The 57,671-nt window shown below is 59.5% G+C and carries 50 protein-coding genes (1 of these 50 running past the window's edge); 33 read left to right on the top strand and 17 right to left on the bottom strand.

Annotation, left to right across the window (positions count from 1 at the left end; translation table 11 throughout):
• Positions 1-102 precede the first annotated feature (102 nt).
• Entirely contained in the window at positions 103-561 is a 459-nt protein-coding gene (gene tnpA, locus QOL81_RS24120) for an IS200/IS605 family transposase (RefSeq protein ID WP_060422544.1), read from the top strand.
• 128 nt (positions 562-689) lie between these two features.
• Here the strand turns inward: tnpA and QOL81_RS24125 are convergent, their stop codons facing one another.
• Positions 690-2,066, bottom strand: a complete 1,377-nt coding sequence (locus QOL81_RS24125) for an amino acid permease (RefSeq protein WP_197827471.1) — start codon at positions 2,064-2,066, stop codon at positions 690-692.
• A gap of 631 nt (positions 2,067-2,697) precedes the next feature.
• Here QOL81_RS24125 and pdhR point away from each other — a divergent pair.
• From pdhR to acnB, 5 genes are all read left to right on the top strand, one after another.
• Complete coding sequence (gene pdhR, locus QOL81_RS24130; RefSeq protein ID WP_004937490.1) at positions 2,698-3,462, top strand: pyruvate dehydrogenase complex transcriptional repressor PdhR; 765 nt, start codon at positions 2,698-2,700, stop codon at positions 3,460-3,462.
• Between the two features lie 165 nt (positions 3,463-3,627).
• Entirely contained in the window at positions 3,628-6,291 is a 2,664-nt protein-coding gene (gene aceE, locus QOL81_RS24135) for a pyruvate dehydrogenase (acetyl-transferring), homodimeric type (protein ID WP_004937495.1), read from the top strand.
• A gap of 13 nt (positions 6,292-6,304) precedes the next feature.
• Positions 6,305-8,188 (top strand): pyruvate dehydrogenase complex dihydrolipoyllysine-residue acetyltransferase, encoded by a 1,884-nt coding sequence (gene aceF, locus QOL81_RS24140; RefSeq protein ID WP_070913725.1) that lies wholly within the window; start codon positions 6,305-6,307, stop codon positions 8,186-8,188.
• Positions 8,189-8,421: 233 nt separating this feature from the next.
• The gene (gene lpdA, locus QOL81_RS24145; protein WP_004937500.1) at positions 8,422-9,846 is read left to right on the top strand and encodes a dihydrolipoyl dehydrogenase; all 1,425 of its coding nucleotides are present in this window, start codon (positions 8,422-8,424) and stop codon (positions 9,844-9,846) included.
• A 515-nt stretch (positions 9,847-10,361) separates the two neighbouring features.
• Positions 10,362-12,959, top strand: coding sequence for a bifunctional aconitate hydratase 2/2-methylisocitrate dehydratase (gene acnB / locus QOL81_RS24150; RefSeq protein WP_060422679.1), 2,598 nt, complete (start codon positions 10,362-10,364; stop codon positions 12,957-12,959).
• 74 nt (positions 12,960-13,033) lie between these two features.
• Here the strand turns inward: acnB and QOL81_RS24155 are convergent, their stop codons facing one another.
• Positions 13,034-13,324, bottom strand: coding sequence for a hypothetical protein (locus tag QOL81_RS24155; RefSeq protein ID WP_064291158.1), 291 nt, complete (start codon positions 13,322-13,324; stop codon positions 13,034-13,036).
• A 466-nt stretch (positions 13,325-13,790) separates the two neighbouring features.
• Between QOL81_RS24155 and yacL the strand changes: the two genes are divergently transcribed.
• Positions 13,791-14,153 (top strand): protein YacL, encoded by a 363-nt coding sequence (gene yacL, locus QOL81_RS24160; protein ID WP_004937507.1) that lies wholly within the window; start codon positions 13,791-13,793, stop codon positions 14,151-14,153.
• Positions 14,154-14,185: 32 nt separating this feature from the next.
• Here yacL and speD read toward each other — a convergent pair whose 3' ends face one another.
• The 3 genes from speD to QOL81_RS24175 all read right to left on the bottom strand — a co-directional run bounded on the left by speD (position 14,186) and on the right by QOL81_RS24175 (position 16,343).
• Entirely contained in the window at positions 14,186-14,980 is a 795-nt protein-coding gene (gene speD, locus QOL81_RS24165) for an adenosylmethionine decarboxylase (RefSeq protein ID WP_049200100.1), read from the bottom strand.
• A gap of 27 nt (positions 14,981-15,007) precedes the next feature.
• Positions 15,008-15,871, bottom strand: coding sequence for a polyamine aminopropyltransferase (gene speE / locus QOL81_RS24170; RefSeq protein WP_070913726.1), 864 nt, complete (start codon positions 15,869-15,871; stop codon positions 15,008-15,010).
• Positions 15,872-15,995: 124 nt separating this feature from the next.
• Positions 15,996-16,343, bottom strand: coding sequence for a YacC family pilotin-like protein (locus QOL81_RS24175; RefSeq protein ID WP_004937515.1), 348 nt, complete (start codon positions 16,341-16,343; stop codon positions 15,996-15,998).
• A 218-nt stretch (positions 16,344-16,561) separates the two neighbouring features.
• On the opposite strand from QOL81_RS24175, the gene cueO reads away from it, so the two are divergent.
• The 4 genes from cueO (at position 16,562) to hpt (ending at position 19,467) form a co-directional block, all read left to right on the top strand.
• Complete coding sequence (gene cueO / locus QOL81_RS24180) at positions 16,562-18,262, top strand: multicopper oxidase CueO (protein WP_141960250.1); 1,701 nt, start codon at positions 16,562-16,564, stop codon at positions 18,260-18,262.
• Between the two features lie 105 nt (positions 18,263-18,367).
• Positions 18,368-18,559, top strand: a complete 192-nt coding sequence (relB, locus tag QOL81_RS24185) for a type II toxin-antitoxin system RelB family antitoxin (protein WP_049200097.1) — start codon at positions 18,368-18,370, stop codon at positions 18,557-18,559.
• A gap of 5 nt (positions 18,560-18,564) precedes the next feature.
• Entirely contained in the window at positions 18,565-18,840 is a 276-nt protein-coding gene (locus QOL81_RS24190) for a type II toxin-antitoxin system RelE/ParE family toxin (protein WP_049208401.1), read from the top strand.
• Positions 18,841-18,930: 90 nt separating this feature from the next.
• A complete protein-coding gene (gene hpt / locus QOL81_RS24195) occupies positions 18,931-19,467 on the top strand; it encodes a hypoxanthine phosphoribosyltransferase (RefSeq protein ID WP_048234659.1) in 537 nt (178 codons plus the stop codon).
• A gap of 37 nt (positions 19,468-19,504) precedes the next feature.
• On the opposite strand, the gene can is transcribed toward hpt, so the two are convergent.
• Complete coding sequence (gene can / locus QOL81_RS24200; RefSeq protein ID WP_049200096.1) at positions 19,505-20,161, bottom strand: carbonate dehydratase; 657 nt, start codon at positions 20,159-20,161, stop codon at positions 19,505-19,507.
• A gap of 210 nt (positions 20,162-20,371) precedes the next feature.
• Between can and QOL81_RS24205 the strand changes: the two genes are divergently transcribed.
• The 3 genes from QOL81_RS24205 to QOL81_RS24215 all read left to right on the top strand — a co-directional run bounded on the left by QOL81_RS24205 (position 20,372) and on the right by QOL81_RS24215 (position 23,520).
• Positions 20,372-21,295, top strand: coding sequence for an ABC transporter ATP-binding protein (locus QOL81_RS24205; RefSeq protein ID WP_033644695.1), 924 nt, complete (start codon positions 20,372-20,374; stop codon positions 21,293-21,295).
• Complete coding sequence (locus QOL81_RS24210) at positions 21,292-22,062, top strand: ABC transporter permease (protein ID WP_004937535.1); 771 nt, start codon at positions 21,292-21,294, stop codon at positions 22,060-22,062. The genes QOL81_RS24205 and QOL81_RS24210 overlap by 4 nt, the downstream gene beginning before the upstream one ends.
• A gap of 177 nt (positions 22,063-22,239) precedes the next feature.
• Positions 22,240-23,520, top strand: coding sequence for a polysaccharide deacetylase family protein (locus tag QOL81_RS24215; RefSeq protein ID WP_055311947.1), 1,281 nt, complete (start codon positions 22,240-22,242; stop codon positions 23,518-23,520).
• A gap of 34 nt (positions 23,521-23,554) precedes the next feature.
• Here the strand turns inward: QOL81_RS24215 and panD are convergent, their stop codons facing one another.
• The 3 genes from panD to panB all read right to left on the bottom strand — a co-directional run bounded on the left by panD (position 23,555) and on the right by panB (position 25,753).
• The gene (gene panD / locus QOL81_RS24220; RefSeq protein WP_004937544.1) at positions 23,555-23,935 is read right to left on the bottom strand and encodes an aspartate 1-decarboxylase; all 381 of its coding nucleotides are present in this window, start codon (positions 23,933-23,935) and stop codon (positions 23,555-23,557) included.
• 145 nt (positions 23,936-24,080) lie between these two features.
• The gene (panC, locus tag QOL81_RS24225; RefSeq protein WP_049200094.1) at positions 24,081-24,935 is read right to left on the bottom strand and encodes a pantoate--beta-alanine ligase; all 855 of its coding nucleotides are present in this window, start codon (positions 24,933-24,935) and stop codon (positions 24,081-24,083) included.
• A 23-nt stretch (positions 24,936-24,958) separates the two neighbouring features.
• Positions 24,959-25,753, bottom strand: a complete 795-nt coding sequence (gene panB, locus QOL81_RS24230; protein ID WP_004937548.1) for a 3-methyl-2-oxobutanoate hydroxymethyltransferase — start codon at positions 25,751-25,753, stop codon at positions 24,959-24,961.
• A gap of 166 nt (positions 25,754-25,919) precedes the next feature.
• Between panB and qseB the strand changes: the two genes are divergently transcribed.
• Positions 25,920-26,582, top strand: coding sequence for a quorum sensing response regulator transcription factor QseB (qseB, locus tag QOL81_RS24235; protein ID WP_004937550.1), 663 nt, complete (start codon positions 25,920-25,922; stop codon positions 26,580-26,582).
• Positions 26,579-27,937 (top strand): quorum sensing histidine kinase QseC, encoded by a 1,359-nt coding sequence (gene qseC, locus QOL81_RS24240; protein WP_197757822.1) that lies wholly within the window; start codon positions 26,579-26,581, stop codon positions 27,935-27,937. Before qseB ends, qseC begins: the two co-directional genes overlap by 4 nt.
• 5 nt (positions 27,938-27,942) lie before the next feature.
• Here the strand turns inward: qseC and folK are convergent, their stop codons facing one another.
• From folK to thpR, 6 genes are all read right to left on the bottom strand, one after another.
• Entirely contained in the window at positions 27,943-28,443 is a 501-nt protein-coding gene (gene folK / locus QOL81_RS24245; RefSeq protein WP_102985224.1) for a 2-amino-4-hydroxy-6-hydroxymethyldihydropteridine diphosphokinase, read from the bottom strand.
• Positions 28,443-29,990, bottom strand: coding sequence for a polynucleotide adenylyltransferase PcnB (gene pcnB / locus QOL81_RS24250; protein ID WP_071591451.1), 1,548 nt, complete (start codon positions 29,988-29,990; stop codon positions 28,443-28,445). The genes folK and pcnB overlap by 1 nt, the downstream gene beginning before the upstream one ends.
• Before the next feature lie 61 nt (positions 29,991-30,051).
• Complete coding sequence (gene gluQRS, locus QOL81_RS24255; RefSeq protein ID WP_047729869.1) at positions 30,052-30,963, bottom strand: tRNA glutamyl-Q(34) synthetase GluQRS; 912 nt, start codon at positions 30,961-30,963, stop codon at positions 30,052-30,054.
• Between the two features lie 72 nt (positions 30,964-31,035).
• A complete protein-coding gene (dksA, locus tag QOL81_RS24260; protein WP_004937569.1) occupies positions 31,036-31,491 on the bottom strand; it encodes an RNA polymerase-binding protein DksA in 456 nt (151 codons plus the stop codon).
• 182 nt (positions 31,492-31,673) lie between these two features.
• Complete coding sequence (gene sfsA, locus QOL81_RS24265; protein WP_004937572.1) at positions 31,674-32,381, bottom strand: DNA/RNA nuclease SfsA; 708 nt, start codon at positions 32,379-32,381, stop codon at positions 31,674-31,676.
• A complete protein-coding gene (gene thpR, locus QOL81_RS24270; protein ID WP_060422688.1) occupies positions 32,378-32,920 on the bottom strand; it encodes an RNA 2',3'-cyclic phosphodiesterase in 543 nt (180 codons plus the stop codon). Before thpR ends, sfsA begins: the two co-directional genes overlap by 4 nt.
• A 188-nt stretch (positions 32,921-33,108) precedes the next feature.
• On the opposite strand from thpR, the gene hrpB reads away from it, so the two are divergent.
• From hrpB to QOL81_RS24305, 7 genes are all read left to right on the top strand, one after another.
• Positions 33,109-35,547, top strand: coding sequence for an ATP-dependent helicase HrpB (gene hrpB, locus QOL81_RS24275; RefSeq protein WP_197757820.1), 2,439 nt, complete (start codon positions 33,109-33,111; stop codon positions 35,545-35,547).
• A 118-nt stretch (positions 35,548-35,665) separates the two neighbouring features.
• Positions 35,666-38,158, top strand: coding sequence for a bifunctional glycosyl transferase/transpeptidase (mrcB, locus tag QOL81_RS24280; RefSeq protein ID WP_060441048.1), 2,493 nt, complete (start codon positions 35,666-35,668; stop codon positions 38,156-38,158).
• 251 nt (positions 38,159-38,409) lie between these two features.
• Positions 38,410-40,608 (top strand): ferrichrome porin FhuA, encoded by a 2,199-nt coding sequence (gene fhuA / locus QOL81_RS24285; protein ID WP_197780015.1) that lies wholly within the window; start codon positions 38,410-38,412, stop codon positions 40,606-40,608.
• 47 nt (positions 40,609-40,655) lie between these two features.
• On the top strand, positions 40,656-41,453 hold the full coding sequence (gene fhuC / locus QOL81_RS24290; protein WP_049200086.1) for a Fe3+-hydroxamate ABC transporter ATP-binding protein FhuC: 798 nt from the start codon (positions 40,656-40,658) through the stop codon (positions 41,451-41,453).
• Positions 41,453-42,361: a Fe(3+)-hydroxamate ABC transporter substrate-binding protein FhuD gene (gene fhuD / locus QOL81_RS24295; protein WP_060422696.1), complete on the top strand. Its 909-nt coding sequence runs from the start codon at positions 41,453-41,455 to the stop codon at positions 42,359-42,361. Before fhuC ends, fhuD begins: the two co-directional genes overlap by 1 nt.
• On the top strand, positions 42,358-44,346 hold the full coding sequence (fhuB, locus tag QOL81_RS24300) for a Fe(3+)-hydroxamate ABC transporter permease FhuB (RefSeq protein WP_060432208.1): 1,989 nt from the start codon (positions 42,358-42,360) through the stop codon (positions 44,344-44,346). Before fhuD ends, fhuB begins: the two co-directional genes overlap by 4 nt.
• A 311-nt stretch (positions 44,347-44,657) precedes the next feature.
• On the top strand, positions 44,658-44,810 hold the full coding sequence (locus QOL81_RS24305; RefSeq protein WP_004937610.1) for a Hok/Gef family protein: 153 nt from the start codon (positions 44,658-44,660) through the stop codon (positions 44,808-44,810).
• Positions 44,811-44,934: 124 nt separating this feature from the next.
• Here the strand turns inward: QOL81_RS24305 and metK are convergent, their stop codons facing one another.
• The gene (gene metK, locus QOL81_RS24310) at positions 44,935-46,089 is read right to left on the bottom strand and encodes a methionine adenosyltransferase (protein WP_033654692.1); all 1,155 of its coding nucleotides are present in this window, start codon (positions 46,087-46,089) and stop codon (positions 44,935-44,937) included.
• Positions 46,090-46,619: 530 nt separating this feature from the next.
• On the opposite strand from metK, the gene yqgG reads away from it, so the two are divergent.
• The 4 genes from yqgG (at position 46,620) to QOL81_RS24325 (ending at position 52,135) form a co-directional block, all read left to right on the top strand.
• Complete coding sequence (yqgG, locus tag QOL81_RS25825; RefSeq protein WP_464017219.1) at positions 46,620-46,763, top strand: small protein YqgG; 144 nt, start codon at positions 46,620-46,622, stop codon at positions 46,761-46,763.
• Between the two features lie 234 nt (positions 46,764-46,997).
• Complete coding sequence (speA, locus tag QOL81_RS24315) at positions 46,998-48,974, top strand: biosynthetic arginine decarboxylase (RefSeq protein WP_055311965.1); 1,977 nt, start codon at positions 46,998-47,000, stop codon at positions 48,972-48,974.
• 318 nt (positions 48,975-49,292) lie between these two features.
• Positions 49,293-50,213, top strand: a complete 921-nt coding sequence (speB, locus tag QOL81_RS24320) for an agmatinase (RefSeq protein WP_004937606.1) — start codon at positions 49,293-49,295, stop codon at positions 50,211-50,213.
• A gap of 1,061 nt (positions 50,214-51,274) precedes the next feature.
• A complete protein-coding gene (locus tag QOL81_RS24325) occupies positions 51,275-52,135 on the top strand; it encodes an MrpH family fimbial adhesin (RefSeq protein WP_070913733.1) in 861 nt (286 codons plus the stop codon).
• A gap of 278 nt (positions 52,136-52,413) precedes the next feature.
• On the opposite strand, the gene QOL81_RS24330 is transcribed toward QOL81_RS24325, so the two are convergent.
• On the bottom strand, positions 52,414-53,655 hold the full coding sequence (locus QOL81_RS24330; protein ID WP_070913734.1) for an MFS transporter: 1,242 nt from the start codon (positions 53,653-53,655) through the stop codon (positions 52,414-52,416).
• Positions 53,656-54,053: 398 nt separating this feature from the next.
• Between QOL81_RS24330 and QOL81_RS24335 the strand changes: the two genes are divergently transcribed.
• From QOL81_RS24335 to QOL81_RS24360, 6 genes are all read left to right on the top strand, one after another.
• Positions 54,054-54,371: a non-heme iron oxygenase ferredoxin subunit gene (locus QOL81_RS24335; RefSeq protein ID WP_004937614.1), complete on the top strand. Its 318-nt coding sequence runs from the start codon at positions 54,054-54,056 to the stop codon at positions 54,369-54,371.
• Between the two features lie 2 nt (positions 54,372-54,373).
• A complete protein-coding gene (locus QOL81_RS24340) occupies positions 54,374-54,682 on the top strand; it encodes a recombinase-like helix-turn-helix domain-containing protein (protein WP_047729876.1) in 309 nt (102 codons plus the stop codon).
• A 20-nt stretch (positions 54,683-54,702) separates the two neighbouring features.
• Positions 54,703-55,746 (top strand): Rieske 2Fe-2S domain-containing protein, encoded by a 1,044-nt coding sequence (locus QOL81_RS24345; RefSeq protein ID WP_070913735.1) that lies wholly within the window; start codon positions 54,703-54,705, stop codon positions 55,744-55,746.
• On the top strand, positions 55,743-56,498 hold the full coding sequence (locus tag QOL81_RS24350) for an SDR family oxidoreductase (RefSeq protein ID WP_047729877.1): 756 nt from the start codon (positions 55,743-55,745) through the stop codon (positions 56,496-56,498). The genes QOL81_RS24345 and QOL81_RS24350 overlap by 4 nt, the downstream gene beginning before the upstream one ends.
• 36 nt (positions 56,499-56,534) lie before the next feature.
• Positions 56,535-57,329 (top strand): IclR family transcriptional regulator, encoded by a 795-nt coding sequence (locus QOL81_RS24355; RefSeq protein WP_004937625.1) that lies wholly within the window; start codon positions 56,535-56,537, stop codon positions 57,327-57,329.
• A gap of 109 nt (positions 57,330-57,438) precedes the next feature.
• Positions 57,439-57,671, top strand: the beginning of a protein-coding gene (locus QOL81_RS24360; RefSeq protein WP_049195187.1) for a VOC family protein. Its footprint extends 709 nt past the window's final position; the window shows 233 of its 942 coding nt (coding positions 1-233); its start codon is at positions 57,439-57,441; its stop codon lies beyond the right edge, outside the window.

Here is a 57,671-nt window from a genome sequence, read left to right on the forward strand (position 1 = left end):
TTACAGCTTTGAGTATGCTTTTAAAGCCCCTTTTGATTTGTTAGAAAACCTTGCGGTCTGGCAACTGCAAAGGTTCATTCGAAGAATCGAAAGGAGGTCCCGATGGGGGACGAAAAGAGCTTAGCGCACACGCGATGGAACTGTAAATATCACATAGTATTTGCCCCAAAGTACCGGAGGCAGGTGTTCTACAGCGAAAAACGTAGAGCAATAGGCAGCATATTAAGAAAGCTATGTGAATGGAAATGCGTAGCGATCCTGGAAGCAGAATGCTGTCCAGATCATATCCACATGCTTGTGGAGATCCCGCCGAAAGTGAGTGTATCGAGCTTTATGGGATATCAGAAGGGCAAAAGCAGCCTGATGCTTTACGAGCAATTTGGAGAGCTGAAGTACAAATATCGCAATCGGGAATTCTGGTGTCGAGGGTACTACGTAGATACGGTGGGTAAAAATACAACAAAAATAAAGGATTACATAAAGCATCAGTTGGAACAGGATAAGCTGGGAGAGCAACTGTCGATCCCGTATCCAGGCAGCCCGTTTACGGGCCGTAAGTAACGGTCGAAACGCAAATGTCAGATTGCTATGCGCCTGTTAGGGCGCGGCTGGTAAGAGAGCCTTACAGGCGCATATGAAAAACCTCCGGCTATGCCGGAGGATATTTATTTATTGTGCGGTCACGGGATTCAACGGCTGGTGACGCTGTCTACGCGTTGGCTGCGCTGTTTGATGGCGTAACCGACGGCCAGGATCGCCACCCATACCGGGATCAGCAGCACCGAGATTTGAATGCCCGGCGTCAGGTACATGATCACCAGGATGCCGGCCATGAACAGCAGGCACAGGTAGTTGCTGAACGGGTACCAGAAGGCTTTGAACTTCGGCACCACGCCTTCGCGGTTTTTGGCGGCGCGGAACTTAAGGTGCGCCAGGCTGATCATCGCCCAGTTGATCACCAGCGCCGATACCACCAACGCCATCAGCAGTTCGAAGGCGCGGCCTGGGATCAGATAGTTAATCAGTACGCACAGCGCGGTGGCGAGAGCGGAGATACCGATGGCCACCACCGGCACGCCGCGGCCGTCGACCTTCAGCAGGCTTTTCGGGCCGTTGCCCTGCTGCGCCAGGCCGTACAGCATGCGGCTGTTGCAGTAGACGCAGCTGTTGTACACCGACAGCGCGGCGGTGAGCACCACGATGTTCAGCACGGTCGCCACCAGGTTGCTGTTCAGCGCGTGGAAGATCAGCACGAACGGGCTGCCGCCTTCGACCACTTTGCCCCACGGGTACAGCGACAGCAGAATGGCCAGCGAACCGATATAGAAGATCAGGATGCGGTAGATCACCTGATTGGTGGCTTTCGGAATGCTTTTTTGCGGGTTGTCGGCTTCGGCGGCGGTGATGCCGACCAGCTCGAGGCCGCCGAAGGAGAACATGATCACCGCCATCGCCATCACCAGGCCCATGACGCCGTTCGGGAAGAACCCGCCCTGCGCCCACAGGTTGGTGACGGTGGCCTCCGGGCCGCCCATGCCGCTGAACAGCAGGTAGGCGCCGAACACGATCATGCCGATAATCGCCACCACCTTGATGATGGCGAACCAGAACTCCATCTCGCCGTAAACTTTAACGTTGGCCAGGTTGATGGCGTTGATCGCCAGGAAGAACACCGCAGCGGAGACCCAGGTGGGGATCTCCGGCCACCAGTACTGCACGTAGATGCCGACCGCGGTCAGCTCCGCCATCGCCACCAGGACATACAGCACCCAGTAGTTCCAGCCGGAAGCGAAGCCGGCGAAGTTGCCCCAGTATTTGTAGGCGAAGTGGCTGAAGGAACCGGCAACCGGCTCTTCCACCACCATTTCCCCCAGCTGGCGCATGATCAGAAACGCGATGAAGCCGCCGATGGCGTAGCCGAGAAGCACTGACGGGCCGGCCATTTTTATTGTTTGAGCGATACCGAGAAATAACCCGGTGCCGATTGCGCCACCTAAGGCGATGAGCTGAATATGGCGGTTTTTCAGGCCGCGTTTCAGCTGGTCACCATGCTGTTGACCATCCATCAATCTAACCCTCTGTCGTTGCGAATGACCACATACCTGTAAAGCAGTGGTTACGATGTGTGTTTTGTTTTATTTACGGCGTTATAGCTATTAATTCCACGGCGCCGCTACCGTTTGGCAGAGAATAATGTTATGCGCGTCTGTTTGCACCTGCTTTGTCGTGTGAGTGATTAAGATTGCAGCAGTTTAGGAAACAAAATGCGGGTTGTGTGACGGCGGGGGGGATTCAGTGCATGAAATAAGCAACAAATCACATAATGCGCAAAAATAACGTAGATCCGAACGGCGGCGCGCGTTCAAATAATGAACGAACTCCCGTTGCGCTGCTCGCCAAATAGCCATTCATTAAAGCGTCATAACCATGCAATAAAACTCGGGCAAAAAGTTTGCACTCTGCCTTGCGTAAGGTTTGGTAAAAGTTAAATCCCCAACCCGGCGCGTAAATGGTAATACCATCACGGCGTTACCGGTTTGCAGCGGGGTTTTCAGCGGGGTGTTAAAATGTGCGGGTAACCTGATTTCGATCAAGGCCCGTATGGACAGGAGGTGAATACTTTGTTACTTTACCGTCACGTTTTTGAAATTGGTATTACCAATTGACTCCGCGCCATTCGCAGAGAAGAATTCACTCATGGCCTACAGCAAAATCCGCCAACCCAAGTTGTCAGATGTTATCGAGCAACAGCTCGAATACCTGATCCTCGAGGGGACACTGCGCCCAGGCGAAAAACTGCCTCCGGAGCGCGAGCTGGCGAAACAATTTGATGTCTCCCGTCCTTCTCTGAGAGAGGCCATTCAGCGCCTGGAAGCGAAAGGGCTGCTCCTGCGCCGTCAGGGCGGCGGCACCTTCGTGCAAACTAATCTGTGGCAGAGCTTCAGCGATCCGCTGGCCGAGCTGCTGGCCGACCATCCCGAATCACAGTTCGATCTGCTGGAAACCCGTCACGCGCTGGAAGGCATTGCCGCCTATTACGCGGCGCTGCGCGGCACCGATGAAGATCTGGCGCGCATCCGCGACTGCCATATCGTGATTCAACAGGCTCAAGACAGCGGCGATCTCGACGCCGAAGCCGATGCGGTCATGCAGTATCAAATCGCCGTGACCGAAGCTGCCCACAACGTTGTGTTACTTCACCTGCTACGCTGCATGGGGCCGATGCTGGAACAGAACGTGCGTCAGAACTTTGAATTGCTCTACTCGCGCCGTGAGATGTTGGCAAAAGTGAGCAGCCACCGCGCCGGAATTTTTGAGGCGATTGTGGCACGCGAGCCGGAAAAGGCCCGTGAAGCCTCGCATCGCCACTTGGCGTTTATCGAGGAAATCTTGCTGGATCTCAGCCGGGAGCATACTCGGCGCGAGAGATCGCTACGGCGTCTCCAGCAACGCAAGGATTAAGAGCTGTCCTCTTCAGGGTACACCAGCCTGCGGGGGTTAAGTTCGAGGTACTTAGTTAAGTACTTAAGCGGCAACTAAACTGATGGGCCTGTCTTCGTGTGTTTTTGCACAGAGCACAGGAAGACAGGCTCCAAACAAACCATTAGACAGATAAGGAATACCACCATGTCAGAACGTTTAAACAATGACGTGGATCCGATCGAAACCCGCGACTGGCTGCAGGCGATCGAATCGGTCATCCGTGAAGAGGGTGTTGAGCGAGCTCAGTTTCTGATTGATCAGGTATTGGGAGAAGCCCGCAAAGGCGGCGTTAACGTTGCGGCCGGTGCTGCAGCGCACAACTACGTCAACACCATCGCGGTAGAAGACGAACCGGCCTACCCAGGCAACCTGGATCTGGAACGCCGCATTCGCTCAGCGATCCGTTGGAACGCGATCATGACCGTTCTGCGCGCATCCAAAAAAGACCTGGAGCTGGGCGGCCACATGGCTTCCTTCCAGTCTTCCGCGACCTTCTATGAAGTCTGCTTTAACCACTTCTTCCGCGCACGCAACGAGAAAGACGGCGGCGACCTGGTGTACTTCCAGGGCCACATCTCTCCGGGCGTTTACGCGCGTGCCTTCCTTGAAGGCCGCCTGACCGAAGAACAAATGAACAACTTCCGTCAGGAAGTGCACGGCAATGGCCTGTCCTCTTACCCGCATCCTAAGCTGATGCCGGAATTCTGGCAGTTCCCGACCGTATCCATGGGCCTGGGGCCAATCAGCGCCATCTATCAGGCGAAGTTCCTGAAATACCTGGAACACCGCGGCCTGAAAGACACCTCTGAGCAGACCGTTTACGCCTTCCTGGGCGACGGCGAGATGGATGAGCCGGAATCCAAAGGCGCCATCACCATCGCGACCCGCGAGAAGCTGGACAACCTGGTGTTCGTCATCAACTGCAACCTGCAGCGCCTGGACGGCCCGGTTACCGGCAACGGCAAGATCATCAACGAACTGGAAGGCATCTTCTCCGGCGCAGGCTGGCAGGTGCTGAAAGTGATCTGGGGCGGCCGTTGGGACGAACTGCTGCGTAAAGACACCAGCGGTAAACTGGTTCAGCTGATGAACGAGACCCTGGACGGCGACTACCAGACCTTCAAATCCAAAGACGGCGCTTACGTGCGCGAGCACTTCTTCGGCCGTTACCCAGAAACCGCGGCGCTGGTCAAAGACATGACCGACGACGAAATCTGGGCGCTGAACCGTGGTGGTCACGATCCGAAGAAAATCTTCGCTGCACTGAAAAAAGCGCAGGACACCAAAGGCAAACCGACCGTTATCCTGGCCCACACCATCAAAGGTTACGGCATGGGTGAAACCGCGGAAGGTAAAAACATCGCTCACCAGGTGAAGAAAATGAACATGGAAGGGGTTCACCACTTCCGCGATCGTTTCAACGTGCCGGTTGCCGATGCTGACATCGAAAAACTGCCGTACATCACCTTCGAGAAAGATTCCGAAGAGTACAAATACCTGCACGAACGTCGCCAGGCGCTGAAAGGCTACGTGCCGACGCGTCTGCCGGAGTTCACTCAGAAGCTGGAAATGCCGGCGCTGGAAGATTTCAGCTCGCTGCTGGAAGAGCAGAACAAAGAGATCTCCACCACTATCGCCTTCGTGCGTGCCCTGAACGTGATGCTGAAGAACAAGTCGATCAAAGATCGCCTGGTGCCAATCATCGCCGACGAAGCGCGTACCTTCGGTATGGAAGGTCTGTTCCGTCAGATCGGTATCTACAGCCCGAACGGCCAGCAGTACACTCCGCAGGACCGTGAGCAGGTGGCTTACTACAAAGAAGACGAGAAAGGCCAAATCCTGCAGGAAGGCATCAACGAACTGGGTGCAGCCTCTTCCTGGCTGGCCGCAGCGACTTCCTACAGCACCAACGATCTGCCGATGATTCCGTTCTACATCTACTACTCGATGTTCGGTTTCCAACGTATCGGCGACCTGTGCTGGGCAGCGGGCGACCAACAGGCGCGCGGCTTCCTGATCGGCGGCACCTCGGGCCGTACTACCCTGAACGGCGAAGGTCTGCAGCACGAAGATGGCCACAGCCACATTCAGTCTCTGACCATCCCTAACTGCATCTCTTACGATCCGGCTTACGCGTACGAAGTGGCGGTGATCATGCACGACGGTCTGGTGCGCATGTATGGCGACAACCCGGAAAACGTGTACTACTACCTGACCACGCTGAACGAAAACTACCACATGCCTGCGATGCCGCAGGGTGCGGAAGAAGGTATCCGCAAGGGTATCTACAAGCTGGAAACGCTGGAAGGCAGCAAAGGCAAGGTACAGCTGCTGGGCTCCGGTGCCATCCTGCGCCACGTGCGCGAAGCTGCGCAGATCCTGGCGAAGGACTACGGCGTGGGTTCCGACACCTACAGCGTGACCTCGTTCACCGAACTGGCGCGCGACGGCCAGGACTGCGAGCGCTGGAACATGCTGCACCCAACCGAAACGCCACGCGTGCCTTACATCGCTCAGGTGATGAGCGACGCGCCGGCGGTAGCTTCTACCGACTACATGAAACTGTTCGCCGAACAGGTTCGTACTTATGTGCCGGCCAGCGATTATCGCGTACTGGGCACCGACGGCTTCGGTCGTTCGGACAGCCGCGAAAACCTGCGTCACCACTTCGAAGTCGATGCATCCTACGTGGTGGTTGCTGCTCTGGGTGAACTGGCTAAACGCGGTGAGATCGAAGCTTCTGTGGTTGCCGATGCAATCAAGAAATTCGACATCAACCCGGAAAAAGTTAACCCGCGTCTGGCCTAAGAGGTACTGAATAATGTCTATCGAAATCAACGTACCGGACATCGGTGCAGATGAAGTCGAAATCACCGAGATTCTGGTGAAGGTCGGCGATAAAGTTGAAGCGGAACAATCGCTGATCACCGTGGAAGGCGACAAGGCTTCCATGGAAGTGCCCTCCCCGCAGGCGGGCGTGGTGAAAGAGATCAAAGTGGCGGTCGGCGATAAAACCGAAACCGGCAAACTGATCATGATCTTCGAAGCGGCAGGCGCAGCGGAAGCTGCACCGGCGGCGAAAGCGGAAGAAAAACCGGCGGCAGCAGCTGCTGCCCCGGCCGCCGCTGCGGCCAAAGACGTTGCCGTGCCGGACATCGGCGCTGACGAAGTCGAAGTGACCGAGATCCTGGTGAAAGTGGGCGACAAGGTGGAAGCCGAGCAGTCCCTGATCACCGTGGAAGGCGACAAGGCTTCCATGGAAGTCCCTGCGCCGTTCGCGGGCACCGTGAAAGAGATCAAGATCGCGACCGGCGACAAAGTGAAAACCGGTTCCCTGATCATGGTGTTCGAAGTGGCCGGCGCCGCTTCCGCTGCGGCCCCGGCTGCGGCGCAAGCCCCTGCCGCCGCTGCAGCCCCTGCGGCCTCTGCGGCCAAAGACGTCGCCGTGCCGGATATCGGCGGTGACGAAGTCGAAGTGACCGAAGTGATGGTTAAGGTGGGCGACAAGGTTGCCGCCGAGCAGTCTCTGATCACCGTGGAAGGCGACAAGGCCTCCATGGAAGTGCCGGCACCGTTTGCGGGTACCGTGAAAGAGATCAAGATCGCGACCGGCGACAAAGTGAAAACCGGCTCCCTGATCATGGTGTTCGAAGTGGAAGGCGCTACGCCTGCCGCTGCCGCCGCTCCAGCCGCTAAAGCGGAAGCTGCGCCGGCTCCGGCCGCCGCTAAAGCCGCCGCTCCGGCTGCGAAAGCGGATGACAAAGGCGAGTTCGCCGAGAACGCGGCATACGTGCACGCGACTCCGGTCATTCGTCGTCTGGCGCGTGAATTCGGCGTTAACCTGGCGAAAGTGAAGGGCACCGGTCGTAAAGGCCGTATCCTGCGCGAAGACGTTCAGACTTACGTGAAAGACGCAGTGAAACGCGCTGAAGCGGCTCCGGCTGCTGCCGGCGGCGGTCTGCCAGGCATGCTGCCATGGCCGAAAGTGGACTTCAGCAAGTTCGGCGAGATCGAAGAAGTCGAAATGGGCCGCATCCAGAAGATCTCTGGCGCGAACCTGAGCCGCAACTGGGTGATGATCCCGCACGTGACTCACTTCGACAAAACCGACATCACCGATCTGGAAGCGTTCCGCAAGCAGCAGAACGAAGAAGCGGCCAAGCGCAAGCTGGACGTGAAGTTCACGCCTGTCGTGTTCATCATGAAAGCCGTTGCTGCCGCTCTGGAGCAGATGCCGCGCTTCAACAGCTCGCTGTCCGAAGACGGCCAGAAGCTGACGCTGAAGAAATACATCAACATCGGCGTGGCGGTAGATACCCCGAACGGCCTGGTGGTTCCGGTGTTCAAGGACGTGAACAAGAAGAGCATCACCGAGCTGTCTCGCGAACTGATGGCCATCTCCAAGAAAGCGCGCGACGGCAAGCTGACCGCGGGCGAGATGCAGGGCGGCTGCTTCACCATCTCCAGCCTGGGCGGCATCGGGACGACCCACTTCGCGCCGATCGTCAACGCGCCGGAAGTGGCTATCCTGGGCGTCTCCAAGTCTGCGATGGAGCCGGTCTGGAACGGTAAAGAGTTCATGCCGCGCCTGATGATGCCGATGTCGCTGTCCTTCGACCACCGCGTTATCGACGGTGCCGATGGTGCGCGCTTCATCACCATCATCAACAACATGTTGTCCGACATTCGCCGTCTGGTGATGTAATGCAAAAGGGGCGCAGCATGCTGCGCCCCTGACGATTCTGTAGCAGTTTTGTCGGATTTTGCACAACTCGACAAAATTGTTGAGACACGGGTCACTCGAACACGCTTTGCAGATTATTAACAATTCTGTAAACTGCTCGCGGTGTAAGCGTCCCGGTGGATGAAGGGCGTTATGAGATCGATTAGCAATAAAAATGACGTCTGACCCGCCGGACAATCAATTAAGAGGTCATGATGAGTACTGAAATTAAAACTCAGGTCGTGGTACTTGGGGCGGGCCCGGCAGGTTACTCTGCAGCCTTTCGTTGCGCTGACTTAGGTCTTGAAACCGTTCTGGTTGAACGTTATTCCACTCTGGGCGGGGTTTGCCTGAACGTGGGATGTATCCCTTCCAAAGCACTGCTGCACGTTGCCAAAGTGATCGAAGAAGCCAAAGCGCTGGCCGAACACGGCATCGTTTTCGGCGAGCCGAAAACCGACATCGACAAAGTGCGCGTCTGGAAAGAAAAAGTCATCACTCAGCTGACCGGCGGTCTGGCTGGCATGGCGAAAGGCCGTAAAGTGAAAGTGGTCAACGGCCTGGGCAAGTTCACCGGCGCTAACACCCTGGTTGTGGAAGGCGAAAACGGCCCAACCACCATCAACTTCGACAACGCCATCATCGCTGCAGGTTCTCGTCCGATCCAACTGCCATTCATTCCTCATGAAGATCCACGCGTGTGGGATTCTACCGATGCGCTGGAACTGAAAACCGTCCCAGAGCGTCTGCTGGTTATGGGCGGCGGCATCATCGGCCTGGAAATGGGCACCGTATACCATGCGTTGGGTTCACAGATCGACGTCGTTGAAATGTTCGATCAGGTCATCCCGGCGGCAGATAAAGACGTGGTGAAAGTCTTCACCAAACGTATCAGCAAGCAGTTCAACCTGATGCTGGAAACCAAAGTGACCGCGGTAGAAGCCAAAGAAGACGGCATCTACGTCACGATGGAAGGTAAAAAAGCGCCGGCAGAACCACAGCGTTACGACGCGGTGCTGGTGGCGATCGGTCGCGTGCCGAACGGCAAACTGCTGGATGCCGGCAAAGCCGGTGTTGAAGTTGACGAGCGTGGCTTCATCAACGTCGACAAACAGCTGCGCACCAACGTGCCGCACATCTTCGCTATCGGCGACATCGTCGGTCAGCCGATGCTGGCGCACAAAGGCGTGCACGAAGGCCACGTTGCCGCGGAAGTTATCGCCGGCATGAAACACTACTTCGATCCGAAAGTGATCCCATCCATCGCTTACACCGAGCCGGAAGTGGCATGGGTGGGTCTGACCGAGAAAGAAGCGAAAGAGAAAGGCATCAGCTACGAAACCTCCACCTTCCCGTGGGCGGCTTCCGGCCGTGCGATCGCTTCCGACTGTGCAGACGGCATGACCAAACTGATCTTCGACAAAGAAACTCACCGCATCATCGGTGGCGCGATTGTCGGCACCAACGGCGGCGAACTGCTGGGTGAAATCGGTCTGGCTATCGAGATGGGCTGCGACGCGGAAGACATCGCGCTGACCATCCACGCTCACCCGACCCTGCACGAATCCGTGGGCCTGGCGGCGGAAATCTACGAAGGCAGCATCACCGACCTGCCTAACCCGAAAGCCAAGAAGAAGTAATTCTGCTGGCTTGACCGGTTAACCAGCGGCTCCTGAAAAGGGGCCGTTTTTTTTTGCTCAAACTCAGAAAGCGGTATTTTTGTGGCCGCTGCGCCAAATTCCGATCCCCCTGCTTATATCCACTCTAATTATATGGATATAATGCCCTGCTAGTCCGGCAGCCGATTACGCTGCGCTCAACGATTCAGCAAAGATTTAATGTTGCTTTTATGTGAACGAATTAACAACCGTTTCAAATCCTGATATGCTGGCTGAGCGGAACCGGGCACTGTACCTTACAGTCCAGGACATCGACAGCAGTGCCCCGTCAGGATAGATGGCATCTATATCGCCGTGCGCTCTACCCATCAGTCTTTCATGCTGTAACGCTGTTTGACCGTGCTTGTTTGCCCCAATCACCGTTTCGGGGCCTTTACGGGCCGATCGCCTAGCCACAGAGTGAAACCCCAAGGGTATAAACCCGGTTTGCATATACGCCAGGCACAATAAATGACAATGAGAGCGAGGAGAACGTCGTGCTAGAAGAATACCGTAAGCACGTAGCCGAGCGTGCTGCTGAGGGCATCGCCCCTAAGCCGCTAGACGCCACCCAAATGGCCGCGCTGGTCGAACTACTGAAGAATCCGCCAAAAGGCGAAGAAGAATTCCTGTTAGACCTGCTGATTAACCGTGTTCCACCGGGCGTCGACGAAGCCGCCTACGTCAAAGCAGGTTTCCTGGCGGCCATCGCCAAAGGCGAAGCGACATCCCCCCTGGTTACCCCCGAGAAAGCCATTGAACTGTTAGGCACCATGCAGGGCGGCTATAACATTCACCCGCTGATCGAAGCGCTGGACAACGAAACGCTGGCGCCTATCGCCGCGAAAGCGCTGTCCCACACGCTGCTGATGTTCGACAACTTCTACGACGTGGAAGAGAAGGCCAAGGCCGGTAACCCGCACGCCAAGCAGATCATGCAGTCCTGGGCCGACGCCGAATGGTACCTGTCGCGCCCTGAGCTGGCAGAAAAGATCACCGTCACCGTGTTCAAAGTCACCGGCGAAACCAACACCGACGACCTTTCCCCGGCGCCGGACGCCTGGTCGCGCCCGGACATCCCGCTGCACGCGCTGGCGATGCTGAAAAACGAACGTGAAGGCATCGTGCCGGATCAGCCGGGCAGCGTCGGCCCGATCAAACAGATCGAGCTGCTGAACAAGAAAGGCTTCCCGCTGGCCTACGTCGGCGACGTGGTCGGCACCGGTTCTTCCCGTAAATCCGCTACCAACTCCGTGCTGTGGTTTATGGGCGACGACATCCCGCACGTGCCGAACAAGCGCGGCGGCGGCGTGGTGCTGGGCGGCAAGATTGCGCCTATCTTCTTCAACACCATGGAAGATGCCGGCGCCTTGCCGATCGAAGTGGACGTGTCCGAGCTGAACATGGGCGACGTGATCGACGTTTACCCGTACAAAGGTGAAGTGCGCAACCACGAAACCGGCGCGCTGATCGCCAACTTCGAGCTGAAAACCGACGTGCTGCTGGATGAAGTGCGCGCCGGCGGCCGTATCCCGCTGATCATCGGCCGCGGCCTGACCACCAAGGCGCGCGAAGCGCTGGGTCTGCCGCACAGCGAGGTGTTCCGTATCGCCAAGCCGGTTGCCGCCAGCAGCAAAGGCTTCTCGCTGGCGCAGAAAATGGTCGGCCGCGCCTGCGGCGTCGCTGGCATTCGCCCTGGCGAGTACTGTGAACCGAAGATGACCTCCGTCGGTTCTCAGGACACCACCGGCCCGATGACCCGCGATGAGCTGAAAGACCTGGCCTGCCTCGGCTTCTCCGCCGATCTGGTCATGCAGTCGTTCTGCCACACCGCCGCGTACCCGAAACCGGTCGACGTGACCACGCACCACACGCTGCCTGACTTCATCATGAACCGCGGCGGCGTCTCGCTGCGTCCGGGCGACGGCGTGATCCACTCCTGGCTGAACCGCATGCTGCTGCCTGACACCGTCGGCACCGGCGGCGATTCCCACACCCGCTTCCCGATCGGCATCTCCTTCCCGGCCGGTTCCGGCCTGGTGGCGTTTGCCGCCGCGACCGGCGTGATGCCGCTGGATATGCCTGAGTCGGTGCTGGTGCGCTTCAAAGGCAAAATGCAGCCGGGCATTACCCTGCGCGATCTGGTGCACGCCATCCCTTACTACGCGATCCAGCAAGGCTTGCTGACCGTCGAGAAGAAGGGCAAGAAAAACATCTTCTCCGGCCGTATTCTGGAGATCGAAGGCCTGCCGGATCTGAAGGTCGAGCAGGCGTTTGAGCTGACCGATGCGTCCGCCGAACGTTCCGCCGCCGGTTGTACCATCAAGCTGGACAAGGCACCGATCGAAGAGTACCTGAACTCCAACATCGTGTTGCTGAAGTGGATGATCTCCGAAGGCTACGGCGATCGCCGTACGCTGGAACGCCGTATTCAGGGCATGGAAAAATGGCTGGCGGATCCGCAGCTGCTGGAAGGCGATGCGGATGCGGAATACGCGGCGGTGATCGACATCGATCTGAATGAGATCAAAGAGCCGATCCTGTGCGCGCCGAACGATCCTGACGATGCGCGCCTGCTGTCTGACGTGGCCAACAGCAAAATCGATGAAGTGTTCATCGGTTCTTGCATGACCAACATCGGCCACTTCCGCGCGGCCGGCAAGCTGCTGGATCAGCACAAGGGCCAGCTGCCGACCCGTCTGTGGGTGGCGCCGCCAACCAAGATGGACGCGGCTCAGCTGACCGAAGAAGGCTACTACAGCGTCTTCGGCAAGAGCGGGGCGCGCATCGAGATCCCGGGCTGCTCGCTGTGCATGGGCAACCAGGCGCGCGTGGCGGACGGTGCGACGGTGGTCTCCACCTCGACCCGTAACTTCCCGAACCGTCTGGGCACCGGTGCCAACGTCTATCTGGCGTCTGCCGAACTGGCTGCGGTTGCGTCCCTGCTGGGCCGCCTGCCGACGCCGGACGAGTACCAGACCTATATGGCGCAGGTCGACAAGACGGCGGCGGATACCTACCGCTATCTGAACTTTGACCAACTGGGGCAGTACACCGAAAAAGCCGACGGCGTGATCTTCCAGACCGCGGTTTAATTCAGCGTCAATCCCAAGCAGCGGGGCCCTTTCCAGGGCCCCGTTTTTTTTATTTTACGTTCAAAGCCTGCCCGCTATTTTTTGAATATTTCCACGTGGATATCTTTGTGATCGCTCTCTTGCCCGGTGGCGGAGATGATGCGATAGAAGCAGTCCTTCCCATCCAGCCCGCTGAGTTCATTACATTTCTTATCAACCTCTGAGGAAATATATTTATGGCCGACGGTAGGCACGCCGGTCTGCTGAATGGAGAGATCGCCGAGTTTGGTGTAGTTGGCGGATTCTTCAAGGGTGATTTGTTTGGCGGCGAACGCCGATGCAGAGAACATCATGCTCAGTGCGATAATGGAGGTTATGTATTTCATGGCACACATCCTGATCGTGGTGATAGGTATGAATGAGGTGAGAACACCTCTGGCCGCTGGTGAACATAATTAGAGCTCCTTATTTAAAAGCTAATCGATATTGAGGGGATGTCAATAAAGTCGCGTCGCGCCAGGAATCAGTAACTTATTTATTTTAAAGGGAAATCATAATCCTGATAAAATCGTGACATACATCTCCACGGTATCTACATGATTCAAATAAATAACCGGCGATCGGCGGATTGTCGGCCGACTTTTCGCATGGCGGGCATGCGCCGCGCGGCGATGAGGCACCGCTTCGCTTTCCTTGAGGGATCGCGGCCGGCGTCTTCCCATCGCCGCCGCAAGCCGCTATATTGCGCGCCGCCAAGGTTTTATTTTGCCGAGTTGCCAACTTTGCGAGCGCTCACTGAGTTAGCAATCAATTTATGTTTACACTAAGAAAAAGGGCTCAGGAGGGCATGCTATGGATTACGAATTTCTGCGTGACGTTACCGGTCAGGTGATCGTCAGATTTTCGATGGGGCATGAAGCGATTGGCCACTGGATCAACGAAGAAGTCAAAGGCGATTTCAACCTGCTGGACCGCATAGAAGCCGGTGCGGCCGAGGTCAAAGGCAGCGAACGTCAATGGCAGCTGGAAGGCCATGAATATACGCTGTTGATGGATGGTGAAGAAGTGATGATCCGCGCCAATCAGCTGGAGTTCGAAGGCGATGAAATGGAAGAGGGGATGAACTACTACGACGAAGAAAGCCTCTCATTCTGCGGCGTTGAGGATTTTCTGCTGGTGTTGAAGGCCTATCGTTCTTTCATGCTGAAATACTAAGCATCAGGGCGCGGCGTGCCGCGCCCTTTCCATCACAGAGGCGGGATATTGCGGCCGTAATAGATTTCCTGCATCTCTTTCCATAACAGATCGGTGATCTGTTTGCGTTCGACGGCGCTCAGCGCTTCCGGTGCCGCGTTGAACAGGTAGTGCTTCAGATCGAAATCCTTCAGCAACATCTTGGTATGGAAGATATTTTCCTGGTAAACGTTCACGTCCATCATGTGGTACAGCGCCTTGATGTCTTCCGACATAAAGTTCTGGATCGAATTGATCTCATGATCGATGTAATGTTTCACGCCGTTCACGTCGCGGGTGAAACCGCGCACGCGGTAGTCCATGGTGACGATGTCGGATTCCAGCTGGTGAATTAAGTAGTTCAGCGCCTTGAGGGGCGAAATGACGCCGCAGGTCGAGACTTCGATATCGGCGCGAAAGGTGCACAATCCGCCTTCCGGATGGCTTTCCGGGTAGGTGTGTACGCAGATGTGGCTCTTGTCCAGGTGCGCGACGACCGTGTTCGGCAGCGGGCCGGGGTGTTCCGACGTATCGACGTCTTTCGGATCGATCGGCTCTTCGCTGACCAGGATGGTGACGCTGGCGCCCTGCGGCTCGTAGTCCTGACGTGCGATGTTCAGAATATTGGCGCCGATGATTGAGCAGGTCTCGCTCAGGATCTCGGTCAGCCGGTTGGCATTATATTGTTCGTCAATGTAGGCGATATAGCCGTCGCGATCGTCCGCGGTCTTGGCGTAACAAATATCGTAAATACAAAAACTCAGGCTCTTGGTCAGGTTGTTGAAGCCGTGCAGTTTTAGCTTATGCAATTTGGGCCACCTCCTTTATCTTCTCGCTTAACGTGTTACGTTCAGGGCATTGAGCAAATATTGCGGCAGGGCAAAGCTGCCGACGTGAATTGCCGGGTTGTAATAACGGCAGTGTAGACCGCTTTGGTTAAAGCGCTGTTGCAGAGTAGGCAGATCGAGCTGGCGCAGCGCCGGGTTCTGGCTCGCCCAGGCAAAGGTCATGATGCCGCCGTAATAGGTTGGGATCGCTGCCTGATAGAAGCTGACGTCGCTAAAGTAGCCGCTCAGTTTGGCGTGGCTGTTGACCGCTTCGTCCTGCTGCAGGAAACAGACGCCGTTTTGCGCGACGAAAATGCCGCCCTCATTCAGGCAGCGGGCGCAGCCTTCATAAAACGCCGAGGTGAACAGGCTTTCGCCGGGGCCGATCGGATCGGTGCAGTCGGAGATGATCACATCGAAGGTTTCGTCGGTTTGGTTCACGAAGTTGACGCCGTCGTCGATCACCAGCTTGAAGCGCGGATCGTCATAGGCGCCGGCGCTGTGGTTGGGCAGGTATTGGCGGCAGAACTCGACGACGCCGGCGTCGATTTCGACCATGGTGATCTGCTCCACGCCAGGGTGCCGGCTGACTTCGCGCAGCATGCCGCCGTCGCCGCCGCCGATGATCAGCACTTTCTTCGCCGCGCCGTGCGCCAGCAGCGGCACGTGGGTCAGCATTTCGTGATAGATGAACTCGTCACGCTCGGTGGTTTGCACCACGCCGTCGAGCGCCATCACGCGCCCCAGCACCGGGTTCTCGAAGATCACCAGATCCTGATGATCGGTCTTCTCGCGGTACAGCACTTTCTCTACCGAGAAGTACTGGCCGAAGCCCGTATGCAGCGTTTCGTACCAAATTTCTTTCTGGGTCATGTGCGGGAAACTCCGTAATAACAGCCATGAAAAATCGGCGCAACATCATAGCTAACTCTGCCTGGCGATGCACGGTTGAATTTCAGACAGAGAGCGCGTTAGGCGGGCGGGAGAAGGGGGGAAATTAGTTGGCGTAGGCCAGCAGGCTCAAAGAGTCGCGTGCCAGCGATTTGCATTTTTTAGGCGTTGGAATGGCGATGCCGCTGAGATCGCGGTAGCTGTCTTCGCCCAGCGCCTTCATATTGAAGCTGTTGTAGTTGCTCAAATCCCAGCGGTTTTGTTGCGCGAAATAGACGATGGCGCGTTTGATTTGCGCATTTGGCAAATCGTTGTAGCCGCAATCATTTTTCAAATAAATAAATACCGCCGTCAGATCGGCCAGATCTTCCGCCTCGGATTCATTCAGCGCCAGACTGGCGTTGGAGAAGCCCAGCATCGCCAGCAACAGCATCGATAACGTTGTTTTTTTCATCATGAAATAGGCCTGTTTGTCGTTTGCAGACGTTACCACACTTGCCTGTAAAGGCACCAAATTTTATTGCCGCTGGGCGCGGCCTCGCGTTCGTCAATGGCGCTCTCTTGATTGTGAGGCATAGCTTAAAATACCGCCAGGAAAGGCTTGACCTTCCGCCAGGGGGAAGGTTTAGGCTGGCGGCATTGAGTTATGTCACTGAGAAAAGGGAGTCAGCGATGTTACGCCGTGATTTTATTAAATTAACCGCCGCGCTGGGCGCCGCGAGCGCATTGCCGTTATGGAGCCGGGCCGCCTGGGCGGCCGATCGGCCGGCCCTGCCGGTACCGCCGCTGTTGACGCCGGACGCGCAGGGAAAGATTGCGCTGGCGCTGCAGGCGGGGGAAACCCGCTGGTTGCCCGGCGTCGCCACCAAAACCTGGGGATTCAACGGCGCGCTGCTCGGGCCGGCGGTGAAGCTGCAGCGTGGCCAGCCGGTAACGGTTGATATCAAAAACAGCCTGGCGGAGGCCAGCACCGTCCACTGGCACGGCCTGGAGATTCCCGGCGACGTCGATGGCGGCCCGCAGGCATTGATTCATCCCGGCGCGACGCGCACGGTGAATTTCACCGTCGATCAACCGGCGGCCACCTGCTGGTTCCACCCGCATACGCACGGTAAAACCGGCAGCCAGGTCATGATGGGGCTGGCGGGGCTGGTGCTGCTGGAAGACGAAGAGAGCGTCAAACTGCCGCTGCCGAAAACCTGGGGACAGGATGATATTCCGGTGATCCTGCAGGATAAGCGGCTGGGCAAAGACGCGCAGATCGAATACCGCCTGGACGTGATGAGTGCGGCGGTGGGCTGGTTTGGCGACCGCATGTTCACCAACGGCGCGCAGTATCCACAACATCTGGCGCCGCGCGGTTGGCTGCGCCTGCGTTTCCTCAACGGCTGCAACGCCCGCTCACTGAATCTGGCGGCCAGTGACAACCGCCCGCTGTATGTCATTGCCAGCGACGGCGGTTTCCTGGCGGAGCCGGTGAAACTGACCGAGCTGCCGATGCTGATGGGCGAACGCTTTGAAGTGCTGGTCGATGCCTCGGATGGGAAAGCGTTCGATATCGTGACGCTGCCGGTGAAGCAGATGGGCATGACGCTGGCGCCGTTCGATCAAGCGCTGCCGGTGTTGCGCATTCAGCCGTCGCTGGCGCAGGGCATCAAAACCATGCCGGACAGTCTGGTGAAGCTGCCGACGTTGCCTGCCACCACCGGCATCCAGGAGCGTTGGCTGCAGCTGATGATGGATCCGCAGCTGGATATGCTCGGTATGCAGGCGCTGATGGACCGCTATGGTCACCAGGCGATGGCCGGCATGAGCATGAATCATGGCGCGACGGGCGGCGCAGATATGAAAGGCATGGAGAAGGGCGGCATGCAGAGCATGGACCATGGCAACATGAAAGGCATGGAGAAGGGCGGCATGCAGGGCATGGACCATGGCAACATGGGCAACATGAAGGGCATGGATCATGGCAATATGGCCGGGATGGATCACGGTGGCGCGCAGGGCAAAGCCAAACCGTTCGATTTCAGCCACGGCAACATGATCAACGGCAAGGCCTTCGATATGACCAAGCCGATGTTCGCCGCCAAACGGGGCCAGTATGAAAAGTGGACCATTTCCGGTGAGGGCGACATGATGTTGCACCCGTTCCACATTCACGGTACCCAGTTCCGCATCTTGTCGGAAAACGGCAAACCGCCGGCGGCGCATCGCAGCGGCTGGAAGGACACGGTGCGCGTCGAAGGATGGCGCAGTGAAGTGCTGGTGCGTTTTGACCATCCGGCCAGCAGCGAACATGCGTACATGGCCCACTGCCACCTGTTGGAACATGAAGATACCGGCATGATGATGGGCTTCACCGTCGCCGATTGATGGCGGCCCGGTGCTCCGGTGGTGGCGCGCTCGCGTCGCCACCGCTTGGTTCAATGAAAGGAAGCCGTTATACTGATTAAAATATCAGCTGTTGAGGAGTGCGTCATGCCGACAAAATTGGATCCCATCGTTTCTGAGTTTGAGACTCAAGAGCAGGCTGATAGCTACGATCGTTGGTTCAGAAGCACCGTGGAATCTTCCATCAATAGCGACTCCCCCCGTATTCCCCATGACGAAGTCATGGCCGGCGCTCGTCACATTATCGAGCAGGCGAAAGCCAAAAGAAAATCGGCCTGACCCTTATGTTAACCGTCAAATGGACTGACGAAGCAAAAACGGGTTTATATACGCTGCTGGCTTTTATCGCTGAGCGAAATCCACTTGCCGCAGAGGCTTTGTTGCAACGCATTGAAGAGTCGGTTATCCCGTTAGCGGAACATCCTTATCTATTCAGGCCAGGCAGGGTGAACGGGACTCGTGAAATGGTTGTTCATCCTAATTACATTGTGGTTTACCGCGTGCTGGCTGCACATATTGAAATAGTGAGTGTCCTGCACGCTCGTCAGGAATACCCTTAATAAAGAAAACTCCCCTGTCCGGGAGAGAGGCAAGTCGTAACGGCCTATGCTAAACTCTGCGCCTTTCTTCCGGCAACTGACCTGAATACTATGAAACACACTGTAGACGTAATGATTTCCGAGCAGGAAGTTAAGACCCGTATCGCCGAACTTGGCCGCCAGATCACCGAACATTACCGCGACAGCGGCAGCGACATGGTGCTGGTTGGGCTGCTGCGCGGCTCCTTCATGTTCATGGCCGATCTCTGCCGCGCGATCGACGTGCCGCACGAAGTCGACTTTATGACTGCCTCCAGCTACGGCAGCGGCATGTCCACCACCCGCGACGTGAAGATCCTCAAGGATCTGGACGAAGACATTCGCGGCAAAGACGTGCTGATCGTGGAAGACATCATCGATTCCGGCAACACGCTGAACAAAGTGCGCGAGATTTTGGCGCTGCGCGGGCCGAAATCGCTGGCGATTTGCACCTTGCTGGACAAGCCTGAGCGCCGTGAAGTGCAGGTGCCGGTCGAATATGTCGGCTTCTCGATCCCGGATGAGTTCGTGGTGGGGTATGGCATCGACTACGCCCAGCGCTATCGTCACCTGCCGTACGTCGGCAAAGTGGTGCTGCTGGACGAGTAATTGATGTGGGGCGCGGCCTGCCGCGCCCGCGGCGGGGTTAGATGCCTTTATCCTGCTTCAGTTTGGCTATCGCTTTGCGGTAGCCCATCTCCAGGCTCTCGCGGCTGGTCGCCAGCACTTCCATATCGCGCAGACGGCCGTCCTGAATGCCGTACACCCAACCGTGGATCATCACCTTCTGGCCGCGCTTCCAGGCGGACTGCATGATGGTGGAGTGGCCCAGGTTGTACACCTGCTCAATGACGTTGATCTTGCACAGCATGTCGAAACGCTGCTCCGGCGGCAGCTCGCCCAGCAGCGAGCTGTGCTTGTACCACAGATCGCGAATGTGCAGCAGCCAGTTGTCGATCAACCCCAGCTCCGGGTTTTCCACCGCCGCCTGCACGCCGCCGCAGCCCAGGTGGCCGCAGATGATGATGTGTTCGACTTCCAGCACATCTACCGCATACTGCACCACCGACAGGCAGTTAAGATCGGTATGGATAACGAGGTTCGCCACGTTGCGATGGACGAACAGTTCACCCGGCTCGAGGCCGGTCAAGCGTTCGGCGGGAACGCGGCTGTCAGAGCAACCAATCCATAAGAAACGGGGCTTTTGCGCCTGGGCTAAACGTTCAAAAAATTCCGGGTCTTCCTGACTGATATTGGCCGACCAGGCATGGTTGTTGGCGATAAGCTCTTCGATTTCTTTCATGGAGGTTATTGACTCGTAACGAACAGATTGCGTTGGGGTAATATAGGGTAAGCGTCACAATTTGGAAATCGGAACAGTGGTGCAACCTCATTTTCCGCACGGATTCGACTCAGTGGAAACGTCGCCGATGCTAGGATTATCGTTATTGTTTCAAGCCTCGCAGACAGGGGCGCGGCGGCATACTCATCGTCATAAGGTACTATTTTACATATGAATTATGCACTGGAATTAGCGCAGCTGACCAAGACTTACGCCGGTGGCGTCAAGGCGCTGCGCGGCATCGACCTGAGCGTCGAGGCGGGGGACTTTTATGCCCTTTTGGGGCCAAACGGCGCCGGTAAATCCACCACCATCGGCATCATCAGCTCGCTGGTGAACAAAACCGCCGGCAGCGTGCGGGTGTTCGGTTACGACATCGATAAAGACATCGTCAACGCCAAGCGCCAGCTCGGCCTGGTGCCGCAGGAGTTCAACTTCAACCCGTTCGAGACCGTGTTGCAGATCGTGGTGAACCAGGCGGGTTACTACGGCGTCACGCGGCGTGAAGCGATGGCGCGCGCCGAAAAATACCTCAACCAGCTGGATCTGTGGGGCAAGCGCAACGAGCGCGCCCGCATGCTGTCCGGCGGCATGAAGCGCCGCCTGATGATCGCCCGCGCGTTGATGCATCAGCCGAAGCTGCTGATCCTCGATGAGCCGACCGCCGGGGTGGATATCGAGCTGCGCCGTTCGATGTGGGGCTTCCTGAAAGAGCTGAATGCCCAGGGCACCACCATTATCCTTACCACCCACTATCTGGAAGAGGCGGAGATGCTGTGCCGCAACATCGGTATCATCCAGAACGGGGAGCTGGTGGAAAACACCTCGATGAAGGGGCTGCTGGCCAAGCTGAAGTCGGAAACCTTTATTCTCGATCTGGCGGCGAAGAGCCCGCTGCCGAAGCTGGACGGTTATCGCAGCCGCCTGACGGATACCTCCACGCTGGAAGTGGAGGTGATGCGCGAGCAGGGGCTGAACGGTTTATTCGCCCAGCTGAGCGCACAGGGCGTGCAGGTGCTGAGCATGCGCAATAAGGCGAACCGCCTGGAAGAGCTGTTTGTCACCCTGGTTAACGGCAATGGAGAAAAAGCATGACGCGTTTGTATTGGGTGGCCTTGCAGAGCATCTGGGCCAAAGAGGTGAACCGCTTCGCGCGCATCTGGATCCAGACCCTGGTGCCGCCGGTGATCACCATGACGCTGTATTTCATCATCTTCGGCAATCTGATCGGCTCGCGCATCGGCGATATGCACGGCTTCAGCTACATGCAGTTCATCGTGCCCGGCCTTATCATGATGGCGGTGATCACCAACTCTTACGCCAACGTAGCCTCGTCGTTCTTCAGCGCCAAGTTCCAGCGCAACATTGAAGAACTGCTGGTGGCGCCGGTGCCGACCCACGTGGTGATCGCCGGCTATGTCGGCGGCGGCGTGGCGCGCGGCATCTGCGTCGGCGTGCTGGTGACCATCATCTCGCTGTTCTTCGTACCGCTGCAGGTACACGCCTGGTGGGTGATTGCGCTGACGCTGTTGTTGACGGCGATCCTGTTCTCGCTGGCGGGGCTGATCAACGCGGTGTTCGCCACCACCTTCGACGACATCAGCCTGATCCCGACCTTCGTCCTGACGCCGCTGACCTACCTGGGCGGGGTGTTTTACTCGCTGTCGCTGCTGCCGCCATTCTGGCAGGCGGTGTCCAAGCTGAACCCCATCGTCTATATGATCAGCGGGTTCCGCTACGGTTTCCTCGGCATCAACGATGTGCCGCTGGCGTTCACCATGGCGGTGCTGGTGGCGTTTATCGCGGTGTTTTACCTGCTGTCCTGGTACCTGATCGAGCGCGGCCGCGGCCTGCGCAGCTGATCGTATCGCGCCCCCGCTTTCCCGGCGGGGGCGCTTTTCTTGATTTGGCGCAGGCGGCGCGTAAATCAATAGAATTGCTCAGATAACCGCTAGTTCCCCGCTGTTCAAATCGTGCTATGCTGGCGCTCCACATTTCCTTCACTTTTGTCATTACGCACTCGTAAGCAGAACATCATCATGCGGCCTCAATACAAGTTAGCGGCTGGGTTACTCGGCATTCTGATGTCGTTGGTTTCCCCTGTGAGCCTGGCGAATCTGCTGTCGGAAGACAGCGCGGTTAAATCTGAATACATGGAAGCGCAGCGCGACAGCGAAGTCTATGCGTTGGTGGGCGAGCATGTGATCCCGGTCGGGGAAGTGAAGCGCGGGCAGCTGATCCAGGTGTTCCCGGCGGATGCGGAGTACTACGAATTCAAATTCGGGCACGGTACCGGCTTTATCGATAAAGACGACGTGCGTGAGCTGAAGAAGTCGCGCAAGGTGCAAGACGATCTGGGCGAGCTGAACAAACCGCTGACCAACCAGAACCTGATCACCCAAAAAACGATCGACGTTTACACCGCGGCGGACAAGGACAGCGAGGTCTTCGGCACGCTGGAAGGCAACCTGCGCTACCCGATCATCGGCAAGCTGAAGGACCGGCTGAACAACACCTGGTACGAGGTCAACATCGGCGATCGGCTGGGGTTCGTCAGTGAGTTGGATTGCGAGATCGATAACGGCATCCCGGTGCTGACTTACCACCACCTGCTGAAAAACGAAGAGAACAAACGTTTCCGCCACACCTCGACCACCACCTCTGACGTGGCGTTCAGCAACCAGATGACCTACCTGAAGCAGGCGGGTTACGACACCATTTCGCTGTATCAGCTGGAAGCCTACCTGAAGAACCAGATCAACCTGCCGGGCAAGGCGATCGTGCTGACCTTCGACGACGGGCTGAAGTCGGTTTATCGCTACGCTTACCCGGTGCTGAAGGATTACGGTTTCCGCGCGACGGCGTTCATCATCTCTTCGCGCATCAAGCGCCACCCGCAGAAATGGAACCCGGACTCGCTGCAGTTTATGAGCGTCTCGGAGCTGAAGCAGATTCAGGACGTGTTCGACGTGCAGTCGCACACCCACTTCCTGCACCGCACCGACGGCAATCGCCAGCCGATTTTGCTGAGCCGTTCGCTGCACAATATCGAGTTCGATTTTGAGCGCTCGCGCCGCGCGCTGTCGCAGTTCAACCCGCATGTGCTGTATCTGTCCTACCCGTTCGGCGGCTATAACCAGCGGGCGATCCAGGCGGCGCAGGATGCCGGTTTCCATCTGGCGGTGACCACGGTGCAGGGCAAGGTGAAACCGGGGGATAACCCCTATACGCTGAAGCGGCTGTATATTCTGCGCACCGACTCGATCCAGACCATGGCGGATCGGATAGCCAACAAGCCGGGCACGGTGGTGGTGCAGTAAGGGAGAACGGGCGCGTAAGGCGCCCGTTTTAGTGTCAGGCGACCTGAACCGGCACGGCTTTCGCCTTACGCTGCAGGTTGTTGTCACCTTCGAAATAGGCGACTTTCGGGTGGTGTTGGCGGGCGTCGGCGTCGGTCATTTGCACATAGGAGCAGATGATCAGCTTGTCGCCCACGCAGGCGCAGCGCGCGGCGGCGCCGTTGACCGAAATGATGCGCGAACCGCGCTCGGCGGCGATGGCGTAGGTGGAGAAGCGCTGGCCGTTATCCACGTTGTAAATATCGATCGCTTCATATTCCAGAATGCCGGCGGCCTCCAGGAAATCCTGGTCAATGGCGCAGGACCCTTCATAGTGCAAGTCAGCCTGAGTGACTTTGACGCGATGCAGCTTGCCTTGCAGCATAGTACGTATCATAGCTTTACCTAACTGAATATCGGCCTTCACAGGCGCTGGGGTTGAACATCTCTCCTGCATCCCTGCAATCTCTATCGTCACCGATTGCCCCGCCGTTGTCTACCAATGGCCTGGGTTTCAGGGTGACGACAGTATAAAAAATGGCTTACAGCGTCAGGTCGACCTGCTGATTGTCGATAAGACGCGCCTTGCCCAGCCAGGCGGCCATCAGCACCACCGCCCGCTGGCTGTCCACCGTCAGCGGCTGCAGGCTGTCGGCGTCGCGAATAAACAGCTCATCCGGCGTAAAGCCGGCGGCGCGCAGCTGCTCGGCGGTCTGCTCCAGCAGCTCTTCGACATGGCGTTCGCCATTAGCCAACTGCTGCGCCAGCGCGTTCATGATCTTGCTCAGCTGCGGAGCGATCTTGCGCTCTTCGGCGGTCAGGTAGCCGTTGCGCGAGCTGAGGGCCAGGCCGTCTTTGGCGCGCACGGTCGGCACGCCGACGATGTCGATGTCGTAACCCATGTCCGCCACCATTTTGCGGATCAGCGCCAGCTGTTGGTAATCCTTCTCGCCGAAGCAGGCTAAATCAGGCTGCACCAGGTTGAACAGCTTGCTGACGATGGTGGAAACGCCGCGGAAGTGGCCCGGCCGGCTTGCGCCTTCCAGGATGCTGGAGATGCCTGGTACGTCGACGTAAGTCTGCTGCTCCAGCCCCTGCGGATAGACCGCGGCCGGGGCCGGCGCGAACACCAGATCGACGCCGCGGCGGGTCAGCTTCTCGCTGTCTTCCTGCAGCGTGCGCGGGTAGCGCGCCAGATCGTCCGGCCGATCGAACTGCATCGGGTTGACGAAGATGCTCACCACCACCACGTCGGCGCGCGCGCGCGCTTCATCGACCAGCGTCATATGGCCGTCGTGCAGGTTGCCCATGGTCGGCACCAGCGCGATGCGTTTGCCTTCCTGGCGCCAGCGGCGGATCTGCTGACGCAGCATCGGCAGGGTTTCGATAATAATCATTGGGTGACTCCTGGAACCATCGCTTAGTTAAAAGAGTGTTCAGCCGCCGGGTAGAGGCCTTGCTCCACTTCCTGAATGTAGTGCTGCACCGCCGTGCGGATATCGCCGCTCTGCGCCAGGAAGTTCTTGGCGAACTTCGGCGTGTGGCCGCCGGTGATGCCGAAGGCGTCGTGCATCACCAGGATCTGGCCGTCGGTGCCGTTGCCGGCGCCGATGCCGATGACCGGAATGGACAACGCTTCGGTGATCTGGCGCGCCAGCTCGGTCGGCACGCATTCCAGCACCAGCAGCTGAATGCCGGCCAGTTCCAGATTCTGTGCGTCCTGCAACAGCTGTTTGGCGGCCAGTTCGTCGCGTCCTTGTACCTTATAGCCGCCGAACACGTTGACCGACTGCGGCGTCAGGCCCAGGTGGCCGCACACCGGTACCGCGCGCTCGGCGAGCATTTTCACCGTGTCGCACAGCCAGCTGCCGCCTTCCAGTTTCACCATGTTGGCGCCGGCGCGCATCAGCTCGGCGGCGTTGGCGAAGGTCTGTTCCGGGGTGGCGTAACTCATGAACGGCAGATCGGCCAACAGCAGGCAGGCCGGCGCGCCGCGGCGCACAGCGCGAGTGTGGTAGGCCACGTCGGCGACGGTGACCGGCAGCGTGGAGTCGTGGCCCTGCAGCGTCATGCCCAGCGAATCGCCCACCAACAGGACTTTGATGCCTTGCTCTTCAAACAGTTTGGCAAAGCTGGCATCGTAGGCGGTAAGGGTAGCAAACTTGCGCTGCTCCTGTTTCCACTGGCGCAAGTGGGTCACGGTGGTGGGTTTCATCACAACGTCTCCTGAAACGGGCCGTGCGGCGTACGCAGGCCCAGGCTGCAAAAAAGTGCAGTCATTCTACTGTAACCCGATCGGGGTGGGTAGCGCGGATCGCCATGCTTAAGCGGTTCTTAAGAACCTTGTGGTGCAATGGCGCCAAGACTCAAAAGGGATACTCATGCGAATTTTGCTGATCGAAGATGACAAACTGATCGGGGACGGCATCAAGGCCGGGCTGACCAAACTCGGCTTCAATCTGGACTGGTTCACCGACGGCGCCGTCGGCAAAAATGCGCTGGACAGTGCGCCGTACGACGCGGTGATCCTCGATCTCAGCCTGCCGGGCCTCGACGGCCTGGATCTGCTGCGCCAGTGGCGCCAGGCCGGGCAGGACGTGCCGGTCCTGATCCTCACCGCCCGCGACGCGCTGGAGCAGCGGGTCAGCGGGCTGCAAAGCGGTGCCGACGATTATCTGTGCAAGCCGTTCGCGCTGGCCGAAGTGGCGGCGCGCCTGCAGGCGCTGATCCGCCGTCGCCACGGCCAACTGATGCCGCAGCTGACGCACGGCAACGTGGTGTTCGACAGCGCCACCCGCAGCGTGAGCTGCAACGGCGAGCCGGTGACGCTGACGCCGCGCGAATTGGCGGTGCTGGAACTGTTTCTGCACAACAAGGGGCGGGTGCTGGCGCGGCCGTTGATTCAGGAGAAGCTGTACAACTGGGATGACGAGGTGAGCAGCAACGCGGTGGAGGTACATATTCACCACCTGCGGCGCAAGCTGGGCAACGGCTTCATCCGTACCATCCACGGCGTGGGTTACACGCTGGGGGATGCGCCGTGAAGCGTCTCAGCCTGCGGCTGCGCCTGATCCTGATCTTCAGCCTGCTGGCGCTGCTGACCTGGAGCACCGCCAGCGTGGTGGCCTGGGTGATGTCGCGCAACACCATCAACGAAGTGTTCGACACCCAACAGATGCTGTTCGCCAAACGGCTGGCGACCGCCAACCTCGGCGATCTGCTGGCCGATGAAAGTGCGCGCAGCCTGCCGAAAACCAAGAAGCTGGTGCATCACGGCAAGCGCGGCGAGCAGGACGACGACGCGCTGGCGTTCGCCATCTTCGATCGCCAAGGCAAGATGCTGCTCAACGACGGCGAGAACGGCGCCGACTTCCTGTTTGACGGGGAGCGTGAAGGTTTTACCGACGGCGAGCGCAAAGGCGATGACGACAGTTGGCGCCTGGTATGGTTGACCAGCCCGGACGGGCGCTACCGCATCGTGGTCGGCCAGGAGTGGGATTACCGGCGCGATATGGCGCTGGGCATGGTGACCGGCCAACTGGTGCCCTGGCTGGCGACGCTGCCGGTGCTGATGCTGCTGATCGCGCTGATGGTCGGGCGGGAGCTGCGGCCGCTGCGCACTGTGGCGGCCGGTTTGCGCCGGCGCGCACCCGATGACGCGACGCCGCTGGACGCGCGCCAGGTGCCGACCGAGGTGCGTCCGCTGGTGGATGCGCTCAATGCGCTGTTCACCCGCATCAACGCTCTGCTGGTGCGGGAGCGGCGTTTCACCTCCGATGCCGCGCACGAGTTGCGCAGCCCGCTGGCGGCGCTGCGGGTGCAGACCGAAGTGGTGCAACTGGCGGGGGACGATGCGCCGATGCGCGAGCACGCGCTGGACAATCTGACGCTCGGCATCGATCGCGCGACCCGGCTGGTGGATCAGCTGCTGACGCTGTCGCGGCTGGATTCGCTGTCGGATCTGGCCGAACTGGCGCCGATCGACTGGAACGATCTGGTGACGATGACCCTGGCGGAGCAGGATCGGCAGGCCCATGCGGCGGGCGTGACGCTGCGCTATGAACATCGGGGAACGCCGCCGCCGCGTCAGGGGGAAACCTTGCTGCTGTCGCTGCTATTGCGCAACCTGCTGGATAACGCGGTGCGCTACACCCCGCAGGGCGGCGTCGTCACCGTGACGCTGAGCGAACGCTCGCTGACGGTGGAGGACGACGGTCCGGGGGTCACCACGGAACATCTGGCGCGGCTCGGAGAACGCTTCTATCGCCCGCCGGGGCAGGAGCAAACCGGCAGCGGGCTGGGGCTCTCGATCGTGCAGCGTATCGCCGGCTTGCATGGCCTACAGGTCAGTTTCGCCAATCGCCCGGCGGGCGGGTTCGTTGCGCGGCTGGCGCTGTAGGTGGGTCAGGACTTGGGTTTTGGCTGATGCCACAGCGCCATGCCGTTTGCCGGCACGCGCTTGAGGCAGCTGGCGAGCGGCTCGCCATCGGGGAAAATCAGGTCGGGGGCGATTTCCGCCAGCGGGTAGAGCATGAATTCGCGCTCTTTCAGGCCGTAATGCGGCACCGTCAGGCGCTCGGTATGGATCACCTTGTCGCCGTACAGCATGATGTCCAGATCGAGCGTGCGCGGCCCCCAGCGTTCATCCTTGCGCACACGCCCCTGATTGCGTTCTATCGCCTGGGTATGGTCGAGCAGCTGTTCGGGCGGCAACAGGGTATCCAGCGCCACCACCGCGTTGAGAAAGTCCGGCTGGTTTTGCGGCCCCAGCGGCTTGGTGCGGTAAAACGAAGAACAGGTGACCAGCCGGGTGCGCGGGAGATGCTCCAGCGCCTCCAGTGCGGCTTTAACCTGTTGCAGCGGCTGCGCCAGGTTGCTGCCCAGCGCGATATAAACGCGGATCATTATGCCCCTTCTTTACGCGGTGCCCGGCGGCGAGGGCGGCGTTGACGCGCGCGGCGCGGCGCCGGATCGTCCCCCAGGGTGCTCAGCATGGCTTTCTGCCGCGCCGGCGTGGCGTCCTGGAATTCGCCCCACCACTCGGCCAGACGCAGCATCTCCTGATTGTCTTCCACTTCCGCACGCAGCGCCAGCAGATCATAGGCGGCGCGGAATTTCGGGTGCTCCATCAGCTTGTGCGCGCGTTTGCCCTGGCGGCGGGACAGGCGCAGCTGCAGCTGCCAGATATCGCGCACCAGCGTGGTGATGCGTTTCGGGATGGCCAGCGAACGGCACTGCTCGTCGAGTACGTCGTTCATCGCCAGCGCGAAGGCGTCGTAGTAGGCCAGGCCGCTTTCCTGCGCCAGCTTCTGCGCATGCTCCAGCAGCGGGTACCACAGCATGGCGGCAAACAGGAAGGCCGGGTTGACGCGCATGTCGTTCTGCAGACGGTGATCGGTGTTCTTCAGCACCTGCACCAGAATGCGCTCCATCGGCGTATCGTGGTTCGGCGTGAAGTTGCGGGCGATCAGCGGGAACAGCGGTTGGAACAGCTGGTATTCGCACAGCTTCAGGTAGGTCTGGAAACCGTAACCCGCCTGCAGCAGCTTGAGGGATTCTTCGAACAGGCGCGCCGGCGGGATCTCATGCAGCAGCGAGGCCAGGCGCGGGATCGGCTCGGCGGTTTCTTCGCTGATGCGCATATCCAGCTTGGCGGCGAAGCGCACCGCGCGCAGCATGCGCACCGGATCTTCGCGGTAGCGGGTTTCCGGATCGCCAATCAGGCGAATCACGCCCTGTTTCAGATCGTTCAGGCCGCCGACGTAATCGCGCAGAGTGAAATCCGCCACGCCGTAGTACAGGCTGTTGATGGTGAAATCACGGCGCTGGGCGTCTTCCTCGATCGAGCCGAAGATGTTGTCGCGCAGCAGCATGCCGTTTTGCGCCTGCTGGGACGAGTTCTTGTCGGATTCCTGATTTTGTTCGTGGTGGCCGCGGAAAGTGGCCACTTCGATGATCTCCGGCCCGAACATCACGTGCGCCAAGCGGAAGCGGCGGCCGACCAGGCGGCAGTTGCGGAACAGCTTGCGCACTTGCTCCGGCGTAGCGTTAGTGGTGATGTCGAAGTCTTTCGGCTTTTTGCCGAGCAACAGATCGCGCACGCCGCCGCCGACCAGATAGGCTTCGTAGCCGGACTTGTTCAGGCGGTAAAGCACTTTCAGCGCATTTTCGCTGATGTCTTTGCGGGAGATCGAGTGCTGTTCGCGCGGGATCACGGTCATCGAGTCGTTGCTCTCGGCGATAGGAAAAGGCGGACGCTTGCGCGGCGTTGAGCGGCGGGCAGGGGCGTTGCTGCCGTTATCGGCGGCGCGCGGCTGCGGCGCAGGGCGGCTTGGCGCCGCAGCACGCTCTTCGCGGACTACGTTTTTATCGCCGGCCGCCGCGTCGTCGCGGGGCAGCTTGTCATCGCGGGTCAGTACCTTACGACAGAAGTTGGCTACTCGGGTAAAAATGGTACACCTCGATAGTGACTGATAAAAATGGAGCTAACAAAAAATAGCGGCTAATCATAGCTCACCATGGCTCCTTTGAGAATGCCGGCGTGTTTTCATCCAGAGGGATAGCCTCCTGACGCGGCACGTTTTCCAACCGCCAATGTGCGACCGCCCAGCTCAATAATAATGGCAGGTCAAGATCTTGCCAGCTTTCCGGCAGCGGTTGGCGCAGAAATTTCAGCGCGGCGATCAGCACCGGGCGCGGATCGCCGGCGGGCAACGCCGGCGCATGGTTTTGCTTCGACAGCTTAATGCCGTTGGCGCCCAGCGCCAGCGGCAGATGCACATAGGCGGGCACCGGCGCCTGCAGCTGGCGGTAGAGGGCGATTTGGCGCACCGTCGGCTCGATCAGATCGGCACCGCGCACAATCTCGGTCACGCCCTGAAAATGGTCGTCGATCACCACCGCCAGGTTGTAGGCGAACAGCCCGTCGCGGCGGCGAATGATAAAGTCTTCCCCCGCCAGCGCCGGATCGGCGTGCAATTCTCCCTGCAGGCGATCGTGGAACCCGTAAACGGGCGCGGTCTGGCGTAAGCGGATGGCGGCACCCTGTGGGCCGAGCTGCAAATCGCGGCAGTGGCCGTCGTACAACCCGCCGATCTGCTGGATGCGGCTGCGGGTGCAGGTGCAGTAATAGCTGAGCCCCTGGCGCTGCAACAGATCCAGCGCGGCGCGATAGGCGTCGTGACGTTGGGATTGATAGATGACCTGGCCGTCCCAGTGGAGACCATAATGTTCCAGCGCGGACAGGATGCGAGCGGCGGCGCCGGGGACTTCGCGCGGCGGGTCGATATCTTCGATGCGAACCAGCCACTGCCCGCGTTGGGCGCGAGCCTGAAGGTAGCTTCCCAGAGCGGCAATCAGCGAACCGAAATGCAGATCCCCGGAAGGCGATGGGGCAAAGCGCCCCACATAATGACTTTCTTGCATATCAGAGGGGGGAGGTTCCCTTTTCTCTGTGCGGCGCACGCAGGTGCGCACGCCGCAGCGGTAACAACGGTATTAGCCGGCCATCTGCTTTTCGCGGATCTCAGCCAGCGTCTTGCAGTCGATGCACAGATCGGCGGTCGGACGCGCTTCGAGGCGACGAATGCCGATCTCCACGCCGCAAGATTCGCAGTAGCCGAAATCATCGTCTTCCACTTTCTTCAGCGTTTTCTCGATCTTTTTGATCAGTTTGCGTTCACGGTCACGGTTACGCAGTTCAAGGCTGAACTCTTCTTCCTGGGTAGCACGGTCGGCCGGATCAGGGAAGTTGGCTGCCTCTTCTTGCATATGCGATACAGTACGGTCCACTTCGTCCCTGAGCTGGTTGCGCCACGCTTCAAGAATGCGCTTGAAATGCGACAACTGGGCGTCGTTCATGTACTCTTCGCCCGGCTTCTCTTGGTACGGCTCCACCCCAGCGATGGCGAGAATGCTCAAGGACGAGGTTTTACGGTTTTGCCCTTCTTGCATGTTGCTTCTCCTACATACACACGCACTATCGAATCCCCAATGCGGGGGAAAAACAGGCCGCTATAAATAACAGAAGGAAGGTAGGTTGGCAATTATTCCTGTCGCCCGCTTGACAATCGTGTGAAGGAGGGCGTATTTGGCGATCGTGCTGGCCGGTTGTCTATTTATGGGACCCGACTGCGCTAATCGATAAAAAACGGCAGCTTATCGCAGAGATAAATACCGTCAGGTGATAACTTTGCCCCGTAACAAACCACTTCCACTCCCAACTGCCGGACCTGTGCCAACAGCGCCGCATAGCGCTCATCTATATGATGTGCCGGTGCGACCTGCTCAATACCGCTGTGTAACACGGCAAAGAACAACACCGCCCGTTGCCCGCTTTCAACCACGCTGAGCAACTCACGCAGGTGCTTTTGCCCTCTGAGCGTTACCGCATCAGGAAAGTAACCACGTTGTTGTTGCAGTAATGTGACTGACTTAACTTCAATATAGCAGTTAACCCGATTTTCTGCCTGTAATAACAAATCGATACGGCTGTTTTCACCGCCGTATTTCACTTCGCCGCTGATTTTACTGTAACCGGATAATTCATTGATTAAATTGTGTTCAATTGCCTCGCGCACCAGCGCGTTGGCGCGCAGGGTATTGACGCAGATCCAGTGCCCCTGTTGGGTATGGGTCAACTCCCAGCTGTGGGCGTATTTGCGCTTGGGGTTATCCGAGGTGGAGTACCAAACGGTATCGCCGGGCGTGGCGCAGCCGGTCATGGCGCCGGTATTGGCGCAGTGCAGCGTAAAGGTTTCCCCTTCCGGGGTGATCACGTCCGCCAGAAAGCGTTTGTAACGTTTGATCAGCGTGGCGGAACGCAGCGGTGGAGAGAAAATCATGCGGATGCCTGCTTGGCCAGCGGCCACTGTTCGAGGTGTTGATAGCGGGTGCGGCCGTTTTCGAACACCGACTCATATAAGGAAAAGGCGTCGGCGCTGAACGCCCAGCCCGGCGTCGCCGGCGGGATCGCCACCGGCTGGGTGGCGGCGCGCAACAGCGTGATGTGCGGATGGAACGGCAGCGCGCTTTGATGGCAGCCGTTGCGGGCGGCCTGCGAACGCAGCAGCTCGGCCAGCTGCAGCAGCCCGCGCGGCGCGCGGCGGGTGCCGAGCCAGACCACGCCGGGGCGCGGCCAATGGCCGAGGTCGTCGAGCCGCATGCTGAAGCCGGGTTGCACTATGCGGCCGGCCAGTTTGCGCAGCGCCAGCTCTTTCTGCGCGGTGACCTCGCCGAGAAACGCCAGCGTCAGGTGCAAATTAGCCGCCGCCACCGGTCGGCCGGCCTCCGGCGCAAACGCCTCGGCGCGCCAGCGGATCACCTGCTGTTGCAGGGCATCAGGCAAGGACAGGGCGAAAAACAGGCGGCGCGAATTGGACATGGGGGCTCGGTAAATAATGACAAATCCGTCGGGACAGACATGGATGCGGCTTGCAACGGTCTCGCGCGAAGCGGGACGCATGGACGAGGTCCGTACTATAGCTAACGCCGCCGCAGTTTGAAAGGCTACGGGGACAAAGCTAATGCTACACTGTACGCCGTTTAACGTTAACCACCACGGAGAGTTCAGTGTCTTCATTGCCCGTCAGCGCGGTGCTTGATGAGTTGCTGGCTGCGTTGCAGTCCGCTCCTCAGGTGCTGTTGCACGCCCCGACCGGCGCCGGTAAATCCACCTGGCTGCCGCTGCAGATCCTGGCTAAGGCCGGGTTGCCGGGGCGCATTATCATGCTGGAGCCGCGGCGGCTGGCGGCGAAAAACGTCGCCTATCGCCTGGCGCAGCAACTGGGGGAGGAGCCCGGCCAGACCGTGGGCTACCGCATGCGCGCCGAAAGTAAAAGCGGGCCGCAAACCCGGCTGGAAGTGGTGACGGAAGGCATTCTCACCCGCATGCTGCAGCAGGACGCCGAACTGCAGGGCGTGTCGCTGGTGATCCTCGATGAGTTCCACGAACGCAGCCTGCAGGCCGATCTGGCGCTGGCGCTGCTGCTCGACGTGCAGCAAGGGCTGCGCGACGATCTGAAACTGCTGATCATGTCGGCCACCCTGGACAACGCTCGCCTGTCGCAGCTGCTGCCGGAAGCGCCGGTGGTGGTGTCCGAGGGGCGCAGCTTCCCGGTTGAGCGTCTGTATCAGCCGTTGGCCAGCCATCAGCGGCTGGAAGATGGCATAGCGGCGGCGGTGAAGCGGTTGCTGGCCGAACAGCCGGGATCTTTGCTGCTGTTCCTGCCGGGCGTGGCGGAGATCAATCGGGTGCTGGAGCGATTGACCGGCGAGGTGGCGAGCGATACCGATCTTTGCCCGCTGTATGGCGCGCTGCCTTTGGCGCAGCAGCAAAAGGCGATCCAACCGGCGGCGTCTGGCCGCCGCAAGGTGGTGCTGGCGACCAACATCGCCGAAACCAGCCTGACGATCGAGGGCATTCGGCTGGTGGTGGACAGCGGCCTGGAGCGCGTGGCGCGCTACGACGTGCGCAACGGTTTGACGCGGCTGGCGACGCAGCGCATCAGTCAGGCGTCGATGGTGCAGCGCGCCGGACGCGCCGGGCGCCTGGAGCCGGGCATTTGCTGGCATCTGTTCGCCAAAGAACAGGCGGAGCGCGCGGCGGAACACGCCGAACCGGACATTTTACAGAGCGATCTCACCGGCTTCTGGCTCGAACTGCTGCAGTGGGGATGCCATGATCCGGCGCAGCTGACCTGGCTGGATGCGCCTCCGGCGGCGGCATTGGCGGCGGCCAGGGTGTTGCTGCACCGGCTGGGGGCCACGGATGACGGCGGCAAACTTACCGCCCCGGGGCGCCAGATGGCCGCGCTGGGGTGCGAGCCGCGGCTGGCGGCGATGCTGGTCGCCGGCGCGGCGCTGAGTGCCGACGGCCTGGCGACGGCGGCGTTGCTGGCGGCATTGCTGGAAGAACCGCCGCGCGGCGGGCAGATGGATATCGGCTACTGGCTGAGCCGCCCGCAACCGAACTGGCGGCAGCGCGCCGCGCAGTTGGCCAAACGCCTGCCGCAACGTGCGGGGCAAATCGACGTCGATCTGGCGCCGCGCCTGTTGGCGCAGGCGTTTACCGATCGTATCGCCCAGCGCCGAGGCCAGGACGGCCGCTACCTGCTGGCCAACGGTCTGGGGGCGGCGATGAACCAGGACGAGGCGCTGTCGCGCGCACCCTGGCTCATCGTCCCCAGCCTGTTGCAGGGCCACAACAGCCCCGATGCGCGTATCCTGTTGGCGTTGCCGGTGGATATCGACGCGCTGGCGGCGCAGCTGCCGGCGATCGTCACACAGCGCACGGCGGTGGAGTGGGATGACGAGAAGGGCACGCTGCGCGCCTGGAAGCGCCAGCAGATCGGCCGTCTGACGCTGCGCGCCCAGCCGCTGGCCAAACCGGCGGATGAAGAGCTGCAGCAGGCGCTGCTCGATTGGGTGCGCGCACAGGGGCTGGCGGTGCTCAACTGGGAGGGCGCCGCCGAGCAATTGCGGGTGCGCCTGCAGTGCGCGCAAGCCTGGCTGCCGGAGGCGGAATGGCCGGCGGTGGACGAAGAACCCCTGCTGGCGGCGCTGGAGCAGTGGCTGTTGCCGTCGCTGAACGGCGTGCGCGATTTGCGCGGTTTGAAGCAGGTCAACATCGCCGAGGCGCTGTCCCGTTTGCTGGATTGGCAGCAAAAGCAGCGGCTGGATAATGCGCTACCCACTCATTACACTGTGCCGACCGGCAGCCGCCTGCCGATCCGTTATGAGGCCGGCAAACCGCCGGCGCTGGCGGTGCGTTTACAGGAAGTGTTCGGCGAGCAGCGCAGCCCGATGTTGGCGGAGGGTCGCATCCCGGTGGTGCTTGAGTTACTCTCACCGGCGCACCGGCCGTTGCAAATCACCGGCGATCTGGCGGCCTTCTGGCAAGGCGCCTATCGCGAGGTGCAAAAAGAGATGAAGGGCCGCTACCCGAAACACGTTTGGCCGGACGATCCGGCCACGGCGGTACCGACGCGCCGAACGAAGAAATATCAGTAGGTCGCGATCATTTAAGGTTTGGAATTCAGATGTTTCTTCTGGTCAGCGCTGCGGCGTAGGCACAGATTAAGCGACTAATCATGGCCGGCAGTGTCGGCAAGCTCGGAGAACAACAGCCATGGCTGGGGATGACCGCGAGCCCATCGGGCGCAAAGGAAAACAACCAAAAAGCACCGCGTCGCGCAAGCCGCCGCGCCGTCGCCGAGACGACGATTATGACGATTACGAAGAAGACGAGTATGACGATGATGAGTATGAAGAGGAGGAGGAACGCATGCCGCGTAAGGTAAAAGCGACTCCGCCGCGTAAAAAACGCCGCTGGCTCGGCCTGTTTATCAAACTGATCCTGGTGATCGCCGTCCTGTTGGCGATCTATGGCGTCTACCTGGATTCCCAGATCCGCAGCCGTATCGACGGTAAAGTCTGGCAGCTGCCGGCGGCGGTGTACGGTCGCATGGTCAATCTGGAACCGGGCATGCCGTACAGCAAGAAGGAGATGGTCAACCTGCTGGAAGGCATGCAGTATCGCCAGGTCAGCCGCATGACGCGCCCGGGCGAGTTTACCGTGCAGGCCAACAGCATCGAGATGCTGCGCCGCCCGTTCGACTTCCCGGATGGTAAAGAAGGGCAGATCCGCGCCCGTCTCGACTTCCAGAACAACCGTTTGGCGAAGATCGAAAACCTGGACAGCGGCCGCAGTTTCGGCTTCTTCCGCCTCGATCCGCGTCTTATCACCATGCTGCAGTCGCCGAACGGTGAACAGCGTCTGTTCGTGCCGCGCTCCGGTTTCCCGGATCTGCTGGTGGATACGCTGATCGCCACGGAAGACCGCCACTTCTATGAGCATGACGGCATCAGCCCCTACTCCATCGGCCGTGCGGTGCTGGCCAACCTGACCGCCGGGCGTGCGGTGCAGGGCGGCAGTACGCTGACGCAGCAGCTGGTGAAGAACCTGTTCCTGAGCAACGAACGTTCGCTGTGGCGTAAGGCTAACGAAGCCTATATGGCGCTGCTGGTGGATTACCGTTACAGCAAGGACCGCATTCTGGAGCTGTATCTGAACGAGGTGTACCTCGGCCAGAGCGGCAGCGACCAGATCCGCGGCTTCCCGCTGGCCAGCCTGTACTACTTCGGCCGTCCGGTGGACGAGCTGAGCCTCGATCAGCAGGCGCTGCTGGTCGGCATGGTCAAGGGCGCGTCGCTGTACAACCCGTGGCGTAACCCGAAACTGGCGCTGGAGCGCCGCAACCTGGTGCTCAAGCTGCTGCAGAACCAGGGCGTGATCGACGGCGAGCTGTATGACATGCTGAGCGCGCGTCCGCTGGGCGTGCAGCCGAAAGGCGGCGTCATTACGCCACAGCCGGCGTTTATGCAGATGGTGCGTCAGGAACTGCAGACCAAGCTGGGCGATAAGGTCAATGACCTGTCCGGCGTGAAGATCTTCACCACGCTGGATCCGGTGTCGCAAGACGCGGCGGAAAAAGCGGTTGAAGACGGCATCCCGGCGCTGCGCGCCGCGCGTCACCTGCAGGATCTGGAGGCGGCGATGGTGATCGTCGATCGCTTCAGCGGTGAAGTGCGCGCCATGGTCGGCGGCGCCAACCCGCAGTTCGCCGGCTTCAACCGCGCCATGCAGGCGCGCCGCCTGGTCGGCTCGCTGGCCAAGCCGCCGACGTACCTGACCGCGCTGTCCGAACCGGATAAATACCGCCTCAATACCTGGCTGGCGGATGCGCCGCTGTCGCTGAAACAGCCGAACGGCGCCGTCTGGCAGCCGAACAACTATGACCGTAAATTCCGCGGTCAGGTGATGCTGGTGGATGCGTTGGCCAACTCGCTGAACGTGCCGACGGTGAACCTCGGCCTGTCGGTCGGGCTGGATCAGATCAGCGCTACGCTGCAACGCCTGGGTATCCCGAAAGCGGAGATCAACCCGGTGCCATCGATGCTGTTGGGGGCGATCGGCCTGACGCCGATGGAAGTCGCTCAGGAGTACCAGACCATCGCCAGCGGCGGTAACCGTGCGCCGCTGTCGGCGGTGCGTTCGGTGATCGCCGAAGACGGCACGGTGCTGTACCAGAGCTTCCCGCAGGCGGAACGCATGGTGCCGGCGCAGGCCGCTTACCTGACGCTGTACGCGATGCAGCAGGGCGTGGCGCGCGGGACTTCCCGCTCGCTGTCGGTGAAGTTCCCGAACTACAACCTGGCGGCGAAAACCGGTACCACCAACGATCTGCGCGACAGCTGGTTCGCCGGCATCGACGGCAAGGAAGTGGCGATCGCCTGGGTCGGGCGCGACAACAACGGCCCGGCCAAGCTGACCGGCGCCAACGGCGCGTTGACCCTGTATCGCCGTTATCTGGAAAACCAGACGCCGCTGCCGCTGATGCTGCAGCCGCCGGAAGGCATTAACCAGATGAACATCGACTCTGCCGGCAACTTTATCTGCGGCGGCGGCAGCTGGCGCACCATCCCGGTCTGGACCGACAATCCGCAGGGATTGTGCCAGGCCAGCCAGGCGGCGGTGCAGCAACAGCAGCAACCGGCGGCGGGTGAGCAAAAAGATGGCGATGGCGTCGCCGGCTGGATCAAGGATATGTTCGGCCAGTAATCGCTACCGGGGCGTCGGCCCCGGTGAAAATTTTTTCTTTGTTATTAAGCCCGTAACCTTGGTTGCGGGCTTTTTTATTTTTCTGCTCGTTTTATTTCCCTGTTAACCGCATGGCTAAGCGCCTAATCCTTAACCTATTTGCCCTATGAATTCGGCTTGCAGTTTAATTTGGCTTCTGCATAAAATGCGACGCTTATAATAATTATTATCGTTTACATTCGTCATTTAATTATTCATCAGAGAAATCAACTATGCCGACCAAGCGTCTTTCATCATCCGCGGCCAAGCAGGGCCGTACCCCCGTCAGCGCGTTAGCGATCACCGTCGCTGCGGCGTTGGGCACGCTGGCGATGCCGGCTTTTTCCGCCGACGCCAAGCCGGCCGCCAAGGAAGACACGATTACCGTTGTAGGCGGTAGCAATACCGCCCAGCAGGAAAGCGCCTGGGGGCCGGTCGGCACCTATGTCGCCAAACGCAGCGCCACCGGCACCAAAACCGATACGCCGATCGAGAAGAACCCGCAGTCCGTTTCCGTGGTGACGCGTGAAGAGATGGACATGCGTCAGCCGGATACGGTGAAAGGCGCGCTGGCCTATGCGCCGGGCGTATTTGCCAGCCGCGGCAGCTCCACGACCTATGATGCGGTGGCGATCCGCGGCTTCCCGGCCACCAACACCACCCAGTATCTGGATGGGTTGCGGTTGCTGGGCGACAACTACAGCGAAGCGTCCATCGATCCTTATTTCCTCGAGCGCGCCGAGCTGCTGCGCGGCCCGGTCTCGGTGCTGTACGGCAAAAGCAACCCGGGTGGTTTGGTCTCGATGGTCAGCAAGCGGCCAACCACCGAGCCGCTGCGCGAAATCCAGTTCAAAATGGGCACCGATAACCTGTTCCAGACCGGTTTCGATTTCAGCGACGCGCTGGACGATCAGGGTATCTATTCTTACCGCCTGACCGGCCTGGCGAAAGACAGCGATTCGCAGCAGAACATGAGCAAAGAGAAGCGCTATGCGATCGCGCCGTCCTTTAGCTGGCGTCCGGATGACAAAACCAACTTCACGCTGTTGGCCAACATTCAAAACGATCCCTATACCGGTTATTACGGCTGGCTGCCGAAGCAGGGCACGCTGATTCCGCTGCCGAACGGCGGTAAGCTGCCGACCGATTTCAACGAAGGCGAAGCCAGCAACTACACCTCCCGCAAACAGCGGATGATCGGCTACAGCTTCGAACATGCCTTCAACGATACCTGGGCGGTGCGCCAGAATCTGCGCTATATGCAGCTGGAAACCGACATGAAGAGCATCTATGGCAGCGGCGTTTCTGCGGCGACGCCGACGACGATTAATCGCGCCTATGTCCAGTCGAAAGAACACCTGAACAATTTCTCTGTGGATACCCAGGCGCAGGCGAAGGTGAAAACCGGCGATATCGACCACACGCTGTTGTTCGGCGTGGACTACATGCGCATGCGTAACGATATCAATGCCGCATTTGGCTCTGCGGACGGTCTGAGCATGACCAATCCGCAATACGGGAATGACGCGGTCAATATCAACTTCCCCTACCATTACCTGAACCGTCAGGAACAAACCGGCCTGTATGTGCAGGAGCAAGGGGAGTGGAACCAGTGGCTGTTGACGCTGGGCGGGCGCTATGACTGGGCGAAGACTTCCGCTTATAACCGCGATGTGAGTTCGACGAGCCAGCAGACCGATCGCCAGTTCACCTGGCGCGGCGGCCTCAACTACTTGTTCGACAACGGCGTGACGCCGTATTTCAGCTACAGCGAATCGTTTGAACCGAATCTGGGCACGACGCAAGGGGGTAGCACCTTCAAGCCGTCGATCGGCAAGCAGTATGAAGCCGGCGTGAAATACGTGCCGAAGGATCGCCCAATCGTGCTGACCGGCGCCCTGTATCAGCTGACCAAGAACAACAACCTGACGCCGGACCCGACCAATGCACAGTTCAGCGTGCAGAGCGGCGAAATCCGTTCACGCGGCGTGGAGCTGGAAGCCAAGGCGGCGTTGAATGCCAACGTCAACCTGATCGCCTCCTATACCTATACCGATGCGAAGTACACCAAGGACAACACCTATCAAGGCAAACCGACCGTCGAAGTGCCGAAACACATGGCTTCGCTGTGGGCGGATTACACCTTCCACGAAACGGCGGTGAGTGGCCTGACGCTGGGTTCCGGCGTGCGTTACGTCGGCTCCAGCTCGAGCTTCAACAGCGATAATTCCGCCTTCAAGGTGCCGGACTACACGCTGGTGGACGCTACCATTAAATACGATCTGGCGCGCTTTGGCCTGCCGGGCTCGTCCGTGGGCGTCAACATCAACAACCTGTTCGACAAGACCTACGTGTCGAGCTGCTACCGCGACTACGCCTGCTACTGGGGCGCAGAACGCCAGGTGGTCGCCACCGCAACCTTCCGTTTCTAACCGGATAGCCGGGGCGGCGCCGCGTCGCCCCGGACAAAGCAGGATCTATGCAGGACAAACTTCTTAATCCCGGCGCGACCTTCGCGCTGGATAACGCCAGCTTCGCCGTCCCCGGCCGGGTGCTGTTGCAACCGCTGTCGCTCAGTTTTCCCCAGGGCAAAGTCTGCGGCCTGATCGGCCATAACGGTTCCGGTAAATCCACTCTGTTGAAACTGCTCGGGCGGCATCAAGCCCCCAGCGGTGGCCAGGTACTGCTCAATCGGCAGCCGTTGGCGCAGTGGGACAGCAAATCCTTCGCCCGCCAGGTGGCCTACCTGCCGCAGCAGCTGCCGGCGGCGGAAGGCATGACGGTGCGCGAACTGGTGGCCGTCGGCCGCTATCCGTGGCACGGCGCGCTGGGGCGTTTTGGCGCCAACGATCGCCAATTGGTCGAAGAGGCCATTTCACTGGTGGGGCTCAAGCCGTTCGCCAACCGCCTGGTGGACAGCCTGTCCGGCGGCGAGCGCCAACGCGCCTGGCTGGCGATGATGGTGGCGCAGGACAGCCGCTGCCTGCTGCTTGACGAACCGACGTCGGCGCTGGACATCGCGCACCAGGTCGAGGTGCTGGCGCTCATTCAGCGCTTGAGCCGCGAACGCGATCTCACGGTGATCGCCGTGCTGCACGACATCAACATGGCGGCGCGCTACTGCGATCATCTGGTGGCGCTGCGCGGCGGTGAAATGATCGCTCAGGGCGGCCCGCTGGAACTGATGCAGGGGCCGGTGCTGGAGCAAATTTACGGTATTCCTATGGGCACGTTGCCGCACCCGAGCGGCGGCGCGCCGGTGAGTTTTGTCTACTGATGTCTTCTGCATTCACTTCTTCTCACGATCCGCTGCGCCGCCGTTTGTTGATGGCGCTGGCGCTGTCACCGCTGTTGGGCTCGTTGCCCGGCCGGGCGGCGGATGCGCCGCCGGATATCGCGCGCGTTGCGGCGCTGGAATGGCTGCCGATCGAACTGCTGTTGGCATTGGGCGTGACGCCGCTGGCGGTGGCCGATGTGCATAACTACAACCTGTGGGTGGCGGAGCCGAAGCTGCCGGCGACGGTGGTCGACGTCGGTCAGCGCACCGAACCTAACCTCGAACTGCTGCAGCAGCTCCAGCCTTCGCTGGTGTTGCTGTCGCAAGGCTATGGCCCGACGCCGCGAAAAATCCAACCCATCGCGCCAACCATGAGCTTCGGCTTCAACGACGGCAGCGGCAAACCGCTGACCGTCGCCCGCCAGTCGCTGCTGGCGCTGGGCCAGCGGTTGGGCATAGAAAGCCGGGCGGTAAACCACCTGGCGCAGTTCGACGGCTTTATGCAGGACGCGCGTCAGCGCCTGCAAAGCTATACCCGGCAACCGCTGCTGTTGTTTTCGCTGATCGACACGCGCCATGCGTTGATCATCGGCCAGAAAAGCCTGTTCCAGGAAGCGATGGACCAACTGGGCATCCTCAATGCCTGGCAGGAGCAAACCGACTTTTGGGGCACGGCGGTGGTGGGGATTGAACGGTTGGCTACGGTGCGTAATGCCCGGGTCATCTATCTCGATCACGGCAATCAGGCGATGATGGACAAGGTCAGCGCGACGCCGCTGTGGCAGTCGTTGCCCTTTGTGCGGCAAAACCAGCTGCGGCAGGTGCCGGCGGTGTGGTTCTACGGCGCCACGCTGTCGACGATGCGGTTTTGCCGCCTGTTGGCGCAGGCCCAGGAGAGTGCGGCATGAATGCAGGCATCCGGAGATTACCGCTGACGCTGATCCTGCTGTTGCTGGCGGCGGCAGGCGGCCTGACGATATACAACCTGGCGCAGCAGCTGCCGCCGGCGCAATGGGTGCGGGCGCTCAGCGCGCCGGACATCGACGACGTGCGGCAAATGCTGTTCCATTACAGCCTGCTGCCGCGGTTGACGGTGTCGCTGTTGGCCGGCGCCGGCCTGGGGTTGGTCGGCGTCCTGTTCCAGCAGGTGTTGCGAAATCCGTTGGCGGAGCCGTCGACGCTCGGCGTTGCCGCCGGCGCGCAGCTCGGCCTGACCATCGCCACGCTGTGGGTGTTGCCGGGGGGCGAATTCACTCGCCAGCTGGCCGCTATGGTGGGCGCGATTGTGGTGGGCGGGCTGGTGTTCGGCGTCGCCTGGGGCAAGCGGATGTCGCCGGTCACGCTGATTCTGGCCGGGCTGGTACTGGGGCTGTACTGCGGCGCGGTCAACAGCCTGTTGGCGCTGTTTCATTACGATCAGCTGCAGGGCATGTTCCTGTGGGGAACCGGTGCGCTGAACCAACAGGACTGGAGCGCCGTGCAGTTCATTCTGCCGCGTTTGTTGGTGGCCGGCGCGCTGGCGGCGCTGTTGCTGCGCCCGCTGACGCTGCTGGGGCTGGACGATGGCGTGGCGCGTAACCTGGGGCTGGGGCTGTCGATGGCGCGCTTCTGCACTCTGGGGCTGGCCATTATCTTCAGCGCCATGTTGGTGAGTGCGGTGGGCGTTATCGGCTTTATCGGCCTGTTTGCACCGCTGATGGCGAAGATGTTGGGCGCGCGCCGCCTGGCGCACCGCATGATGCTGGCGCCGTTGCTGGGGGCGCTGCTGCTGTGGTTGACCGATCAGGTGATGATCGGGGTGACGCAGGTGTGGCGTGAGATCCCGACCGGCGCGGCCACCGCGCTGTTCGGCGCACCGCTGCTGCTGTGGCTGCTGCCGCGTTTGCGCAGCGCCGCCGCGCCGCCGCCGATGAACCTCGGCGACAAGGTGCCTGCCGAACGCGGGAATCTGCCTGCCTGGATCCTGGTGGGGGGCCTTGTACTGCTGATCGGCCTGACGCTGGCGCTGATGCTGGGCAAAAATGCCGGAGGCTGGCACTGGAGCCTGGGGGCGGAACTGGACTCCTTGCTGCCGTGGCGCTGGCCGCGGGTGCTGTCGGCGCTGGCGGCGGGCATGATGCTGGCGGTCGCTGGCACGCTGATTCAGAAGCTGACCGGCAACCCGATGGCCAGCCCAGAAGTGTTGGGCATCAGCTCCGGCGCCGCTTTTGGCGTCGTGATGATGCTGTTTATGGTGCCGGGCGACGCCTTCGTTTGGCTGCTGCCCGCCGGCAGCCTGGGGGCGGCCGCGACGCTACTTATCATCATGATCGCCGCAGGTCGCGGCGGTTTCTCGACGGAACGTATGCTGCTCGCCGGTATCGCGCTCAGCACCGCCTTTACCACCGTCATCTTCCTGCTGTTGGCCAGCGGCGATCCGCGTATGGGGGGCTTGCTGACCTGGCTCTCCGGCTCGACCTATTCGGTGGAGCCGGCGCAGGCGCTGCGTACCGCGCTGGTGGCCGCCGGCCTGATGGTATTGGCGCCGTTGTGCCGCCGTTGGTTGACCATCCTGCCGCTCGGCGGCGCCACCGCCCGTTCGGTGGGCATTGCGCTGACGCCGGCGCGGTTGACCATTCTTTTATTGGCCGCCGTGCTGACCGCCATGGCGACCCTGACCGTAGGGCCGTTGAGCTTTGTCGGGCTGATGGCACCGCATATGGCGCGCATGCTGGGCTTCCGCCGTGCGTTGCCGCAGATGGTGATCGCCGCGCTGCTGGGCGGCTTGCTGATGGTGTTTGCCGACTGGTGCGGGCGGATGCTGCTGTTCCCGTACCAGATCCCCGCCGGGTTGTTGGCGACCTTTATCGGTGCGCCGTACTTCGTTTATCTGTTGCGTAAGCAGACGTCGTAATCGGCGTCTCGCCGTGCTTTTTCTGCCCTCAAAGGCTCAGCGTCGCTGAGCCTTTTTTTATTTTTCAGGGTGTTGCAAGGCACTGCGAGCGGTTGCGCAAAAACGATATTGCGTGCGAAAAGGAACACGTGGCGTGGTGGTGAGATGAATATACTGCGGGCGGGTGCTCTGGATCTTTGTCTCTGGAGCCCGTGCGAAAGAGATAAAGAGAAAAGCCCCGAGTCGATATCCATCAACCCGAGGCCTACTCTAACGCGTGACAACGTTAAGTTAGCCTCTTACCCGCCGCGAGGCAAGGAGAAGAAGGCATGATGCCGAACAAACGGAGCCTGTTAAAATTGGTGGTTATTTGTGCCACGGTAATATCACTGGCATGGATAACTCGCAGCACGCTGTGTGAGCTGCGGATCCGATCGGGCACTACGGAGGTTGCGGCCATTTTGGCTTACGAATCCGAACGGTAAGGCAACCCGGCAGCGGGGGCTTTGCCTCCGCTTGCCGGCAAGTCGCTGCGTTGATCCGGGAGCACCCATCCGCTTAAAAAAAACGGCGAGCCCAGGCTCGCCGTTTTCATGTTGATGTCGGGGCTTATTTCAGGCCGGCGGCATCGCGCAGCAGCGCGGCTTTGTCGGTCGCTTCCCACGGGAAGTGCTCGCGGCCGAAGTGGCCGTAGGCAGCGGTTTCGCGGTAAATCGGCTGCAGCAGATCCATCATCTGGATCAGGCCGTATGGGCGCAGATCGAAGAATTCGCGCACCAGCAGCGTCAGCTGTTCGGTTGGCACTTTCTCGGTACCGAAGGTTTCCACCATGATGGAGGTCGGTTCCGCTACGCCGATAGCGTAAGACACCTGGATCTCGCAGCGATCGGCCAGGCCGGCGGCGACGATGTTTTTCGCCACGTAGCGCGCCGCGTAAGCCGCGGAACGGTCAACCTTGGACGGATCCTTACCGGAGAAGGCGCCGCCGCCGTGGCGCGCCATGCCGCCGTAGGTGTCGACGATGATCTTACGGCCGGTCAGACCGCAGTCGCCCATCGGGCCGCCGATAACGAAACGGCCGGTCGGGTTGATGTGGTATTTGGTGCCCGCCGTCAGCCATTCCGCCGGCAGGACCGGTTTAATGATCTCTTCCATCACCGCTTCTTGCAGATCTTTCAGCGCGATGTCTTCGGAATGCTGAGTGGACAGCACCACGGCGTCGATGCCGACGATTTTGCCGTCGTCGTACTGGAAGGTTACCTGGCTCTTCGCGTCCGGACGCAGCCACGGCAGGGTGCCGTTTTTGCGCACTTCGGACTGACGCTGCACCAGACGGTGTGCGTAGGTCACCGGAGCCGGCATCAGCACGTCGGTTTCGTTGGTGGCGTAGCCAAACATCAAGCCCTGATCGCCGGCGCCCTGCTCGAGAGGATCGGTACGGTCAACGCCCTGATTGATATCCGGGGATTGTTTGCCGATGGCGCTCAATACTGCGCAGGAGTTGGCGTCAAAGCCCATGTCCGAATGAACGTAGCCGATTTCGCGTACGGTTTTGCGGGTGATCTCTTCGATATCGACCCAGGCGCTGGTGGTGATTTCACCGCCGACCAGCACCATGCCGGTTTTCACGTAGGTTTCGCAGGCGACGCGCGCTTTCGGATCCTGTTCCAGGATGGCGTCGAGGACGGCATCGGAGATCTGATCGGCGATTTTATCGGGATGTCCTTCGGAGACGGATTCGGACGTGAAGAGGTGTTTAGCCATTGTGTTCTTTACCTTGCATAAGACGGGTTAGAAATTACTGCACAGCGCTGGAGATCCGGCATCAAAGCGAAGGGTCTTCCGCTGATGGCGCGAGATGCATCCTGCAACGCCCCTCAGGCAAAGCCGTTAAGCAGTTTATCAGTTAACCAGTATAGATGGATTAACATCTGGACGTCTATTTTAGGTCAGGGTTTAGCCAGATTGCCAGTAATTTTTTGCGCTTTCGCTCTTTTGCGCAAACGGGTTGGCGCCATTTTCATCGCTTGAAACAGTTTTCGGCGAATTTTCATTTTGCTTTTTCACCTGCTTACCGGTATAAACTGCGCGCGCGGTTCATTTGCTGCACAGTACGGCGATTGGCGGTGGGGAAGGTGCGATAAACTTCCGCTTTGCATTCGCCGGCGTTGCGCTATTATCCGTCGCAGGCGTTCGCCGTGAGCGCCGCCGCTTCATCGAACGGTCACGTTCTTACACTATTTTAGAGGCTGGGTCGTTCACTCCGAACGGCGCGCGTGGAGGTGGTTGGATTAATGATCCGTTGTCTACCGGTTGTTGGTTCCCAACAGCAGTGCCGTTCTGGCGCACATTCTTCTGCTATTTCCCGTCTTGTCTCTCTGTCACTTACCAGGTGCGATAAACACTTGGCCGCTACTCAGGATTCTCGGGCCGGCTAACGGTCGTCTGAAGAACTGAACAAGGGTAGCCTGCAGCCTTCCTGTGGGATGTTTCTTGGCCCGATTCACGAGGTTTGAACAGGGTGTCTTACAATTATATGAGTGATAAACCGATCGCTGACCGCGAACGGCAGTTCTCTTCGCTGCCGTCAGCGCGGCTTGTTGGGTTGTTCTCGCGGGTTGTAGCTGCGATAGTGGCTGACGGTTTCGTCAGTGCGGAATGTGAGGCGAACCATGTCTGATGATCTGTTGATTCACCGCCCGCCGGTTGCGGGCGAGTCTTTATCTTTGCGCTCCATGCAGGAGGTTGCCATGAATGATCGTAATGCCAGCAAGATGCTGCGCACTTATAACGTCGCCTACTGGGGCAACAATTACTATGACGTCAACGAGCTGGGCCATATCAGCGTGTGCCCGGACCCGGATGTCCCGCAGGCGCGCGTCGATCTGGCAGAACTGGTGAAAACGCGCCAGCAAGACGGGCAGCGTTTGCCTGCGCTGTTCTGCTTCCCGCAGATCCTCCAGCATCGCTTGCGTTCGATCAACGCCGCGTTCAAACGCGCGCGTGAGTCCTTCGGTTACCAGGGCGGCTATTTCCTGGTGTATCCGATCAAGGTAAACCAACATCGCCGCGTGATTGAGTCGCTGGTGAACTCCGGGGAACCGCTGGGGCTGGAAGCCGGCTCCAAGGCCGAGCTGATGGCGGTGCTGGCGCATGCCGGCATGACCCGCTCGGTGATCGTCTGTAACGGCTATAAAGATCGTGAATACATTCGCCTGGCGCTGATCGGGGAAAAACTGGGGCACAAGGTGTACCTGGTGATCGAGAAGATGTCCGAGATCAACCTGGTGCTGGAAGAAGCCGAACGGTTGAACGTCATACCACGCCTGGGCGTGCGTGCGCGTCTGGCTTCGCAGGGCTCCGGCAAATGGCAGTCGAGCGGCGGCGAAAAATCCAAGTTCGGCCTGGCGGCGGTGCAGGTGCTGAAGCTGGTAGAGACCCTGCGCGAAGCGGGCCGTCTCGACAGCCTGCAACTGCTGCACTTCCATCTGGGTTCGCAGCTGGCCAACATTCGCGATATCGCCACCGGCGTGCGCGAATCGGCGCGTTTCTACGTTGAACTGCACAAGCTGGGCGTCAACATTCAGTGCTTCGACGTGGGCGGTGGCTTGGGCGTCGACTACGAAGGCACCCGCTCGCAGTCCGACTGCTCGGTGAACTACGGCCTGAACGAATATGCCAACAACGTGATTTGGGGCATCGGCGATGCCTGTAACGAACACGGCCTGCCGCACCCGACGGTGATCACCGAGTCCGGCCGCGCCGTGACCGCGCACCACACGGTGCTGGTCTCCAACGTGATCGGCGTAGAGCGCAACGAGTTCAGCGAACCGCTGCCGCCGGAAGCCGACGCGCCGCGCGCGCTGGAAAGCATGTGGGAAACCTGGCTGGAAATGAACGAGCCGGAGAACCGCCGCTCGCTGCGCGAATGGCTGCACGACAGCCAGATGGATCTGCACGACGTGCATACCCAATACGCGCACGGCATGTTGGATCTGACCAAGCGTGCCTGGGCCGAGCAGCTGTATCTGAACATCTGCAACAAGATCCAGCAGCAGCTCGATCCGAGCAACCGCGCACACCGTCCGATCATCGACGAACTGCAAGAACGCATGGCGGACAAGTTCTACGTCAACTTCTCGCTGTTCCAGTCGATGCCGGATGCCTGGGGTATCGATCAGCTGTTCCCGGTGCTGCCGCTGGAAGGGCTGGATAAGCCACCGGAAGGCCGCGCGGTGCTGCTCGACATCACCTGCGACTCCGATGGCACCATCGACCACTATGTCGACGGCGACGGCGTGGCGACCACCATGCCGATGCCGCCGTACGATCCGGAGAACCCGCCGGCGCTGGGCTTCTTCATGGTCGGTGCGTACCAGGAGATCCTCGGCAACATGCACAACCTGTTCGGCGACACCGCCTCGGTTGACGTGTATGTGTTCCCGGACGGCAGCGTCGAGACCGAACTGTCCGACGAGGGCGACACCGTGGCGGACATGTTGGAGTACGTGCAGCTCGATCCGAGTGCGCTGCTGGCCAAATTCCGCGATCAGGTCAAAGAAACCGATCTGGACAGCGAGCTGCAGGCGCAGTTCCTGGAAGAGTTTGAGGCCGGCCTGTACGGCTACACGTATCTGGAAGACGAGTAACCGCCCTCTTCAGGGGGGCGATATCGGCCCCCTTGAAGCATGGATAAAATGCGGCCATAATCTGCCGTATCGGTAGCACCGAAACAAACATCGAATTACCCGTCATACTTGAAGTTGCCTCTGTGTTGGCTGCGTGCGTTCACCCCAGTTACTTACTTGAGTAAGCTCCTAGGGATTCCCGCTCTGGCCGTCTTGATGCAACTCCAATTATCTAGGGTATCAATCCCTTTCTCGTCGGGCTAACGACGCGGGAGGGATTTTTTTTTGTAACGGCCCGGCGCCTGCGCCCGGCAACTTGTTGAACTACGAGGGTTTACTATGAGCACCTTAGGCCATCAGTCCGATAATTCATTAGTGTCCAACGCCTTTGGTTTCCTGCGCTTTCCGCTGAACTTCATGCCTTACGACAGCGATGCAGAGTGGGTCATCACCGGCATTCCGTTTGACATGGCGACCTCCGGTCGCGCCGGTGGCCGTCACGGCCCGGCGGCTATTCGTCAGGTATCCACCAACCTGGCCTGGGAAGGCAACCGTTGGCCGTGGAGCTTCGATCTGCGCGATCGGCTGAACGTGGTTGACTGCGGCGACATCGTGTTCAACTTCGGCGATGCACAGGACATGAGCGACAAGCTGCAGGCGCACGCGGAGAAACTGCTGAAGGCCGGTAAGCGCATGCTCTCGTTCGGCGGCGACCACTTCGTGACCCTGCCGCTGCTGCGCGCGCACGCCAAGCATTTCGGCAAGCTGGCGCTGGTACACTTCGACGCCCATACCGATACCTACGCCAACGGCAGCAAGTTCGACCACGGCACCATGTTCTACCATGCCCCGAACGAAGGCCTGATCGATCCGCACCACTCGGTGCAGATCGGTATTCGCACCGAGTTCGATCATGACAACGGCTTTACCGTGCTGGATGCCGCGCAGGTGAACGATCGCAGCGTGGACGACCTGCTGACCCAGATCAAAGGCATCGTCGGCGATATGCCGGTGTACCTGACCTTCGACATCGACTGCCTGGATCCGGCGTTCGCACCGGGCACCGGCACGCCGGTGATCGGCGGTCTGACTTCCGATCGTGCGCTGAAACTGGTGCGCGGCATGCAGTCGCTGAACATCGTCGGCATGGACGTGGTAGAAGTGGCGCCGGCCTATGACCAGTCCGAGATCACCGCGCTGGCCGCGGCGACCCTGGGCTTGGAGATGCTGTACCTGCAGGCGGCGAAGAAACACGCCTGACGCCAGGCCACGCCTCGCTGAAAAAGCGGCTCCCATCGTATGGGGCCGCTTTTTTTTTGCCCTCGGGCATTTTATTTGTCGCCTTCCGTCTTCAGTCCGATGCAACGCCCTTGCGCAACCCTGCGCATAAATGGCACTGAGACAGGAAAAGGTAACCGGGATAGCGGAGAGAAGCAATATCCTGCACGCGGGCTGGAGCCTGTGTGACAAGTGTGGAAAGCATGACTTCGGATCATCGGCGGCTAACTGAACGACTGACAGTGGCAGATTGCCATAATAATAAACTCAGCGCGATTTAGCGGTGTTGCCTGATCCCCATGTTATGTACAGATGATTTACCTTCGTTCTCTCTTTGTGCCTTGTTATATTTTTGAGGCGGGAAATAAATCCTTATCCAATAACAGGTATGCCGTTACTTATCGCGCTATCGGTTTTTACGGGGTAATCTTAAGTATCGGGTTCACTAATTACTGATTAATAGAGAATTAGGAGTGTCTCGAAGGTTTATGCTGGCAGGCGGGGGGCTCCCTGCGATGTATCACTTATTTTTCACTCATTGTAAACTAATTCTATGGTTTTTTCATTGTCATTACCTTCGTGATAACTGGGGAGCGTAATGGGTTTGATGTCCATTACGGGTAATAACTGTCGGTGGCGGAATGATAATTTATTTAAGGATGTATTTTAATTATCTTTATCAAAAAATAAATCAGGATAATTAAAGCTATCTTTTTGGTTTTTTATTCTTTTGTTTTTGTTTTTTTAAAATTTAAATCTATTTATTGTTGATTTTATGGTGTTATGGTTTTTTTGTTTAGGGGGGTGGTAAAATGCATGGGATGTCACTGAGCGATGATAATAGCGTGATGTAACTGCATGTCTTGGTCCTTTTTATCTGATTGTCACATTCTAAGATGTATTATTTGGTGTGGCCGTATATAGGGGGATTTCCAGTCTTGGAAGGAGAGTTCGATGTGGGTGTTTTACATACCCGCTGAATGATTACGCTTAGCATACGGCAGTGCCCCTGTTCTCGAGGGGCAACTGGAGAGCAGGAAATTATGTGTATTAAGATAGCAAAAGCCATTAAATTCGGCGTGTTGTTCTGGCTGCTTTTTATTATTACTCCCGTTGGGAACGCCATAAACATTCAGTTGGCGCTATATCCCTTTGTTGAGCCTTCGGGCAAGATTATAGATTTTTCCGGACATCTCTATGATTGGTTTGGTGAAGACTCCAGGCCCAATCCTTGTTACCGTGCCGGAACGTGTGAACTGGGGTTACAGCTGTATACCGTAACTGCCTCAAGTGGCGAATGGTATCAACCTTACGGCAATGTCAGTTGGTTCGCCAGCGGGGCTTGGGTGAGTGGTGCCGAGAATCTGGGCGATATGGGGAAAGCCGTGCGAAAAAATGTCAACCTGCCGGTAGAGAGAAGGCTATTGAACGGCATTCCAGTTCCTACTTACGGGCCGTCTATGGTCTGTCTGGTTTACCGTGCCAACGGTGGCCCCACCATACAATTCACGCCGGGGGTTTGTAGTGCTAGCGAGTGGGAGGGGCCAACAGGCACCTGGTGTGAGCCGAAAGGCGGTGCGATCACCTTTAGCTATGGCGTGCTCGAAAGCGCGGCGGTTAATGGCCAGACCCGTTCGGCCCTTTATTCGCTTTGGTGCAACCGCACGGTAACTGCCAAGGTTTACGCCAGAAACCTGAGTGGCGGTCGCCTGTATCTAAGCGCGGACCGGCGACTTTATGCCGATCTGACCATCGATGGTAAAGAACTTGGCACGGGCGTGACACAGGTATTTCGCGAGGGGGTTGAGTCGAGTTATACCATTCAGTCTAAGCTGGGCAGCAGCGGCAATCTCCAGGGCGGCGATTTTTCCGGTTCAACGGTGGTTTATATCGACATCCAGTGATAGTACTGCCCGATAAAACAGAGAATTGTAATGGCGGCCGTTATTGCAGTGCTGGCGGGTCAGCGTGCCTTTTAGCAATAGGCCGCCAAACTGGCTTTTGCACCAATATTGCTACACAGCACTAAGCTAGCGCAGAGGGCCATTCGGGTTTGCGAATCCGAACGGTAAGGCAACCCGGCGACGGGGGATGTCCCCCGTCTGCAGATTGTTGGCGTCCAGATCCATGAGCACCCTCTCAACGCTGTCGGTTTTCCGCCGCACGGGACAGGGAAACGAGTTTATGCCCGCTTCACCTGCCGCGCCAGCAACATGCGGCCAAACAGTGCACCGCCTGCCAGCAATGTCAGCAACTGCGAGGCGATCAGTACCGCAAAGCCTGAAGACACCTTACCCTGGCTGGCCATCACCATGCCCATCGCCATCGGCACAAACGCCGAAAACAGATTGCCGATGCCGTTGATCAGCCCATAGGCGCTGCCGACCGCCTCCGGCCGCGCATAATGTTGCAGCAGGGTAGGGATCGCCGCGCCCTGCGCGCCCCAACAGGCATTGGCCGCCAGCAGGAAGAAGGCGATCCAGCCAAGCTGATGGCCGTTCATCACGCCATAGATGCACAGCGCGGTCGCTGCGCCGCCGCAGACGAAGATCAGCGGCGCTTGATAAGGGCGGATACGATCGAGCAACACGCCGCCGAGGTATTTGGAGGCGATGCTGACGATGAAAGGCAGCGCGGCCATCCAGCCCATCTGCTTGATGGAGAACCCCTTTTCATCGGTCAGATACGCCGGCAACCAGGAACTGGAGCCCCACAGATAGCTGAGCGTGGCGATCTCGATCAGCAGGATCCAGCCGAGCATCGGTGTGCGCCAGGCCAGCGAAAAGGTGTGCCAGACGCGGCTCAGCGCCGGTTGCGGAACAGCAGGGCGCGAGGGTGAAGACAGGGCGAGGGGATGAACGAACAGCCGCACCAGCGCCAGCCCCAGCAGCAGGTTGAGCAGCGCCAGCAGATGAAACGACATCGCCCAGCCGAAGTGCGCCATCAAAAAACTCACCAGCGGAAAGCCGAGCACCAGCCCCAATGAAACGCCCAGCGCGCTGATCGCGTTGGGCTTGCCGCGCTCGTCAGCGGCGAAATGATCGCTGATGTACATGGTCTTCAGCGAGAACAGCGGCCCCTCGCTGACGCCAAGCAGCGCGCGCACCACGCACAGCAGCATCAGCGATCCCGCCAGCGGCGAGGCGGCGGTGAGCAGCGCCCACAGCACCACGCTCAGCGTCAGCGCGCGGCGGTAACCCATCAGCGTTTCCAGAAACGGCGTCAGCAACATGGCGGACAGGCCGTAGCCGAGCAAAAACACCGTCATCAGCGTGCCCTGGTGGGCGCGGTCGCCGCCGAGTTGGAAATGTTGCAGGAAGTCGGGATTGACCAACATCACGGCGATATTGACCCGATCCGCATAGGCGATAACGATCAGAAACAGCAGGGCGATCACCCCAAACCAGCGTTGACGTTGTTGCACGTTGCGTTCCTCAATGCGAGCGGTTGACGAATTCAGGCAGCAGCAAACTCACCCGCGGATGCCATTGCGCACAAACGCGGGGGATGAGGCTGATTGATGTAAATTTATTGTTATCAAATAGGATGTGGAAGACAGTGAGAAAACACTTTTACGCGCAATGCGTCGTCGGAATAAACGCATTTTTTGCCATAAATTAGCGGGAGAGCGCACAACTGACATAGGTTTTTCATATCGGTGCATGATTTCGTGATCCTTCCCGCATTTGTCATTTTTAAACAACCTTTCATTAACATTTGCCGTACCGCCCGCTTGACGAAAGTTTCGCCAGACCTATAGTGGCTGTATTAAATAAGAAACTGAGTTTCATATATGAAACAATCAGATAGAGGACAAAAGCAATGAGCTGGAAGAATGTGTGCGAAGTGTCTCAGGTGAAAGAAGATTTTCCTTTCTCCGGCAAAGTGGAAGGAAAAGAGATCGGGGTGTACCTGCTCGACGGTAACTACTACGCGTTGGAAGACGTTTGCCCGCATGCTTATGCCTTGCTCAGCCAGGGGTTTGTAGACGACGGCAAGGTTGAGTGCCCGCTGCACGAAGCGCTGTTTGACGTGCGCACCGGCCAGTGTCTGCGCGAGCCGGGCGGCCGCGATCTGCAAACCTATCCCACCCGGGTGGTCGACAACCAAATCCAGATCACCTTTATCGCGGAGGAGTAATCATGCAGCACATCACCGATTTCAATCCCTGGCTGCCGGACACCCAACAGGTGACGCCGGCCCGCGAAGGCGGCAACGGTCAAATCCATCAGCCGGGCCAGTTCCGCAATGTCATCTGGCAAAACCGCGCTCGTGTGCCGGACGGTTTCGAAGCCGCCCTGGTGGCGGCGCTGGAAACGATCTTCGATCAGGGCGCGGAAGAGCTGGAGCAGATCGTCAGCGCGTTGAATCAGCGCCGCCTGTTCGATCGCAGCGGCCAGCCGTGGAATGAGGCGACGTTCCGCGAATTCCTTCACGTTAACGGTTTCTGAGCCACCTCCGGGAGAAGACAATGACAGCAAACACAACATCCTCCGAACAGAGCTTGCAGGACTATCTTGACCAGGGGTTGCGCGGCATGTGGTATCCGGTGCTGGCCAGCTGGGAAGTGGGCAACAACCCGGTCGGCATCACCCGTCTGGAGCAGCAAATCGTGGTATGGCGCGACGGCGAAGGCCAGATCCATGCGCTGGAAGACCGCTGCCCGCACCGCGGCGCGCGGCTTTCCATGGGGTGGAACCTCGGCGATCGCATCGCCTGCTGGTACCACGGGGTAGAGGTCGGCGGCGACGGTACGGTGAAAGATGTGCCGGCAGTGGATCGCTGCCCGCTGGTGGGGCAAAAATGCCTGCGGTCTTACCCGGCCAAAGAAGCCTACGGCGCAGTGTTCCTCTATTTCGGCGTGACGGCGGATGAAACGCCGGCGGCGCTGACTTTCCCGCAAGAACTGGCGGACGAAGCCTCGTACAGCAACTTCCTGTGCACCGCCAGCTGGAACTGCAACTACCAATACGCCCTGGAAAACGTGATGGATCCGATGCACGGCACCTACCTGCACTCTTCCTCTCACTCGATGGCGGAAGGAGATCGCAAGGCGGATATGGGGCTGGAGCCGACCGACAGCGGGTTTATCTTCAAGAAGAACGGCCAGATCGGCGTCAACTTCGACTGGGTGGAGTTCGGCAGCAGCGGCGCCTATTGGATGCGCCTGTCGATCCCATACAAGAAGCGCTTCGGGCCAGGTGGCCACTTCTGGATCATCGGCATGGTGGTGCCGGAAGACAAGGATCACTGCCGGGTCTTCTTCTGGCGCATCCGTAAGGTCAAAGACTGGCAGCGTGACATGTGGCGCTTCATGTACCGCAACCGCCTGGAATCATTGCATTGGGACGTGCTCGAGCAGGATCGCATCGTGCTTGAGAACATGGCGCCTAACGCCCGCGGCCGCGAATACCTGTACCAGCACGACGTCGGTCTTTCTCGCCTGCGTCGCCTGATGCAGAAAGAGGCGCAGAAACAGCTGGCGACGTTGCGTGAGCGGGAGGCGGCGCAGTGAACGGCCTGCTGAACGGTAAACGTATCGTGGTCACCGGGGCGGCGCGCGGTCTGGGCTACAGCTTCGCTGCCGCCATCGCCGCCGCCGGCGCGCAGGTGGTGATGTGCGACATTCTGGCGGATGAACTGGCGGCGAGCGGTGCCGCGCTGCGCGAGCAGGGCGCTCAGGTGGAAACGCAGACGATCGATCTGGCGTCACCGGATTCGATCCGCTCGGCGTTCGAGAAGATCGCCGCTGGCGGCGGGATCGACGGCCTGGTAAACAACGCGGCGCTGGCGACCGGCGTCGGCGGCAAAACCATGATGGAATACGATATCGATCTGTGGGATCGGGTGATGCAGGTCAACGTGCGCGGCACCTGGCTGGTGAGTCAGGCGGCGGTGCCGCTGCTGGCGCGCAATCCGCACGCCAAGATCGTCAACGTGGCGTCGGACACTGCGCTGTGGGGCGCGCCGCGCCTGATGGCCTATGTCGCCAGCAAAGGCGCGTTGATCGCGATGACCCGATCGATGGCGCGCGAACTGGGCCCGCAGGGGATCTGCGTCAACGCCATCGCACCGGGCCTGACGCGGGTGGAAGCCACCGAGTATGTGCCCGCCGAGCGCCATCAGCTGTATGAGCAGGGGCGCGCGCTGGCCGGGGCGCAGCATCCGGACGATGTGAACGGTACGGTGCTTTATCTGCTGTCGTCGCTGGCGGATTTCGTCACCGGCCAACTGCTGCCGGTCAACGGCGGCTTCGTATTCAACTGAGGCCCGCAGGGCAGGCGCACAGCGCAGGAGCGAGAGATGGCGGACGAGCAAGCATGTAAGTATCTGATCCCGGGACTGGATCGCGGGTTGCAGTTGCTGCTGGCGTTTGGCGAGCAGCATAAGGAAATGACTTTCGCCGAGTTGCATCGCCTGGTCGATATGCCGAAGGCCACCGCTTACCGCGTGGTGCAGACGCTCGAGCACCTGGGCTTTTTGGAGCGCAATCCGCGCACCAACACCTTTGCGCTCGGCATCAAGGTGCTGCGCCTCGGCTTCGAATACATCGCGTCGCTGGACGTGGCGCAGGCTGGCCAGCCGGTGATCGAGCAGCTGCGCGATCGCAGCCAGTGCAGCAGCCATCTGGCGATCCGAGACGGGCGCGACGTTATTTACATCGCCCGCGTCAGCGCCGCCGGTTCGCAAATCAATCAGGTCAGCGTCGGCACCCGTTTGCCGGTGCACCAAACCTCTCTGGGTCGCATGCTGTTGACCAGCGCCACCCGCAGCGAGTTCGAACAACTTTATCCGGACGCGCAGCTGCCGGGCAATGCGCCGGGCACCCCGGCGGATCGCGAAACGCTGTGGCAGATGGTGCAACAAGACAAAGCGCGCGGCTATGTGATCGGCGAATCGTTCTTCCGCCACGGCATCTCCTCGATCGTCTACCCGATCTTCAACCGCGAGCAGCGGGTCGAGGCGGTGGTCAGCATCATGGTGCCGTCCGATGAGATCCCGAAAGCGGATCGCGAGCGGCTGCGCATGGAAGTGCGCGACGCGGCGGAGAAAATTTCCGGCTTCCTCGGCGCGCCGCCGCAGGCCAACGTCGGCTAACCGACAGGACCGACTCTTTTACTCAGGCAGGGATAAGGCCCGTAGCAAACAGGGGCCGGGGTTCACTCATGCCTGAAAACCGTATGCAGCGAGAACGTGAGGCTGAACAATGAGCGTAATCGGAATCGAAAAATTGGAATTTGGCGTCGAAGATCTGCCAACCTGCGAAAAATTCATGCAAGACTTCGGCCTGCAGCCCGCCACGCAACATTGGGGCGAACCGCAGCGCGAATTCACTACCCTGAGCGGGGCGCGGGTTGTCTTGCATCCGTTGCAAAGCGCGGCGCTGCCTGCGGCGTTTGAAGGCGGTTCTACCCTGCGCCGCATGACCTGGGGCGTGGC

This window comes from Serratia sp. CC22-02, from assembly GCF_900182895.1.
Classification (GTDB): Bacteria; Pseudomonadota; Gammaproteobacteria; order Enterobacterales; family Enterobacteriaceae; genus Serratia; species Serratia nevei.

Excerpts from the sequence above, each read along its gene's own strand:
- yqgG (WP_464017219.1), top strand. The coding sequence starts at position 46,620 with ATGATCCGTTGTCTACCGGTTGTTGGTTCCCAACAGCAGTGCCGTTCT.
- QOL81_RS24210 (WP_004937535.1), top strand. The coding sequence starts at position 21,292 with ATGACGCGTTTGTATTGGGTGGCCTTGCAGAGCATCTGGGCCAAAGAG.
- thpR (WP_060422688.1), bottom strand. The coding sequence starts at position 32,920 with ATGTCCAATTCGCGCCGCCTGTTTTTCGCCCTGTCCTTGCCTGATGCC.
- QOL81_RS24155 (WP_064291158.1), bottom strand. The coding sequence starts at position 13,324 with ATGAAATACATAACCTCCATTATCGCACTGAGCATGATGTTCTCTGCA.
- fhuC (WP_049200086.1), top strand. The coding sequence starts at position 40,656 with ATGCAGGACAAACTTCTTAATCCCGGCGCGACCTTCGCGCTGGATAAC.
- panB (WP_004937548.1), bottom strand. The coding sequence starts at position 25,753 with ATGAAACCCACCACCGTGACCCACTTGCGCCAGTGGAAACAGGAGCAG.
- QOL81_RS24215 (WP_055311947.1), top strand. The coding sequence starts at position 22,240 with ATGCGGCCTCAATACAAGTTAGCGGCTGGGTTACTCGGCATTCTGATG.
- QOL81_RS24305 (WP_004937610.1), top strand. The coding sequence starts at position 44,658 with ATGCCGAACAAACGGAGCCTGTTAAAATTGGTGGTTATTTGTGCCACG.
- mrcB (WP_060441048.1), top strand. The coding sequence starts at position 35,666 with ATGGCTGGGGATGACCGCGAGCCCATCGGGCGCAAAGGAAAACAACCA.
- speB (WP_004937606.1), top strand. The coding sequence starts at position 49,293 with ATGAGCACCTTAGGCCATCAGTCCGATAATTCATTAGTGTCCAACGCC.
- hpt (WP_048234659.1), top strand. The coding sequence starts at position 18,931 with ATGAAACACACTGTAGACGTAATGATTTCCGAGCAGGAAGTTAAGACC.
- panD (WP_004937544.1), bottom strand. The coding sequence starts at position 23,935 with ATGATACGTACTATGCTGCAAGGCAAGCTGCATCGCGTCAAAGTCACT.
- QOL81_RS24355 (WP_004937625.1), top strand. The coding sequence starts at position 56,535 with ATGGCGGACGAGCAAGCATGTAAGTATCTGATCCCGGGACTGGATCGC.
- cueO (WP_141960250.1), top strand. The coding sequence starts at position 16,562 with ATGTTACGCCGTGATTTTATTAAATTAACCGCCGCGCTGGGCGCCGCG.
- QOL81_RS24175 (WP_004937515.1), bottom strand. The coding sequence starts at position 16,343 with ATGAAAAAAACAACGTTATCGATGCTGTTGCTGGCGATGCTGGGCTTC.
- QOL81_RS24340 (WP_047729876.1), top strand. The coding sequence starts at position 54,374 with ATGCAGCACATCACCGATTTCAATCCCTGGCTGCCGGACACCCAACAG.
- folK (WP_102985224.1), bottom strand. The coding sequence starts at position 28,443 with ATGATCCGCGTTTATATCGCGCTGGGCAGCAACCTGGCGCAGCCGCTG.
- QOL81_RS24205 (WP_033644695.1), top strand. The coding sequence starts at position 20,372 with ATGAATTATGCACTGGAATTAGCGCAGCTGACCAAGACTTACGCCGGT.
- aceF (WP_070913725.1), top strand. The coding sequence starts at position 6,305 with ATGTCTATCGAAATCAACGTACCGGACATCGGTGCAGATGAAGTCGAA.
- QOL81_RS24125 (WP_197827471.1), bottom strand. The coding sequence starts at position 2,066 with ATGGATGGTCAACAGCATGGTGACCAGCTGAAACGCGGCCTGAAAAAC.
- fhuB (WP_060432208.1), top strand. The coding sequence starts at position 42,358 with ATGAATGCAGGCATCCGGAGATTACCGCTGACGCTGATCCTGCTGTTG.
- fhuD (WP_060422696.1), top strand. The coding sequence starts at position 41,453 with ATGTCTTCTGCATTCACTTCTTCTCACGATCCGCTGCGCCGCCGTTTG.
- QOL81_RS24325 (WP_070913733.1), top strand. The coding sequence starts at position 51,275 with ATGTGTATTAAGATAGCAAAAGCCATTAAATTCGGCGTGTTGTTCTGG.
- qseB (WP_004937550.1), top strand. The coding sequence starts at position 25,920 with ATGCGAATTTTGCTGATCGAAGATGACAAACTGATCGGGGACGGCATC.
- sfsA (WP_004937572.1), bottom strand. The coding sequence starts at position 32,381 with ATGATTTTCTCTCCACCGCTGCGTTCCGCCACGCTGATCAAACGTTAC.
- lpdA (WP_004937500.1), top strand. The coding sequence starts at position 8,422 with ATGAGTACTGAAATTAAAACTCAGGTCGTGGTACTTGGGGCGGGCCCG.
- aceE (WP_004937495.1), top strand. The coding sequence starts at position 3,628 with ATGTCAGAACGTTTAAACAATGACGTGGATCCGATCGAAACCCGCGAC.
- panC (WP_049200094.1), bottom strand. The coding sequence starts at position 24,935 with ATGATTATTATCGAAACCCTGCCGATGCTGCGTCAGCAGATCCGCCGC.
- gluQRS (WP_047729869.1), bottom strand. The coding sequence starts at position 30,963 with ATGCAAGAAAGTCATTATGTGGGGCGCTTTGCCCCATCGCCTTCCGGG.
- dksA (WP_004937569.1), bottom strand. The coding sequence starts at position 31,491 with ATGCAAGAAGGGCAAAACCGTAAAACCTCGTCCTTGAGCATTCTCGCC.
- pdhR (WP_004937490.1), top strand. The coding sequence starts at position 2,698 with ATGGCCTACAGCAAAATCCGCCAACCCAAGTTGTCAGATGTTATCGAG.
- QOL81_RS24345 (WP_070913735.1), top strand. The coding sequence starts at position 54,703 with ATGACAGCAAACACAACATCCTCCGAACAGAGCTTGCAGGACTATCTT.
- can (WP_049200096.1), bottom strand. The coding sequence starts at position 20,161 with ATGAAAGAAATCGAAGAGCTTATCGCCAACAACCATGCCTGGTCGGCC.
- metK (WP_033654692.1), bottom strand. The coding sequence starts at position 46,089 with ATGGCTAAACACCTCTTCACGTCCGAATCCGTCTCCGAAGGACATCCC.
- QOL81_RS24190 (WP_049208401.1), top strand. The coding sequence starts at position 18,565 with ATGTTAACCGTCAAATGGACTGACGAAGCAAAAACGGGTTTATATACG.
- speE (WP_070913726.1), bottom strand. The coding sequence starts at position 15,871 with ATGACCCAGAAAGAAATTTGGTACGAAACGCTGCATACGGGCTTCGGC.
- speA (WP_055311965.1), top strand. The coding sequence starts at position 46,998 with ATGTCTGATGATCTGTTGATTCACCGCCCGCCGGTTGCGGGCGAGTCT.
- tnpA (WP_060422544.1), top strand. The coding sequence starts at position 103 with ATGGGGGACGAAAAGAGCTTAGCGCACACGCGATGGAACTGTAAATAT.
- relB (WP_049200097.1), top strand. The coding sequence starts at position 18,368 with ATGCCGACAAAATTGGATCCCATCGTTTCTGAGTTTGAGACTCAAGAG.
- QOL81_RS24335 (WP_004937614.1), top strand. The coding sequence starts at position 54,054 with ATGAGCTGGAAGAATGTGTGCGAAGTGTCTCAGGTGAAAGAAGATTTT.
- fhuA (WP_197780015.1), top strand. The coding sequence starts at position 38,410 with ATGCCGACCAAGCGTCTTTCATCATCCGCGGCCAAGCAGGGCCGTACC.
- yacL (WP_004937507.1), top strand. The coding sequence starts at position 13,791 with ATGGATTACGAATTTCTGCGTGACGTTACCGGTCAGGTGATCGTCAGA.